Here is a 52,291-nt window from a genome sequence, read left to right as displayed (position 1 = left end):
GGCGAATCCTACAGCATCCTGAGACGCTGTCAACCCCTCCACTTCATCCCGTCATCACCCGGAGGTGAAGACCAAACAGCGAAGAGTCCGTGGACCCCTCGCCCGGCTCAGACCTAAGTGCTTGATTTTCAAGCCGCTTCAGCGTCTGCGCCGGAAGTGGGGCGCATTATAGGGGAGTTTCAGGACAGGTCAACAGGTTATTTCAAGAAACTTTCAGCAGGGACCAAAAAGGCCCACAGAAAGCGACCTGTCACTCGTGCAAGGTAAGATGCGCGCAGACGATATTTCGAGGACTGCATGACTTCCATCCTGGCTCGCTACCGACAACAGCTGAGGAACGCGCTTGGCGATTGGTTTCCCCGCACCACGCTCTTCCTTAAAGGAGAGCCACCTATTAAGGGAGATACCAAGCCAGGCAGCCACAAGAAGGCAGAGCCGGCCCAAGCCCCCAAGCGCCAGGCAGAGCCGAAGGCCGCCAGCAAAGGGGCGAAGAGGGAGCAATCGACCGTCCAGCCCACGCTGGCTGCCCCGACTGTCCCCTCCCCCACCGTCCTCTATGGTTCCGCCTTCACGGTGAAGCGCTCTCAGGAGCAGCGGATGAAGATGCGCGTCGAGCAGGCCGTTGCTCAGGGCATCATCCAGCCTCCGTCGCCGGAACAATGGAAGATGATCCTGGCGCGTGCCCCGGCAACGCGAATCTTCGCAGGTGCCGGCTCGGGCAAGACCACTACGTTGGTACTGCGGGTGGTGTTCATGCTGTGCTACCTCGAGATCCCGCGCGAGCAACTGACCGTCATCTCCTTTACCAAGGCTTCCTGCGAAGAGTTGCGCGCGCAGCTCAAACGCGTCCTGGCCTTCTGGGACGTTCCGCTGAATGAAGAGGCGGCACGCGAACTGGTGAGAACCTTTCACTCGGCCCTGGCACAACTGGCGCGCTCAGAGCTGAGGGCGACGCAGTGGTTCGAGCAGTTGTCCACCCAATCGAAAGGTGAGGATGAACCGGATAACGCCATGCTGGCTGGCGCCACGCTGAACGAAGGTCAACGGCAGCTCCTGGTGCAAGCCTACGAGAATTGCTACCGCGAGGACGCCGGTTTTCGTCGTCGGGTTCATCTGTTGCTGGATCTGGCGGCGCCCAATGAGGAAGAGCCACCTGGCGCCCCGTCCTTGCAGCCCTTCGTCCTCAATGGCGAACGCCAACCACAACCGCTGCCCGACCTCTTCTATGGTCAGGCTTCATTCGCCGAGACCCTGGGGCTGCGGGTCGGCTCCATAAAGAGCAACCAACTGGAGTGCTCCACGCGGGACCGGATCTTTCTGGAGGCCATGCAGCAGTTCTGGCGCCACTTTGGCAAGTTGCTGAAGGAGCAACGGCTGATCACCTTCAATACCGCCTTTGCCGTGCTGACGGATCGCCTGGACAAGAAACCCAGTCGCGCCCTGATTGCCCGCCTGCAGCCCTTCACCCATTTGCTGATCGACGAATTCCAGGACATCTCGCCGCAGATCGCCCTCTGGCTGCAGCAGGTACAGCGCAGGCTCGCCGAAGAGAAAGCCGCACCTTCACTGATGGCTATCGGTGACGACTGGCAGTCCATCTATGGCTGGCGGGGCAGCTCGCCGGAGTTGTTCATCCACTTCGATCGCTGGTTTCTAGGCCAGACGCCCAGCCAGACGCTGATGCTGGGGACCAACTACCGTTCTTCACCGGACATCGTGGCTGACGGTGAACGCATCCTGACCCAGGTGCGCCACAAGCAACCCAAGAAAACTCAGGCCTTCCGCGTTGCGGATGCCCAGGGACACGGGGTCAGGGTCGTACCCCAATTCGATATCGCTCGTCAGTTGGCTTCGTTGTTGGGCGAGATCGAGGCGCAAAGGACCTATGCCGCGGAACGAGAGCGGCCGGAGCGCTGCGCGGTCATGGTAATGAGTCGTCTGAACGCGCCCTTGAAAGCCATCAACGAGCAGCTGGGCCGTCAGTCCGGAGTGCGGACCTGCACCATCCACCGAGCCAAGGGCCTGCAGGCCGAGGTGGCGATCGTGCTGGACGACGGCCAGCCTCAGCAGCCCCATCCGCTGCGCAATGCCCTCTATGCGGCCAGCGGGCATTTTCAGCAGAGCTATGACGCTGCCATGGCCGACGAAGCGCTGCGCCTGAGCTATGTGGCGGTGACCCGTGGGGTCAGTCGGGTGCTGTGGTACACCCGGCAGCCACGGGGGGCAGCGGCGATATTGGCGGGCTAAGCAGGTATCGGCTCGGGTGGCGTCGTCTCGTACCCCCATCGAGCGCGGCACAAAGTGAGTGGCCATGCCCGCCATGACGACGCGCGCATCGCCACCCTCTCCTTAGCCACTCAGACTTGAAGCAATAGCCTCGCTCAATCCCTGCAGACGTCGCGATTGCATGGACTGGTCCTCGTATCGAGCATGCAGGAGCAGAAAGCGTGCCGAGGGCAAGGCCGGCAGGGCGTCTTGGTCGAGCAGACGCAGCCCCTGTCCGGCCACCGCGGAAGCATTCAGGCAAGCAATGCCGAGGCCAGCCGTCAGCGCTGCCTGCAGACCTGCCACACCAGAAGCGATATGGCTGATGACATAGGGGATGCCTGCGGCCTCCAGGCGGCTGCACGCCAACCGATGCAGGGAGCAGCCCTCCGGCAACAGAGCCAGGGGCAAGGGTCGCCCTCGCTGCAGCGGATTGCTATCCAAAGCACTCACCCAGATCAGTGGCTCCTGGTGCAGGGGTCTGATCTTCACCCTGGGTCCAGTCTTCCGCTCCGACTCAAGGCTCATAACGATGGCCAAGTCCAGCTCGCCCTGGCGATGGGCAAGCTCGAGCTCGTCGCTCCTGCCGATGCGGGTACGCAGACGCAGCCCCGGCAGTTGTTGATGCAGGCGTGCCAGCAAGCGCGCCAGATCGGCTGGGCGGAAATAGTCGGTCACGCCAAGGCAGGCTTCTCCTTCGAGAGGAATCTCGTGGAGATCGCGCCAGGCCGCATCGGCCATCGCCAATAGCGGCCTGGCATGGGCCAGCAATCGCTCTCCTGCGGCCGTCGGTTTTACTCCGCTTTTGCTGCGAATCAACAGGGTATGGCCAGCGCGCTCTTCCAGCTTGCGCAATTGCTCGCTGAGCGCTGATTGCGAGAGACAACGCAGCGGTACTGCTGCCGATAGGCTACCGGCGTCAACGGCGGTGACCAGGGTGCGAAGCTGTTCGAGATCGAAGCCGGACATGAGCAGCCATTCCAAAAACCGATGGATTCTATTCTATATTCCTGCTTTTCCGTTGCAAGGACGACCTGCACAGTGATGGCTCCAACCCAGGAGAACTGCCATGCCCCACATTACCCTTCAGCTTTCTGGCAAACGCGATGAGACCCTCGGTCAACGTGCGGTACTGCTGATCAATGACCTGATCAAAGAGTGTTTGGGAAAACGCTCCGAAGACATGGCCACTACCCTCCACTACATTCCTGAGTCGGATTGGTTTCTTGGCGGGCAGTCGTTGGCGACGCTGGGCGGTAGCGCCTTCCACCTCGACATCAGCATCACCGACGAGACGAATACCAAGGGCGAAAAGTCGCGTTTCCTTCGTGAAGTCCAGGCAGCCATGGCGACGCTCAGGCCCGACCTTCACCACCTCTGCTATGTGCATCTGATCGATGCCCGCGCCACAGCCTATGGTTTTAGCGGCCGGAGTCAGGAATGGCGACACCAGCAAGTCGGGGTCTGATTCCGCAGCTGGCTACCGCCCTTCCCCCGGGCGGCAGCCAGTCCGCCCGCTACTCGATCACGTCGAAATCCTTGATGTGCTCTTCGGACAGCTCCAGGCCCAGGCCGGGGATGTCGTCGTCCAGTTGCAGGTAGCCACCGACCGGCTGGGGTTCGCCCTTGAAGACGTAGTAGAAGAGTTCGTTGCCCACTTCCACGTCGAAGACGGGGAAGAACTCGGCCATGGGTGAGGCGGTGCTGGCCATGGTCAGGTGGTAGTTGTGCATCTGGCCGGCGTGGGGGATGACCGGGACGGACCAGGCTTCGGCCAGGGCGTTGATCTTGCGCGCGGCGGTGATGCCGCCAACGCGGTTGGTGTCGTACTGGATGACGTCCACCGCGCGGCGTTCGAGCAGGTCCTTGAAACCGTAGGAGGTGAATTCGTGCTCGCCGCCGGATATGGGCATGATGCCCATCTTCTTGAGTTCGACGTAGCCCTCGATGTCATCGGCAATGACCGGCTCTTCCAGCCAGCGCGGTTCGAATTCGGCCAGTTTGGGCAGCATGCGGCGGGCGTATTCCAGGGTCCAGCCCATGTAGCACTCCAGCATGATGTCGACGTCGGGCCCGGCCAGTTCGCGCAGGGCGCGGACCTGTTCGAGGTTGCGCCGCATGCCGGCGGGGCCGTCCTTGGGCCCGTAGCCGAATCTCATCTTGAGGGCGTCGAAGCCCTGGTTGAGATAGCCCTGGGCCTCTTCCAGGAACAGATCCAGATTGTCGTTGGCGTAGAGCTTGGAGGCGTAGCAGGGGATCTTTTCCTTGGTGCGACCACCCAGCAGCTTGAACACCGGCTTGTCTACCGCCTTGCCCATGAGGTCCCAGAGCGCCAGGTCGACGGCGGAGATGGCGGCCATGCCGATGCCCTTGCGGCCCCAGGCGTGGGTGCGGCGATACATCTTCTGCCAGAGGTATTCGTTGTCGAAGGGATCCTGGCCCATGACGATGGGGGTCAGGTACAGATCGATGATCTCCTTGGCCACTCGCGGCGCCAGGGCGCAGTTGCCCAGACCAACCAGGCCGCTGTCGGTCTCGATCTCCACCACGAGCCAGCCGTGGAAGCGGAAGGAGCCCATGGCGTCGCCGCGCTCATAGAGGATGTCGGTGGCATTGGTGCAGAAGTGCGCCTGGGGCGGGACGACCTTGCCTTTCCATTCGAAGACGCGGGTGCGGACGCTGGTAATTTTCATCGGACTTTCCTTTTTTCGAGCATGGGTCAGGCCGGCCGGCTCTACGAGCCGGTTCGGCGAATTCAGATAGCGCCTGGAGCGCCCCGGTAGCTATCAGTGGCGAGACGCGCCCAGGCGACAGGCGATCTCGAAGGCCTGACGGGTCGCGCCGACGTTGGCGCGGCCCTGGCCGGCGATGTCGAAGGCGGTGCCGTGGGCGGGCGTGGCGATGGGAATGGGCAGGCCACCCTGCACCGTCACCCCGCGGGAAAAGCCCATCAGCTTGATCGCGATCTGGCCCTGGTCGTGGTACATGGTCACCACGGCGTCGAAGGCGCGGTTATCGCCCTGGACCTTGAGAAAGATGGTGTCCGCCGGATAGGGACCGTCGGCGGCGATGCCCAGCGCCTTGGCGCGCTCCACGGCCGGGCCGATGAGGTCGAGCTCCTCGCGGCCGAAGCTGCCGTTGTCGCCATTGTGCGGATTAAGGCCGCAGACACCGATGCGCGGCCGCGCCAGGCCGCTGCGTTTGAGTTCGTTGTCGATCAGCTGGATCGCCTCGATCACCCGCTCCTCGCTGAGCAGGCCGGGGACCTCCTTGAGCGCGACATGGGAGGTCACCCGCGAGGTCCAGAGGTCGTCGAGCACGTTGAATTCGCAGAATGGCCCCTGGTAGCCCAGGTGTTCGGCGAACCAGTGCAGCTCGTCGTTATGGCCCATGCCCGCCAGGTGCAGCGAGGTCTTGTTCAGCGGACCGAAGAGGATGGCGTCGGTGTGCCCGGCCCGGGTCAGGTCGAGGGCGACGGCCAGGGTGTCCAGACTGTAGCGGCCACCAACGGCGCTGGCCTCGCTGCGGGGGAAGGCGCCCTCGGCGGCGCCGCGGTAGGGATACAGCAGGGGTATGTCGTCCTGGAAATCGAGGGCATCCAGGCTGTCGATGCGGCGATAGGGGTATTCGCAACCGGCGATGCGCATGCCGGTACGGGCCTCCTCCTCGTCGGCAATCAGCACCAGGCGGGCGCGGCTGCGCACTTCGGGATCGGCCAGCAGGCGGGCGATCAGTTCGGGACCGATGCCGGCCGGGTCGCCCAGCACCAGGGCCAGGCGGGGAAGCGGAGAATTGCTCATGCGGAAGTCCTCAGGTAGGTGTCCAGGCGGATGACGTCGGCCTCCGGGCGATACAGGCGCCGGGCGGTGTCGTGGAAAATCTGGCGCTGCGCCGTGGCAGGCAGCTCGGCCACCAGACGCTTGAAGCCACCGATGATGGTGTCGTAGCTGCCGCACAGGCGGTCGACGGGAAAGTTGCTGGCGAACATGGCCCGCTCGGCACCGAAGACGGCGATGGCCTCGCGGACGATCCATGTGTTGTCCTCGGCGCGCCACGGCTGGCCGGCGAGGCCCAGGCCGGAGATCTTCAGCGCCACGTTGGGCCATTCGGCGAGGCGGGCCAGGGCCGCGCGCCAGGCGGCCAGACCTTCGGCGCTGCGATCGGACGGCAGCCCCGTGTGGTTGAGGATCAGCTGGGTAGCCGGGAAGTCCCGCGCCAGGCGACAGGCTTCGTCGAGATTCCACCAGGGCGTCTGCAGATCGAAGTGCAGGCCATGGCGCTGCAATTCGGCATAGCCCCGGCGCCAGCTGTCGTCACTCATCAGGGTACGCTGGCTGCCGATGTCTTCGGGACGCGCCGGACCACCGGGCTTGTGTCTCACGCTGCGCACCCGTTCGAAGGCGGCCTGGGCGGCGAGCAGCTCGGCGGCGTCTTCGGCATCCAGCCAGGCCTGGGCGACCACCGCATTGGGCACGCCATGGCGGCGCGCCAGGTCGTGAATGTAGCGGGTCTCACCCAGGGGATCGCGGGGATCCCACTCGGTCTCGACATAGACGGTCTGGACCACGTCATGGCCCGCCGCGTCAGCGAAATAGTGCTCTGGCAGATAGTCGCCCCTGATGGCGCTGTAATCGCCATAGCGAAACGGGATGGTTTCCGCACCGGACAGCCAGGGGTGAAAATTGCGCCCGGGTTCCCAGAAGTGATGATGGGCATCGACGATGGGTCCGCTGTAGAGCTCAGTCATGGGCCAGCTCCTGGGTGTCCAGGGCGATCAGCAGGGTGCCGAGGATGAACAGGCCGGAGCAGAGGGCGAAGAAGCCCAGCACCGCCGGGTAGCCACCCAGGTGCTGCAGCAGCAGGCCGACCAGGATGGGCACGGCGATGCCACCCAGGCTGCCGGCCAGATTCATCACCCCACCGATCAGGCCGACCCGTGCCGGCGCGGCCAGCAGTGCCGGAAAGCTCCAGTAGAGGCTGCCCCACATGAGGAAGAAGGCGGTGAGCGACAGCAGCGCCACGGCGGCATAGGGATCGGTCAGCCGCGGCAGCAGCAGGAAGGCTGCCAGCGCCACCAGGCCGGAGCAGGACAGCAGCCCCTTGGCGGCGAGGCCACGGCGCACGCCCTTGCGCACCAGCAGGTCGCAGAGGAAGCCACCGACCAGGGAGCCGGCCGCCCCGCAGAGAAAGATGACGAAGGTGGCGGCGCCTATGCCCTTGATGTCGAAGCCACGGGCCTGGGCCAGATAGCTGGGGCCCCAGGTCAGCAGGCCGAAGAACACCATGGCCCAGCTGGCGCGACCGATGAGGATGCCGGCCAGGGAGCGGTGGGCGATACCCAGGCCCCGGGCGCCAGCCTTGGCGGCCTGGGCCATCGAGGTGGTGCGACCTTCGTTGATGCGCGCCAGCTCGGCGGCATTGACGCCGGGGTGGGCCGCCGGGTCGTCCCTCAGGTAGCGACAGGCAAGCCAGGCCATGGCCAGGGTCGCGATACCGGCGATGAAGAAGGCGGTGCGCCAGGAGCCGAAGACGGCGATCAGGTAGGCGATGAGCAGACCGCCCAGGGCGACGCCCAGCGGTCCGCCGCAATCCATCAGTACCGCGCCACGCCCACGCTCGCTGGAGGCCAGCCAGAGGGAGTTGAGCTTGCCACCCGCCGGAAACAGCGGCGCCTCGGCGGCGCCCAGGGCGACCCGGGCGAAGATCAGCGACAGTCCGCCGGTGGCGAAGGCGGCGAGGGTCTGGAAGACGCCCCAGAGGCCGGTGGACCAGCCGATGACGCGGCGCGGGCCGTAGCGGTCGATCAGCCAGCCACCGGGGATCTGCAGGAGCGCATAGGCCCAGAAGAAGCTGCTGAGGATCAGCCCCTGGATGGCTGGCGTCAGCTGGAATTCGCGGGCGATGGTGGGCATGGCGATGGACAGCGACACCCGGTCAACCAGGTTGATGACGGTCAGGCCGAAGATGATGGCGAAGATGCGCCAGCGGACGCGGGAAGCCTGCAGCGCCGTGGGCACGGCGGCATCGGCAAGGCGTGAGGAACGGGACGTCGAGAGCATGGCATGGACCCCTGGGATTCTTGTTATGGGTGTTCAGCTGCCGGCTGGCGAGATCGACTATCGGACGCAGATCGATAACCGTCTAATCAAATCTGCGCATAGGTGTATAGCCTCAGGATATAGGTCGAACGTGTCCGGTCGCGGTAGCTCTTGTGCCATGCGGCCCGGGACAAGGTGACATCGGAGACATAACCTCAGGCTATCGGTGCATGCCTTATTTTGAGTGGTCAGGCTTGCCCAGGGCTGCGCACACTCGGCCCACCCAAAACAACGACAAGAAAGAGGTAGTCCCATGCGCAGCGTCTCTCTGCTCGCCACCCTTCCCCTGTGCCTGGCCGCCGCGGTGTCTCCTGTGGCCCAAGCCGCCTGGCAGCCCGAGGGCAAGGTGGAAATCGTCGTCGCCGGCGGCCCCGGTGGCGGCACCGACCAGCTCGGTCGGCTGATTCAGTCGATCATCACCCAGCACAAGCTGCTCGACGCCAGCACCGTGGTGATGAACAAGGGCGGCGGCAATGGCGCCGAGGCCTTCCTGGAGATGAAGCTGGCCAAGGGCGAGGCGGACAAGCTGGTCATCGCCACCAACAACGTCTATCTGCTGCCACTGACCGCCAAGCTTGGCTACCAGCTCGCCGACCTCACCCCGGTGGCGGCCATCGCGGAAGACGATTTTATTCTCTGGAGCTACGCCGACGCGCCCTGGAAAGACGCCCGTGGCTACATCGAAGCCATCAAGCAGGATCCCGCCGGCAAGCGCATGGGGGGCAGCCAGTCCAAGGACGTCGACCAGACGCTGACCCTGCTGCTCAACCGCACCGAGGGCACCAAGCTCACCTATATCCCCTTCAAGAGCGGCAGCGAGGCGGCGACCCAGCTGGCTGGCAAGCACATCACCTCCAACGTCAACAATCCCAGCGAGAGCCTGAGCCAGTGGCGTGGTGGGCAGGTGGTGCCGCTCTGCGTATTCAGCCAGGCACGCATGGCCTATACCGCCAAGGTCACCGAGACCCACGCCTGGTCCGACGTGCCCACCTGCAAGGAGCAGGGCCTGGGCATCGATCAGTACCGCTTCCCGCGTACCGTGCTGCTGCCCGGCGGCGTCAGCGACGAACAGCGCGCCTTCTATGTGGAGCTTTTGCGCAAGGTCAGCCAGACACCGGAGTTCAAGGCCTACATCGAGCGTAATGCCCTGGTGCCGACCTTCCTCGAAGGCCAGGCTCTGCAGGACTACATCGCCCAGGACAGCGCCCGGGTCACCCCGGTGTTCGAGGCCGCGGGCTGGCTCAAGCGCTGATCGGCGCATCGACACAGGAGAGACGGCCATGGCCGGAGATTCCCTGATCACCACCCGCTGGGTGGAGCTGGGCCTGGCGGCCTTTACCGCCGGACTCGGTGGCATCGTGATGATTGGCAGTCTGGAACAGGGTATCGGCTGGGGCGATGCCGGCCCCGAGCCGGGCTACTTCCCCTTCTACATCGGCCTGCTGCTGAGCCTGGCCAGCCTGGCCACGGCGCTGCAGACCCTGTGGCGCTGGCAGGCGTTGCGCACCAGCTTCGTCGAGCGCGCCGCCTTCGGCCAGGTGCTGCGGGTGTTCCTGCCGATGCTGGCCTTCGTCGTCGCCCTGCCCCTGCTGGGCCTCTACCTGACGGCCTTCCTGTTCATCGCCTGGTTCATGGCGCGGGATCGCCAGCGGCAAAGGCGCTACGGCGCCTCGCAGATCCTGGCCATCGCGGGCGGCGTGAGCCTCGCCAGCTATCTGATCTTCGCCCTCTGGTTCAAGGTGCCTCTGGATGCCGGGCCCCTGGCCGACCTCGCCCGCCTGCTGAGGAGCCTGTCATGAGCGAATTCGATTCCCTGATGCACGGGATGGGCCTGATCCTGTCCTTCCATCACATCGCGCTGATGGTGATCGGCGTGCTGCTCGGCATCCTGGTCGGGGTGCTGCCCGGCCTGGGCGCGCCCAATGGCGTCGCCCTGCTGCTGCCGCTGACCTTCACCATGAGCCCGACGTCAGCCATCATCCTGCTCTCCTGCATGTACTGGGGGGCGCTGTTCGGCGGCTCCATCACCTCGATCCTGTTCAACATCCCGGGTGAACCCTCGTCGGTGGCCACCACCTTCGACGGCTATCCGCTGGCCCGCCAGGGCCGCGCGGGCGAGGCCCTGACCGCGGCCTTCACCTCGGCGCTGCTGGGCGCCCTGGTCGGGGTGCTGCTGCTGACCTTCCTCTCCAGCCGCATCGCCGCCTTCGCCATGGAATTCAGCTCGCCGGAATTCTTCGCCGTCTACCTGCTGGCCTTCTGCACCTTCATCGGCATGAGCAAGAATCCGCCGCTAAAGACGGTGGCAGCCATGATGATCGGCTTCGCCATGGCGGCAGTGGGCATGGATACGGTGTCCGGCAATCTGCGCCTGACCTTCGACCAGCCGGCGCTGCTCTCGGGCATCAGCTTCGAGGTGGCGGTGATCGGCCTGTTCGGCATCGGCGAGATCCTCTGCACCGTGGAGGAAGGCCTGGTCTTTCGTGGCGAGCAGGCACGCATCACCCTGCGCACCTTGCTCGGCACCTGGAAACAGCTGCCGCGCTACTGGCTGACCTGGCTGCGCAGCGCCCTGGTCGGCTGCTGGATGGGTGTGACGCCCGGCGGCCCTACCGCCGCCTCCTTCATGAGCTACAGCCTGGCGCGACGCTTTTCGAAGAACCGCGACGGCTTCGGCAAGGGCGAACTGGAAGGGGTGATCGCCCCGGAGACCGCGGACCACAGTGCCGGCACCAGCGCCCTGCTGCCGATGCTGACGCTGGGTATTCCCGGCTCCGCCACCGCCGCGGTGATGCTCGGCGGCCTGATGATCTGGGGCCTGCATCCGGGGCCGACCCTGTTCACCGAACAGCACGACTTCGTCTGGAGCCTGATCGCCAGCATGTACCTGGGCAACGTGGTCAGCCTGATCGTGGTGCTGGCGACGGTGCCGCTGTTCGCCGCCATCCTGCGGATCCCCTTCTGCATCATCGCGCCCATCATCTTCACCGTCTGCGTGATCGGCGCCTATTCGGTGCACAACAGCCTGTTCGACGTCTGGCTGATGCTCGGCTTCGGCATCCTTGGCTATGCCTTCAAGAAGCTCGGCTATCCCATCGCTCCGCTGGTGCTGGCGGCGGTACTGGGTGACAAGGCCGAGGACGCCTTCCGCCAGTCGATGCTGTTCTCCGATGGCCAATTGGGCATCTTCTGGTCCAACCCGCTGGTGGGCAGTCTGACCACCGCGGCGCTGCTGATGCTCTGCTGGCCTTTGCTGGCGCGGGGACTGCAGGCGCTGCGCCCGGGCCAGCCGCGGGTCAAGGTACGGCCGTCGTGAATGCTCCGGCCTGGCGCGGACGCACCTCACCGACGCCAGGCCTGGACTCATGCGTTACCCTAGCCGGCTCCCCGGTACCCAGGTCCGCCAGCATGACGCGCATTCCCGATGCCCACACCATCCACAGCCGTCTGCGCCTGCGCCAGTTGCGCCTGGTGCTGGCGCTGGCGGAATTCGGCTCGCTGCGCCGCGCCGCCGACGACATCGGCATGACCCAGCCGGCCGCCACCAAGATGCTCCATGAGATCGAGAGCCTGCTGGGCGTGGGGCTGTTCGAGCGGCTGCCGCGGGGCATGCGCGCCACGGCCTTTGGCGAGACGGTGATCTACTACGCGCGGATGGTCTTCGCCGAACTCTCTGGCATGCGCGAGGAGCTGGTCGCGCTGGAATCGGGCAATCTCGGCCGGGTCGCGGTAGGCGCCATCCCGGCGCTGGCATCGGGGCTGCTGACCCGTACCATCGCCACGCTCAAGCAGAGTCATCCGCGGCTGTCCATGTCAATCCAGGTGGATACCAGCGACGTGCTGGTCCAGGCGCTGCTACAGGACCAGCTGGACGTGGTTCTGGGGCGCATCCCCACTGGCGCCCGCGCCGAGGAACTGCTGTTCGACAGCCTCGGCGAAGAGGTGCTCTGCGTGATCGCCGGCGCCCAGAATCCCCTGGCCCAGGCCACCCACCTCACCTGGGGCGAATTGCAGGAACACACCTGGGTGCTGCAGCAGCACCCCAGCCCGATGAGGGCCATCATCAACCAGGCCTTCCACGATGCCCGCGTCGATATCCCCGGCAGCATCGTCGAGACCACCTCCATCATGACCCTGCTGGCGCTGGTGCAGCAGACCGACATGCTCGGCGTGACGCCGCTGTCGGTAGTCAACGACTACCCCGGTCGTCACCTGCTGGCGGTGCTGCCCATCGCCTTCGAGCCGCGGCTGCCGCCCTATGGATTGATCCGTCGCCGGCACCGGGTGCAGTCCTCGGCCATGCAGACCTTCATGGTGGCGGTGCGCAGCGAGCATGGGCGGCTGAAGCACGACGACGGCTCAGCCTCCAACTCAGGCTGACCTGCAACGCCCATCGATTGCCCCACTCACCCCGCTTGGGCATAGTGAACCGGCCTGCCAGACGCCGGAGTCACCTACCATGCCCGTCCTATCGCCCCTCGCCCACCCCGCTGCCTGCCGGGGTCGCCCATGACCCAGCGCACCATGCTGCTCACCGGCGCCAGTCGCGGGATCGGTCACGCCACCGTCAAACTGTTCCGCAACCTGGGCTGGCGTCTGCTCACCGTCTCCCGCCAGCCGTTCTCCGAGGAATGCGCCTGGCCGGAAGCCCGCGACGCGCACATCCAGGCCGATCTCGCCGACCTCTCCCAGATCGATCGCCTGGTCGCCACCGTCCGCGAGCGCCTGCCGAGTGGCAAGCTGCACGCGCTGGTCAACAACGCGGGGATCTCGCCCAAGGGAACCGATGGCAGTCGCCTCGGCGTGCTGGCCTCGGATGCCGAAACCTGGACCCAGGTGCTCAACGTCAACCTGGTCTCCACCGCCCTGCTGGCTCGCGCCCTGCTACCCGAGCTGGAAGCGGCGCAAGGCAGCATCGTCAACGTCACCTCCATCGCCGGCTCCCGGGTGCATCCCTTCGCCGGGGTAGCCTATGCCGCCTCCAAGGCGGGCCTGGCCGCCCTCACCCGCGAACTGGCCCATGAGTTCGGCCCCCGTGGCATCCGCGCCAACGCCATAGCACCGGGCGAGATCGCCACCTCCATCCTCTCGCCCGGTACCGACGGTCTGGTGGAAGCCGAGGTCCCGCTCAAGCGCCTGGGCACCCCCGACGAAGTGGCCGAGACCATCTATTTTCTCTGCAGCGAACGCTCCTGCTACATCAACGGCGCCGAGATCCATATCAATGGCGGTCAGCATGTCTAGGTAGCGCTGTCGCTTAGGGCAGCCCTCCTGGATTCATGGCGGGCCGCTTGAACCACCTTGCCCGCTAGCTGCAGAGGACGCCGGGCAAGACACCCGCTGTCCTTAACCCACCAATAATGTTATGTTATAACGTGTGTGAAACATCCAATCATCCTGGTCCAGGGATGCCCCGCCCTGCGACCTCCCTTAGCCGTGACGACCATGACCGCCCAAGCCAGCCTCCCCAGCAAGAAACTCCCTGTCACCGTGCTGTCCGGCTTTCTCGGCGCCGGCAAGACCACCCTGCTCAACCACATCCTCAACAACCGCGAAGGCCGGCGGGTGGCGGTCATCGTCAACGACATGTCCGAGGTCAACATCGACGCCGCCCTGGTCCGCGACGGCGGCGCCGAGCTGTCGCGCACCGAGGAGAAGCTGGTGGAGATGAGCAACGGCTGCATCTGCTGCACCCTGCGCGAAGACCTGCTGCTGGAAGTCGAATGCCTCGCCCGCGATGGCCGCTTCGATCAGCTGGTCATCGAATCTACCGGGATCTCCGAGCCGCTCCCCGTGGCCGAGACCTTCACCTTCGCCGGCGAAGACGGGCGCTGCCTCGGCGATGTCGCCCAGCTCGATACCCTGGTCACCGTGGTGGATGCCTTCAACTTCCTGCGCGACTACGCCTCCAGCGACCTCCTGGAATCCCGCGGCGAATCCCTGGGCGAGGAAGACGAACGCACCGTGGTCGACCTGCTGATTGAGCAGATCGAATTCTGCGATGTGCTGGTGGTGAACAAGCTGGACCTGGTCGAGCCGGCGGAACGTGATCGCCTGCTGGCCATCCTGCGCAGCCTCAATCCCCGCGCGCGACTGGAGCTGACGAGCTTTGGCGCCGTGCCCCTGGAGCGGGTGCTGCAGACCGGTCTGTTCGACTTCGATAAAGCTGCCCAGGCGCCGGGCTGGCTGCAGGAGCTGCGCGGCGAACACACGCCCGAGACCGAGGAATACGGCATCTCGAGCTTCGTCTACCAGGCCCGTCGCCCCTTCCATCCCGAACGCTTCTTCGCCTTGGTCAAGCAGGAATGGCCCGGCGTGATCCGTTCCAAGGGCTATTTCTGGCTGGCCAGCCATCCCGCTCATGCCGGGAGCTGGTCCCAGGCCGGCGCCGTCGCCCGCCATGGCGTGGCCGGTCGCTGGTGGGCCGCGGTACCGCCTGAGCAATGGCCAGAGGATGAAGAGACCGTCGCTTTCATCAAGGAGAAATGGCATGAAGGCGTCGGTGATGCCCGCCAGGAATTGGTACTCATCGGCATGGACATGGACGACGTTGATCTGCGCGCCCGCCTGGACGCCTGCCTGTTGACCGACGGCGAACTCGCCGCCGGCCCCGCGGCCTGGACGCACCTGCACAACCCCTTCAGCGACTGGCCCCAGGCCGCCGATCCCCACTGAATCGAGCCCTGCCCATGAATGCCATTCTGCCCGACGTCTCCCTCAGCGAGACCGCCACCCTGCCCGCCGCTCTCGACTGGGTTGGCATGCAGGGTATCGACCTGCCGATCCGCCTCGGCAAGGACGAACTCGGCCGCCTGCTGCCCGCCAGCGCCGACGTCCAGGTCGACCTGCCCACGGCCACCGCCAAGGGCATCCATATGTCCCGGCTCTATCAGCTGCTGGATCGCCTGAGCGGAGAAGCCCTCCTGACGCCCGAGCGCCTGCGTCTGCTGCTGAGCGACATCGTCGCCAGCCATCGCAGCTGAGACTCCCGCGCCGCCCGCCTGCGGCTGGACTTCGCCCTGCTGATTCGCCGTCCTGCGCTGATGACCACCGGGCTGAGCGGCTGGAAACGCTATCCCGTACGCCTGGAAGCCAGCTGGGTGGCCGGCGTCTTCCAGCTCAGCGCGCGCATCGAGATCCTCTACGCCTCCACCTGCCCCTGCTCCGCCGCCCTGTCCCGGCAACTGATCGAACGAGCCTTTCTCGCCGAACACGGGGCCGCCACGCCGCTCGATCCAGCCACCGTCGCTCACTGGCTGAGACGTCACGCCTCCCTGGCCACCCCGCATAGCCAGCGCAGCCTGGCCCGGGTACGGATCAGCCTGCCGGCAGATGCAGCCGGCTTCGGCCTGCTGCCCCTGATCGACCAGTGCGAACAGGCCCTGGGCACGCCGGTGCAGACCGCCGTCAAGCGCGCCGACGAACAGGCATTCGCCGCGCTCAATGGCAGCAACCTGATGTTCGTCGAGGACGCCGCCCGCCGCCTGCTGGTCGCCCTGCGTGACAGCCACCAGGACGTGAGCATCCAGGTGCGCCATCTGGAGAGTCTGCATCCGCACGATGCGTCCGCCTGGGCCTCCAGCTCGCCCGCTTGACCAGAGCCTCTCTGCTGCCTTCCTTTCAAGACGGCCGCTTTAGCGCTTTACTGCGAGGAAGCAGTCGCCATGGGCGACCACTCCCGCTGTTTCAACCCTGGAGCGCTTCTCGATGAAATCACGCCTTACCGCAGCAACCATGACCGTTCTCCTGAGTGTGCTCGGCACAGGCGTCGCGTTGGCCGAAAGCCCAGTGGAAAAGAGCGTCCGCCAGGACGGCCGTGACGTGAGCAAGGACGCCCGCCATGATCGCAAGGAGGTCGACAAGGGCGCGGCCCATGCCGCCGACGAAGCCGACCGCACCGATACCCATCTGGACAAGGAACGCCACCGCGAAGACAAGAAGGCGGACAAGGAATACAAGAAGACGCTGTAGCCCGCCCAGGTCGGAGCAGAGTCGAGGGACTGTCTTGTCCTCGAGCTCTGTCCCTTCCCTTGAGGCTGCGTGAGTCCCGACTACTGAAATGCAGGCAACCCTCGGTCCTGCCTACCCCACTGATGAGCCTGCCAGGCGCATCCACGCGGTTGCAGAGCCCGGCAACCGACTCGCGACCATCCAGAAATTTAGTGACTTGCATCACATTATTTTGGCAGGACGGATCTGATGGCTTAGACTGCGCGCCTTTCGAAAAAGGAGTTTCGCATGAAGCCGTCTCAGCTTTTGTTCATCACCTTCGCTGCGCTGCAACTGGCCGGTTGCGCGATCGGCCAGAAGATCGACTACCGCCAGACCGCCCCGCAACTCAGCGTCAAGGCCGACAAGCCGGTCGCCGTCGCGGTACTCGACGAGCGCCCCTATGTAGTCGCCCAGAACAAGGACGCCACCTACGTCGGCAACATCCGCGGCCTCTACTACAACCCCTGGAGCGTCCGCACCTACAGTGGCAGCCCCCTTTCCGCCGATCTGCAGGACGCCGTGCAAAAGGCCCTGGCCCGCGCCGCCATCACCGCTCTGCCCAGCCAGACCAGCGACCGTGCCCCCCAGGGCCAGAAGCTGCTGGTGCTGAAACTGCGCGAGTGGAAATCCGACGCCTACATGCGCGTCCGCTTCGACTATGACGTCATCACCCAGGTCCTCGACGATCAGGGCAAGGTTCTTGCCAGCGACGAGATCAAAGGCAGCGGCCCGACCAACAACGTCATCCTCTCTGGGACCCAGGTCCTGACCAATGCCATCGACGCACCGGCCATCGCTAGCGCCCTGGCCAAGGGCAACACGCCCTGACTGGACGCTGCACTTTGCTTTGGAAAAGGCCCGCCTCGCGCGGGCTTTTTAATGTCAACAGGTGCTGGAGCAGGATCCACAGCAGACCGTAGGGCATAGCTATCGATAATGAACGCCGAGAAGCGTGAAGTATTTCAGCTAAGCTGCAGGGATTCAGTGGCGAAGGCACGTCGGAGCAGGAAGACCGGGGTACAGGATCTCGAGCGAGATCGGTATCCACGGCCCGAGCCCTACCTGCAGCCCATCAGCCCCTGTCGGGCACATAGTTCGAAAATGACCGCCAGCTTCCGGCACTTCAGAATCGTGGAGACCCCGTGAAATACATGACGTTAGTGGGAATGACCGTAGTGCTCCTGGGCTGCAGTCATTACTCCAACAGAAGCACCCTGTGCGAGCCGAATCCCCTGGCCGGCGTCGAGTGCCAGCAGCCCAAGGCGCTGAACCAGATCATCGGTGAGGAATATCGCGAGTGGCGGAAATATCAGTGAAGACCTTGGTAGCTTCAAGGGATAGACGTAGGTCTCGGCCGTCATACCAAATCCAGAAACGTCCCTAGTTGGTAGCCCAGCGGGAAGTGAAGCGGCCGTGCCGAGCGTGATCTGGCAGCGTGCCAGCCGGACCGGAGGTTGTCGACTGCGACCTCTAACTGACTGGTGACTCCTTCCCATGGTGGTGAGTGCAACGGCCACCTTCCAATGCTTGATGAACGCCCGCACTTCTGCCGTTTCCGGTTGTCAGACGTCCTCACTTGAAGTGGACTCGTACTAGGCAATCAACATGAATGCGCCTGTGAAAGAACAGAAGGTGATCAATGCGATTGCCATAGGAACCTGCGTATCAGCAATTGTCTTGCTGTTGAGCTTCGCTGAAGCCACAATCGCAGCCAATAGCTGGGCTGCGCCGCCCGGCACCGAAACTGAAAAGGATATTTCAGTTGCGCTATCAGTTAACAAGGACAGTGACGCTCTTCGAGTCCAGGCCCCACTGCCGGATAAATAGCGTCCCGCTGAAATCTGCACTCATTCGTCCAAGGTCGTTAGCCGGCGATCAGGGCCTGCTGGCGCTCACCCTGGGCGCCATGTGTATCGGGCTGGCAACCATCTTTGTGGTGGCCATGGCGGCCTGCTGATGATCACGCACGATTGGTACCGGTAGCCTCAGCGAGCGACTGATCGGTCGTCGACGCTTTGCACGCCCTGACTCCGACCGTCCTGCCTGCTGATCTCAAAAAGGCAGCTCCCCTCGCCCCTACTCAGCTCAGCTCTCGCTCCCAGGTAGCTACACAATGGTCAGCTTCATTGGGATCGATTGCCATAGAAGGTCAGGCATCGGAGCTGTCTCGAAAGGGTTTCGGAACTCTTCCTTTTTTTTACCTATCCAGCGGGCCCTGAAATCCGACCTTGCAGACAGAAAAAAGCCCCGTAAGAACGGGGCTTCGAAGGTGGCGGAAGCGCAGAGATTCGAACTCTGGGACCCTTGCGAGTCGGCGGTTTTCAAGACCGCTGCCTTAAACCACTCGGCCACACTTCCGTAAGAGGGGCGCATAGTACCTGATGGCAACACACTGTCAAACAGTCGCAAGCGATCCTTAAGCAACATTTGCTATCTTCGGGGTCGTACGGTACATCACACCGTTAATCTAGCTTTGGAGTACACCATGAACGAGCGTCAATACGCCTATAACCCTGCCATCGCGCAACCGCGGGACGTCAGCCGTGTATTGCGCAACACCTATGCCCTGCTGGCCATGACCCTGGCCTTCAGCGGCCTGGTCGCCTTCGTCTCGCAGCAGATGCGGCTGCCCTACCCCAACATCTTCGTGGTCCTGATCGGCTTCTATGGCCTGTTTTTCCTGACCGTGAAGACCCGCGACAGCGGCTGGGGTCTGGTGAGCACCTTCGCCCTGACTGGCTTCATGGGCTACACCCTGGGCCCGATCCTGAACATGTACCTGGGCTTGCCCAACGGGGGCAGCGTGATCGCCTCCGCCGCCGGCATGACCGCCCTGGCCTTCTTCGGTCTGTCGGCCTACGCCCTGATCAGTCGCAAGGACATGAGCTTCCTCAGTGGCTTCCTAATGGCGGGCTTCTGGATCCTGCTGGGCGCCGTGGTGCTGTCCTTCTTCGTCCAGATCAGCGGTCTGCAACTGGCCATCAGTGCGGGCTTCGTACTGTTCGCCGCCGCGGCCATCCTGCTGCAGACCAGTGCCATCGTGCACGGTGGTGAAGACAACTACATCATGGCTACCATTACCCTGTACGTCTCGATCTACAATATGTTCATCAGCTTGCTGCAGATCTTCGGATTTGCCAGCAGCAACGATTGATCATCAGCGGTAGCCCGAGAGGCCCGCTTCGGCGGGCCTTTTTACATCCATGAAATTTGCCATCGTTGTCCTTTCTCCACCCCAGGCGCCCTCGGCGCGTCGAGCCCTGCGCTTCTGCGAGGCGCTGCTGGCCGGGGGTCACGAGCTGTCGCGCCTGTTTCTCTATCGCGACGGCGTCCATAACGCCTCCCATGCCCAGGTCAGCGGCCAGGACGAATCCGATCTGCCCGCGTGCTGGCGCGAGCTGATCGAACGCCACCAGATCGATGCGGTGGTCTGCATTGCCGCCGCTCTCAAGCGTGGGCTGCTGGACGAGAACGAGGCGCGTCGCTACGAACGTGAGGGCGCGGTGAACGTGCGGGCGCCCTGGCAGCTGTCCGGCCTTGGCCAACTGCATGAAGCGGTGCAGGACGCCGATCGCCTGCTCTGCTTTGGAGGCGACTAGCATGGCCAAGAGCACCCTCGTCATCTCCCGCCAGCCGGCACTGAGCGGCCCCGGTCCGCGCGAGGCCCTGGATATCGTACTGGCCGGCGGTGCCTTCGAACTGCCCCTGGCGCTGCTGTTCGCCGGTCCTGGCGTGACCCAGTTGCTGGCGACCGACAGCGCTGCCCTGGAGCAAAAGGACCTGAGTGCCAATCTCTCCGCGCTGCCGCTGTTCGGTGTCGAGTCCATCTACGCCGAAGCCACCGCCCTGCAACGCCTGGGCATCACCCCCGCGCAGTTGCCCGCCTGGGTGACGCCCCTGGAGCCCGACGCCCTGGCAGCGCTGATTCATGAATACGACCAGGTGATTTCCATTTGACTACCCTGCACCTGTTTTCCCGCTCGCCGCTGCTGGACGCCGGCGCCCTGGACGGCCTGAGCTGGGTCGGTAGCGAGGACGCCGTTCTGCTCACCGGCGCCGCGGTCGAGGCCCTACGCCCTGGCAACGTTGCAGCCGAGTGCCTGGCCCGACTTCCGGCCGAGGCAGCCCTCTATGCCCTGGCGGAGGATGTCCAGGCCCGTCGCCTGCACCCCGAACGAGCCGTGACCCTGATCGACTACCCCACTTTCGTCGACCTGAGCGTGAGCTGCGCCAAGGTCATCAGCTGGACCTGAGCATGCCTCCTCTCGACCTCGACCCCGAAGGCTATCTGCGCGACCTCTCGCAATGGAGTCCGGAAGTGGCCCAGCAACTGGCACTCAAGGAGGGCATCGAGTTGACCGAGCGCCACTGGCAGGTGCTGCAGGCGCTGCGTGACTTCTACGCCCACTTCCAGCTTTCGCCGGCCAATCGGCCGCTGATCAAGTACATTGCCCAGACGCTGGGTCCGGAACTGGGCACCAGTCTGCAGCTCAACCTGCTGTTCAAGGGCGCGCCGGCCAAGCTCGGCGCCAAACTGGCCGGCCTGCCGAAACCGGATAACTGTCTATGACCTTCACCACGCCCGAAGAACATCCCTTCGCCGTCTATGTCCGGGCCTTGGGCAAGGGCAAGCGCGGCGCCCGCAGCCTGACCGAGGCCGAGGCGGAAATGGCCATGGGCCTGATCCTCGACGACCGGGTGACCGATGCCCAGCTCGGTGCCTTTCTCATGCTGCTCAGGCACAAGGAAGAGAGTGCCGAGGAGCTGGCGGGCTTCACCCGCGCCGTCCGCGCGCGGCTGCAGCCGCCAGGCTTCACGGTCGACCTCGACTGGCCCTCCTACGCCGGCAAGAAGCGTCATCTGCCCTGGTACCTGCTGGCGGTGAAATGCCTGGCCGGTAGCGGCGTGCGGGTGGTCATGCATGGCGGCGGTACCCACACCGCGGGCCGACTCTATACCGAACAGTGCCTGGCCGACCTGGGGATGCCGACCGCCACTGACTGGCAGGACGTCGGCACCCTGCTCGATCGCGATCAGCCGGCCTTCCTGCCGCTGGCCGCCTGGATGCCGGCCCTGCAGCGGATGATCGATCTCAAGGCCGAGCTCGGCCTGCGCTCGCCGATCCATTCCCTGGTACGGCTGCTCAACCCCAGCCAGGCGCGCTGCATCCTGCAGAGCATCTTCCACCCGGGTTACCAGGAGGTGCATCGCGAGGCCAGTCGCCTGCTGGCTGACGACAGTATCGTCATCAAGGGCGAAGGGGGTGAAGTCGAGCGCAATCCCGATGTCATCGCCCATCTCTATGGCACCCGTGCTGGCGAAGCCTGGGACGAAAGCTGGCCGGCGCTGACCGAGCGCCGCCAGGTCAAGCCGGAGCGCCTCGATCCAGCGCTGCTGACCGCCACCTGGAGAGGCGAAGCGGAAGATCCCTATGGGCGCCTGGCGGTCATCGCCACCCTGGCCGTGGCCCTGCGCGCCCTGGGTCAGGATCAGGCGAGTGCCCAGAGCGAAGCCGAGCGGCGCTGGGAAGCGCGCGACCGCACGCTCTGACGTCGCCTCAGGAACCCGGAGCGGCTCCCCGTGTTCCTAACCGCAACGCAGCGGAGGATGACGATATGGGCTTGTTGGTCGATGGACAGTGGCAGGACCAGTGGTATGACAATGGCAAGGATGGCCATTTCAAACGGGAAGAAGCCCAGCGTCGCGACTGGATCGCCCGCCCCGAGCAAGCCATTCTGCAAGGCGCCGCACGCCATGCACCGGAAGCCGGTCGCTACCACCTCTATGTGTCCCTGGCCTGCCCCTGGGCGCACCGCACCCTGATCTATCGCCAGCTCAAGGGCCTCAGATATCTGATCGGCGTCTCGGTGGTCAGCTGGCTGATGCGTGAGGAAGGCTGGACCTTCGACCTGGCCAGTGGCGCCAGTGGTGACGATCTCTATCACCTCGACCGCCTCTACCAGCTCTATCAGCGCGACCAGGCCGACTACACCGGGCGGGTTACCGTCCCGGTGCTCTGGGATCGCCAGCAAGAGCGCATCGTCAGCAATGAATCCGCCGAGATCATCCGCATGTTCAATGGCGCCTTCGATGACCTGACCGGAAATCGCCTGGATCTGTACCCAGAGGCCCTGCGCGGTCGCATCGATGCCCTCAACGACCGTATCTATCCGACGGTCAACAATGGTGTCTACCGGGCCGGTTTCGCCACCACCCAGGAAGCCTACGAAGAGGCTTTCGACGAGGTCTTCGCGACCCTGGACGACCTGGAAAAGCTGCTGCAGAACCAGCGCTATCTCACCGGCGAATGGCTGACCGAAGCCGATTGGCGCCTGTTCACCACCCTGATTCGCTTCGACGCCGTCTATCACGGCCACTTCAAGTGCAACCTGCGGCGCATTCGGGATTATCCGGCGCTACAGGGATGGCTGCGAGAGTTGTATCAGTGGCCGGGGATCGCCGAGACCGTGGACTTCCAGCACATCAAGCACCACTACTACGGCAGTCATGCGCAGATCAACCCGACCGCTATCGTGCCCAAGGGGCCGGCCCTGGAGCTGGACCTTCCCCATGGCCGCGAGGCCCTGAGCAGTGCCGGCATCCAGGGCGCAGCCTGAGATCAGACCGCCGCCTGGGCGCCTTCGAACCAGGCCAGCTTCTCGCGTAGCGCGACCACCTCGCCGACGATCACCAGGGTCGGCGCGTGGACCTCGTGCTCGGCCACCAATTGCGGCAGATCCTGCAGGGTACCGGTGAACACCCGCTGATTGAGCGTGGTGCCCTGTTGCACCAGCGCAGCCGGCGTTGCCGGATCCTTGCCATGGGCAATGAGTTGCGCGCAGATGGTCGGCAGCCCCACCAGGCCCATGTAGAACACCAGGGTCTGCCCCGGCGCCACGAGATCGGTCCAGGGCAAATCGGCCGAGCCGTCCTTGAGATGGCCGGTAACGAAGCGCACCGACTGGGCATGGTCTCTGTGGGTCAGGGGAATGCCGGCATAGGCGGCACAACCACTGGCCGCGGTGATGCCCGGCACCACCTGGAAGGGAATGCCTTCGGCTGCCAGTTCTTCGATTTCTTCGCCACCGCGGCCGAAGATGAAGGGATCACCTCCCTTCAGCCGTAGCACCCGCTTGCCCTCCCGGGCCAGCTTGACCAGCAGGCGATTGAGATCGTCCTGGGGCACCGCATGCTCGGCGCGCCGCTTGCCGACATAGATGCGATCGGCATCGCGGCGGCACATGTCGAGGATGGTCGGCGCCACCAGGCGATCGTAGAGCACCACGTCAGCCTGCTGCATCAGCCGCAGGGCGCGGAAGGTCAGCAGGTCCGGATCACCGGGACCGGCGCCGACCAGATAGACTTCGCCGCGAAAGGTGGCCGTTTCGCTGCTCAGCTTGGCTTCCAGCAGTTGCTCGGCAGCCTGAGGCTGGCCGGAAAAAACCTTTTCCGCGACCTCGCCCTGGAACACCTCTTCCCAGAAGATCCGCCGCGCCTGCAGATCGGCGAAGCGGGTCTTCACCCGGGCGCGAAAGCGCTGGGCCAGTTGTGCCAGCTGGCCATAGGTCGCTGGAATCCAGCTCTCCAGCTTGGCGCGCACCAGGCGCGCCAGCACCGGAGCGTCACCGCCGCTGGAAATGGCGATCACCAGGGGCGAGCGATCGACGATGGCCGGGAAGATCACGGTGCACAGCTTGGGCGCATCCACCACGTTGACCGGCAGACCCAGGGCCTGGGCGTCGTGGGACACGGTCTCGTTGACCTCGTCATCGTCGGTGGCCGCAATCACCAGGCAATGCCCGGCGAGATGGCCAGCCGCATAGCGCTCGACCCGGCAACTGCCGCCCCGCGCCTCGACGAAGGCACGTACCTCCAGCTCGATTTCCGGCGCCACCAGGGTGATGCGTGCGCCGGCTTCGGCCAGCAGCACGCTCTTGCGCAAGGCGATATCGCCCCCGCCGATCACCAGTACCGGACGACCATCGAGCTTGTGGAAGAGCGGCAGGTAATCCATCAGCCGATGACCTCGAGGCCACCCATGTAGGGCTTGAGCACCTCGGGGACGCGGATGCTGCCGTCGGCCTGCTGATAGTTCTCCAGCACGGCGACCAGCGTACGACCCACGGCCAGGCCGGAGCCGTTGAGGGTGTGCACCAGCTCGGGCTTGCCCTCGGCGTTGCGGTAGCGGGCCTGCATGCGGCGCGCCTGGAAGTCACCGCAGTTGGAGCAGGACGAGATCTCGCGATACTTGCCCTGGCTCGGCACCCAGACTTCCAGGTCGTAGGTCTTGGTGGCGCCGAAACCCATGTCGCCGGTGCACAGCGACAGCACCCGGTAGGGCAGTTCCAGCCGTTGCAGCACGGTCTCGGCGTGGCCGGTCAGCTCTGCCAGGGCCTGGAAGGAAGTGCTCGGCTCGACGATATGGACCATCTCCACCTTGTCGAACTGGTGCTGACGGATCATGCCCCGGGTGTCGCGACCCGAGGCCCCGGCTTCGCTGCGGAAGCATGGGGTATGGGCGGTGAACTTCAGCGGCAGGCGATTGGCATCGAGGATCTGGCCGGCGACCAGATTGGTCAGGGTCACCTCGGCGGTGGGGATCAGGTAGAGATCGCTCTCGCCTTCGCGGCCGATCTTGAACAGGTCTTCCTCGAACTTGGGCAGCTGACCGGTGCCCTGCAGGGTCTCGGCCTGCACCAGGTAGGGGGTATAGGTCTCTTCGTAGCCATGCTCACCGGTGTGCAGGTTGAGCATGAACTGCGCCAGGGCACGGTGCAGACGCGCGATGGGGCCGCGCATCACGGCGAAGCGGGCGCCGGAGAACCGTGCAGCGGTCTCGAAATCCAGCCAGCCGTGGGTCTCGCCCAGGGCAACGTGGTCCTTGATCTCGAAATCGAAGTCGCGCGGTGTACCCCAGCGACGGACCTCGACATTGTCGTCTTCGTCCTTGCCGACCGGCACCGAGGCGTCGGGCAGGTTGGGCAGGCCCAGCAGCAGGGCATCCAGTTCGCCCTGGACCAGATCCAGCTCGCGCTTGGCTTCTTCCAGTTCACTGCCCATGCGATCGACCTCGGCCAGCAGCGGCGCGATGTCCTCACCACGCGCCTTGGCCTGGCCGATCCCCTTGGAGCGGGCATTGCGCTCGGCCTGCAGGGTCTCGGTGCGGGTCTGCACGGCCTTGCGACGGGCTTCCAGCGACTCCACCAGGCTGACGTCGAGAACGTAGCCACGGGTCGCCAGACGTGCGGCCACCTCCTCGGTTTGGGTGCGAACCAGTTTCGAATCAAGCATGTCCGTGTCTCTTGCTTAGGAATGGGGGCAGCCGCGCGGGCGGGGCGTCAGGAACGCGGTCGGCGCTGGCGCGGGCTGGACCGGTCGAGGTCCGCCAAGTGCTGCAGTTTATCGCGGATCTTCAGCTCCAGCCCACGGGGAACCGGCTCATAGTAGCGGCGCGGCTCGAGTTCTTTGGGAAAGTAGTCCTCACCCGCGGCATAGGCTTCCGGCTCATCGTGGGCATAGCGGTATTCGTCGCCATAGCCGAGGTTCTTCATAAGCTTGGTCGGCGCATTGCGCAGGTGCAGTGGCACCTCGCGCGAGCCGTTCTGGCGCACGTCGGCCAGGGCGGCCTTGTAGCCCATATAGACGGCGTTACTCTTGGGCGCGCAGGCCAGATAGACGATCGCCTGGGCGATGGCCAGCTCGCCTTCCGGACTGCCCAGGCGCTCCTGGACATCCCAGGCGTCTAGGCACAGGCTCAGGGCGCGCGGATCGGCGTTGCCGATGTCTTCGCTGGCCATCCGCACCACGCGCCGGGCGATGTACAGCGCATCGCAGCCGCCGTCGATCATCCGGGCGAACCAGTAGAGGGCGCCATCGGGATTGGAGCCGCGCACCGACTTGTGCAACGCGGAGATCTGGTCGTAGAAGGCTTCGCCGCCCTTGTCGAAGCGGCGGCGCTGATCGCCCAGCAGACTCTGGAACAGTTCGGCGTCCAGGACGCCACCGTCCTCGGCCAGGTCCGCGGCATTCTCCAGCAGATTGAGCAGCCGCCGGCCATCGCCGTCGGCGGCGGCCAGCAGCAGCGCCAGGGCGTCGTCCGGCAGACTCAGCCGTCGCTCACCCAGCCCCTTGGCACTGGTCAGAGCCCGGCGTGCCAGGCCGCCGAGGGCCTCGTCGTCCAGACTCTTGAGCACATAGACCCGCGCCCGCGAGAGCAGCGCGTTGTTGAGCTCGAAGGAGGGATTCTCGGTGGTCGCCCCGATGAAGATCAGGGTGCCGTCTTCGACATAGGGCAGGAAGGCATCCTGCTGCGACTTGTTGAAGCGATGCACCTCGTCGACGAAGAGGATGGTGCGGCGGCGATACTGGGCGGCCTGCTGCTTGGCCACCTCCACCGCATGGCGGATCTCCTTGACCCCGGAAAGCACCGCCGAGAGCGTTTCGAAATGGGCATCGGAAACCTGGGCCAGCAGCCGCGCCAGGGTGGTCTTGCCCACCCCTGGCGGCCCCCAGAAGATCATCGAATGCAGCGCGCCCTGCTCCAGCGCCTCGCGCAGAGGTTTGCCCCGCGCCAGCAGGTGTTGCTGACCCGCGTATTCATCGAGGCTCGCGGGACGCATGCGGGCAGCCAGGGGCTGCCCGACGGGTGCGCTGCTGAAGAGATCCATGGGGTGCGATCACTCCTGGATGACGTCGGCTCCCTTGGGCACCTGGAAGGTGAACTGGGACGCGGCCACCGGCTCGTTGAGCTTGACGTTGAAGAAAAGGATGTTGGTTCTCTGACCGGCACCGTCGATCAACTGCATGTCGTTGATCACGCCGTTGCGGAACGACAGCCGCAGGCTGTCGAACAGGGTGTCCTTGGTCTTGGGCTTGAGCACGAAGTCGACGACGTTGCCGGCATCCTTGCTGGTGACGTCGAAGCTGCTTTCGATCTTGGAAATGTCACCCGACAAGAGCAACGCCGGCGTCTGGGTCAGGCGCAGGTCCAGCTTGCGGATGGTGACCTGTTCCAGGTCCGGATCGTACAGCCAGACCTGCTTGCCGTCGGACACCAGCAGCTGCTCCTGGGGCGGATCGGAATGCCAGCGGAACAACCCGGGACGCTTGAGGCTCATGTTGCCGGCGGTTTCCTGCAGGCGAGTACCCGAACCATCCAGGGTCAGCTGCGAAAAGCGCGCGGTCAGGGTCTGGGCCTTGTCCAGCAGTTGCGACAGGCGACCCACCGACGCCTGGTCGGCATGGGCGGAAAAGCTTACGGCGGCCAGGGCGGCCAGGGCGAAGCAACGCAGCTTGTGCATCGAGGTCCTCATGGATGTCAGTCTCTCACCGGGGCAGGCGCTGTGACCTCGCGCGAGCCGTTGGTGTTCATGGGCGATACGACACCGGCCATTTCCATGGTTTCGATCATCCGTGCCGCCCGGTTGTAACCGATCTTGAGCTTGCGCTGGACCGCGGAGATCGAGGCCCGACGACTCTCGGTGACGAAGCGCACGGCCTCGTCATAGAGCGGATCGTCCTCGTCGCTGTCGCCACCCTCGCCGCTGCCGCCGTCGAAGCCCGCACCACCGCCCTCGTCCGGACCGCTGAGGATGTCTTCGATATAGTCGGGGGCGCCGCGCTCCTTCCAGGCCTCGACGACGCGATGGACCTCGTCGTCGGACACGAAGGCGCCATGGACGCGGATCGGCAGGCCGGTGCCGGGCGGCAGATAGAGCATGTCACCGTGCCCGAGCAGCTGTTCGGCGCCGCCCTGGTCGAGAATGGTCCGGGAGTCGATCTTGCTCGACACCTGGAAGGCCATCCGCGTCGGGATGTTGGCCTTGATCAGACCGGTGATGACGTCCACCGAGGGCCGCTGGGTAGCCAGGATAAGATGGATGCCGGCCGCCCGCGCCTTCTGCGCGATCCGCGCGATCAGCTCTTCGACCTTCTTGCCGACGATCATCATCATGTCGGCGAATTCGTCCACCACCACCACGATGGTCGGCAGCGTCTTCAGCAGTGGTGCCTCGTCGTCCATGCTCTCGCGACGATAGAGCGGATCGGTCAGCGGCGTACCCGCCTCCTCCGCGTCCTTCACCTTGCGGTTGAAGCCGGCCAGGTTACGCACGCCCATGGCCGCCATCAGCTTGTAGCGCCGCTCCATCTCCGCCACGCTCCAGCGCAGGGCGTTGGCGGCCTCCTTCATGTCGGTCACCACCGGACACAGCAGGTGCGGAATGCCCTCGTAGATCGAGAGTTCCAGCATCTTGGGATCGATCATGATCAGGCGAGCGTCTTCCGGGCTCGACTTGAACAGGATCGACAGGAGCATGGCGTTCACGCCCACCGACTTACCGGAACCCGTGGTACCGGCCACCAGCAGGTGCGGCATCTTCGCCAGGTCGGTGATGACCGGCTTGCCACCGATGTCATGACCCAGGGCCAGGGTGACGGGCGACTTGGCCGCTGCGTACTCAGCCGATTCGAGGACCTCGGAGAAGCGCACCATCTGGCGATCCTCGTTGGGAATCTCAATACCCACGGTGGTCTTGCCGGGAATGACTTCCACCACTCGTACGCTGAACACGGCGAGCGAACGCGCCAGGTCCTTGGCCAGGTTGGAAATGCGGCTGACCTTGACGCCCGCCGCCGGCTGAATCTCGAAGCGGGTGATCACCGGACCGGGATGCACGCTCTCCACGATGACCTCGACACCAAACTCCTTGAGCTTGACCTCGAGCAGGCGCGACATGTTCTCGAGGAATTCCGGCGAATAGCTCTGCTGTTTCTTCTCCGCGCGATCCAGGATCGACAGCGGCGGCAGAGTACCTTCCAGATCCGCATCGACCCGGACCACGGCAGCCGCGGGCGAATAGGACGCCGCAGCCGGTACAGGCGCCGCCTTGCGCGGCGGCGGCGTGGGCATGGCGACACTGGCCGGCGCTGGGACAGGCGCGGCAGCCACAGGCGCGGACTCGGGTGCTTCGGCGACAAAGCGACTGGGCGCGGGCATCTCGATGCGCGGCGCAGCACGCTCCACCCGTGGCGGCGGCGCGACGTCGAGCAGATCGTCGAGGTCTTCATCGGCGACGGGAATCGGTACCTCGCGGGCCTTGCTCTTGCGCGCAACCGGCGGCGACACCGGCTCGTCGAAGACGTCCAGTTCCGGAGCCTGACGGCGACCGCCGGCCAGGCGGCTGAAGCCACCCTGCACCAGGTCCAGCAAGTCGAGTACGACCTTGCCGGTGAAATCCATCACCTTGAACCAGGACAGATCGGTGAAGACCGTCAATCCCAGTAGGAAGAGCGCGAGGAACAGCAGCGTGCTGCCCTGGACATTGAGGGCGGCGACCGACAGCTGCCCCAGGCTCTCGCCCAGCGCGCCGCCAGCGGACGCCGGCAGCGCCGAGACCGCATGGAAATGGATATAGGCCAGTACCGAACCCGAGATCACCAGCAGGACGAGACCGGTCAGCCGCCAGGAAAACAGCCAGCCGCTCCACTCCCAGGGCAGGTGCCGTTTGCGGAAGATCTGCCAGGTCTTGACGGCGAGCAGGACGGGGAACACGAAGGCGAAATAGCCGAGCGCCATGAACAGCACGTCGGCCAGCCAGGCACCGGCGCGGCCCGCGGTGTTATGGACCTGATCGATGCGGCTGGTGTGGGTCCAGCCCGGATCGGAGGGGTCGTAGCTCAGCAGAGCCATGAGCAGATACAGGCACAAGGCGGCCAGTGCGATGAGCACCACCTCCTTGAGACGATAATGCAGATGCTCACGCCATTGGTTGACGTGGCTGACAGAACTGGATTGCTTCAAGCGCGCTTTTCCCGCACACGGAACGTGTGACCGTGAATCAAAAACAGTGCGCCATTCTAGATCGCCCGGGCCCTGCTTCTACAGTCCCGCGGCGAAACATGGCACGATAGCGGACGGCCGTACCGGAACCGCCTTCAGGCACAACATTGGAGCATTCTTTCGTTGTCCTGACAAAGAGTTATGACGATTTCTTGAGCTTGTTACGCACAAGCCGCACCCCTTCGGCTCTACCCATCAGAAGGCGCCCTCCCCTACCATGGTGAAATGGCTGACCCGCGAAAGCCCTGACTTCCCGCCCCTGCAGCAGGCGCTGCGCGAACCCAACGGCCTCCTGGCCATCGGCGGCGACCTGAGCGCGGCACGCCTGATCGGCGCCTATCGTCACGGCTGTTTTCCCTGGTACCAGGCCGGCCAGCCCTTGCTCTGGTGGTCGCCGGATCCTCGCACGGTGCTGTTCCCGCCGGACCTGCACGTCTCCCGCAGCCTGGCGAAGACGCTGCGCAAGACGCCGCTGCGCGTCACCTATGATCACGCCTTCGCCAGAGTGATCCAGGCCTGCGCCGGTCCGCGACGCGATGCCGACGGCACCTGGATCACCGTGGACATGCGCCAGGCCTACCAGGAACTGCACGCCCAGGGCTGGGCTCATTCCGTGGAAGTCTGGGACGGCGACCAGCTTGTCGGCGGTCTCTACGGCATCGCCATGGGCAAGCTGTTCTTTGGCGAGTCCATGTTCAGCCACGCTGACAACGCTTCCAAGATCGGCTTCGTGACCCTGGTACGGGACCTGGCCGCCTGGGGCTTCGTGATGATCGACTGCCAGATGCAAACCGCGCACCTGGAGAGTCTCGGCGCGAGCAGCCTCTCCCGGGAACGCTTTGCCGAATACCTGGCCAAATACCTGGATCAGGCCAGCATGGCCGCCTGGCCTACCTTCCACGGGTGACTTACACTCAAGCCAGGCTTATGTAGAGATTCGACATGACCGAGCTGGCGAGACTCAAGTTTTACGCAACCCAGCCTCACGCTTGCAGTTACCTGTCCAACGAGCAGGCGACCACGCTGTTTCTCGACCCCTCGCAGCCCATGAACGGTCAGATCTACGCCGAATTGTCCGAACTGGGCTTCCGCCGCAGCGGCGATCACCTCTACCGCCCCCACTGCCAACTGTGCAAAGCCTGCGTTCCCGCCCGCATCCCCGTCGCTCGCTTTCGCCCCAGCCGCAAGCAGACGCGCGTACTCAAGCGCAATCTCGACATCAGGGTCACGCGCTGCGACCCGGGTTTCACCGAAGAGCGCTATCAGCTCTACGCCCGCTATATCAGCGAACGCCACGCCGACGGCGACATGTTCCCGCCGAGCCGCGGCCAGTTCTCCACCTTCCTGGTCAGCCACCTGCCCTACGCCTTCTTCTACGAGATGCGGGTGGAAGACCGCCTGATCGGCATCGCGGTGACCGATGTGCTGCCCAACGGCATGTCGGCGGTCTACACCTTCTACGACCCTAGCGAAGAGAAGCGCAGCCTGGGTGTATTCGGCATCCTCTGGCAGGTCGCCGAAACCCGCCGCCTCGGTCTCGATGCGGTTTATCTCGGCTACTGGATCAAAGGGTGTCGCAAGATGTCCTATAAGACCGAGTATCGCCCCATTGAGCTCTTCGTCAATCAGCGCTGGGTTGCCCTGGCCTGACGAAATAGCGCTTTTTCTGAATTTCTGTCAGAATATGGGCCTTTTTCGCCCGGACTGCTCTGGGCCTATCTTGTCACCGAGGGCTTTTCTATATATGTCGAAAGAAGACAGCTTCGAAATGGAAGGTACTGTCGTCGACACCCTTCCCAACACCATGTTTCGCGTGGAGTTGGAAAATGGGCACGTCGTCACCGCGCACATCTCCGGAAAGATGCGTAAGAACTACATCCGCATCCTGACCGGCGACAAGGTTCGCGTGGAGCTGACGCCTTACGATCTGAGCAAGGGCCGGATCACTTACCGCGCGCGTTAAGCGAATCCTTTCATGAAAAAGCCCGGCTATGCCGGGCTTTTTCATGAGCGATGGTAAATCGCGACCTGCCCTCAGGCAGGTTCGGCGGTGGTCTCGAACTCGAATTCCAGCTCGTCGTTCACCGCGTCGATGTGGACAATACCGCCGTGGTCGGCCAGGTCCCCGAACAGGATCTGCTCGGCCAGCGGCCGCTTGATCTTGTCCTGGATGAGGCGCGCCATGGGACGAGCACCCATCTGCACATCGTAGCCACGCTCCGCCAGCCAGCTGCGGGCGGCATCTGTGACTTCGAGCTGGACACGCTTGTCCTCGAGCTGCGCCTGGAGTTCGGTGAGGAACTTGTCGACGATGCTCTTGATGACTTCCGTGCTCAGGCGGCCGAACTGGATGATGGTATCCAGACGGTTGCGGAACTCGGGCGTGAAGCTCTTCTTGATGACTTCCATGGCATCCGTGGTGTGATCCTGCAGCGTGAAGCCGATGGAGGCACGGGATGCGGTCTCGGCACCGGCGTTGGTGGTCAGGATCAGGATCACGTTGCGGAAGTCGGCCTTGCGCCCGTTGTTGTCCGTCAGGGTGCCGTGGTCCATGACCTGCAGCAGCAGGTTGAAGACCTCGGGGTGGGCCTTCTCGATCTCATCAAGCAGCAGCACGCAGTGCGGCGTCTTGGTGATGGCTTCGGTCAGCAGACCACCCTGGTCGAAACCGACATAGCCGGGAGGCGCACCGATCAGGCGCGACACGGTATGCCGCTCCATGTACTCGGACATGTCGAAGCGCACCAGTTCGACACCCATGGCCTTGGCCAGCTGCCGGGCAACCTCGGTCTTGCCCACGCCGGTAGGGCCGGCGAAGAGGAAGGAACCAACCGGCTTGTCCGGTGATTTCAGGCCCGCACGGGACAGCTTGATGGCGGTGGACAGGGATTCGATGGCCAGGTCCTGACCAAAGACGGTCAGCTTGAGGTCGCGCTCCAGGTTGCGCAGCAGCTCCTTGTCGGAACTGTTGACGGTCTTCGGGGGGATCCGCGCGATCTTGGCGACGATGTCTTCGACCTGCTGCACGTCGATACGCTCGGCACGACGGTCTTCGGGCTGCAGGCGCTGGTAGGCACCGGCTTCGTCGATGACATCGATCGCCTTGTCGGGCATGTGCCGGTCGTTGATGTAGCGCGCAGCCAGCTCGGCTGCGGCACGCAGCGCCTCGTCGGTGTACTCGATGTGGTGATGCTGCTCGAAGCGCCCCTTGAGGCCGCGCAGGATGCCGTAGGTATCATCCACCGAAGGCTCGACGACATCGACCTTCTGGAAGCGCCGAGCCAGTGCCCGGTCCTTTTCGAAGATGCCGCGGAATTCCTGGAAGGTGGTGGAGCCGATGCAGCGAATCTCACCGGAGGACAGCAGCGGCTTGAGCAGGTTGGAGGCGTCCATCACCCCGCCTGAGGCCGCGCCGGCACCGATAATGGTATGGATCTCGTCGATGAAGAGCACGGCATGGGGCCGCTTCTTCAGCTCCGCCAGTAGGGCCTTGAATCTCTTCTCGAAATCGCCGCGATATTTGGTCCCGGCCAGTAGCGCGCCGAGATCGAGGGAATAGACCACGCTGTCGGCCAGCAGGTCGGGGACCTGACCGTCAACGATACGCTTGGCCAGGCCTTCGGCGATGGCGGTCTTGCCGACGCCAGCCTCGCCCACCAGCAGCGGGTTGTTCTTGCGGCGCCGGGCAAGGATCTGGGCTACGCGCTCGACTTCCGACTCACGCCCCACCAGCGGATCGATACGGCCCTGGCGAGCCTGCTCGTTGAGGTTGCTGGCATAGGCTTCCAGCGGATTGTTGGAGGAGCTGGGTTCGGCACCCTCCTCCTCGGCGGCGTCCTGATCCTGCTCGGCTTCGGGTGCTGCCCCTGGCACCTTGGAGATGCCATGCGCGATGAAATTGACCACGTCGATCCGCGCCACGCTCTGCTGCTTAAGCAGGAACACCGCCTGGCTTTCCTGTTCGCTGAAGATGGCGACCAGGACGTTGGCCCCGGTCACTTCGCGCTTGCCCGAGCTCTGCACGTGGAAGACCGCACGCTGGAGAACACGCTGAAAACCCAGCGTCGGCTGGGTTTCGCGCTCGTCGTCCTGCTGTGGGATCAGGGGTGTGGTGGAATCTATGAATTCCAACAGATCGCGTCGCAGACGATCGATGTTGGCGCCGCAGGCTCTCAACACGGTGGCCGCCGCTTCATTGTCCAGCAGCGCCAGCAGGAGGTGCTCAACGGTCATGAATTCATGACGCTTCGTCCTCGCCTCCTTGAAGGCGAGATTCAGGGTGACTTCGAGCTCACGATTCAACATAGCTTCACCTCATAGCCCAAGCAGCACAGTAGCCCAAGCAGCACAGATCTAACTTTCGATTTCGATTTCACACAGCAGCGGGTGGTTGCACTCCCTGGCATATTGATTGACTTGCATGGCCTTGGTTTCAGCGACATCGCGAGTAAATGTTCCGCAGACTGCCTTTCCCTGAGTATGCACAGTAAGCATCACCTGGGTAGCCGCTTCGCGGTTCATGCTGAAGTAGCGCTCCAGCACCTCGACGACGAACTCCATCGGGGTGTAGTCATCGTTATACATCAGAACTCGATATCTGGCTGGCCGTTTTAGTGCAGGTTTTGCCTCCTGCACCGCCAGGCCGCCGTTGTCGCCGTCCTGATGTTCGTTGTCGTCCGCCGCCAGTCGGATGGGGTCGATTACACGCATTCTGATCGATTCCGAATTACGGGATGAATAGCAGGAAAAAAAGAGCTTGATCCACGTCTCAGCCGCCTAGTGCCTTGCCTTGACTAAGGCTGAAAGGGTGTTACAAACATCCTGTACCGACGAGGTACCAATGGTTCCGTTGTAGTGGCGTCTGTGTGGATTCACTGGAACTGTAGTCGAATGATACTCCAGGCTTGGAGTCCTTTGCAGAGGGAGCCGGTATGCTCAGTGGCAAGGTCAAATGGTTCAATAACGCCAAAGGATATGGCTTCATCGTTGCAGATAACAGTGATGAAGACCTATTCGCTCATTACTCGGCCATCCAGATGGACGGTTACCGCACGCTGAAGGCGGGCCAGGCGGTCAACTTCAATATCGTGCAGGGCCCCAAGGGCCTGCACGCGGTCGAGATTCGCGCGGCCGAAGTGAGCGCACCCGCCGCTGCGCCGGCCACCAATACCCTCGATGTGCGGGATACGGTCAGTACGGAAGCCTGATCTCACGCCCCTTCGGGGGCGCCATCTCCCCCTTCGCGCCGCTGACCTTCGCTGTGCCCCAGGTCGCGCTCCGGAAACAGCAGGTTCCTGACCCGATTCTTCAGCGCTCTGGCATCGGGAAAGCCACCATCCCTCTTCCGCTCCCAGAGCACCTCTCCGCCACAGGCGACCTCGAACACGCCACCGGTTCCCGGTAGCAACGTCACTCCACCCAGATCGGTACCGAAGGTGCTGAGCAGCTCCTGGGCCAACCAGCCCGAACGCAGCAGCCATTGGCACTGGGTGCAGTAGTGGATGGTGATGATAGGTCTGGCGTCTGCCACGGTACACCTCGCAAGGCCTGGGCTCCCTATAATACGCAGCCCCCGATTCCATCCGCCACGTGGTCCGTCCTATGCGCCTGTTGCTGCTGGTAGCCTGCCTTCTCCTGTCCGCCCTGGCCTGGAGTGCTCCGCCGCCGAAGGTCGGCCTGGTGCTGTCTGGCGGTGCCGCCCGGGGACTGGCGCATATCGGCGTGCTGAAGTCCCTGGAGGAACAGGGCATTCAGGTCGACGCCATTGCCGGCACCAGCATGGGTGCGGTAATCGGCGGCCTCTATGCCGCCGGCTACAGCGCCGAGGAACTGGAACGCATCGCGCTTGACATGGACTGGGGCCAGGTACTGTCCGACCAGCCGCCACGCAAGGACGTGCCCTTCCGGCGCAAGCAGGATGACCGGGACTTCCTGGTCAAGCAGAAGCTCAGCTTTCGGGATGACGGCACCCTGGGCCTGCCCATCGGGGTGATCCAGGGCCAGAACCTGGGGATGATGCTGGAAAAGCTGTTCGTGCATACCAGCGATACCCGGGACTTCAACAAATTGGCCATCCCCTTCCGCGCCGTGGCCACGGACATCACCACCGGCGAGAAGGTGGTCTTCGATCATGGTCATCTGCCCCGAGCGATCCGCGCCAGCATGTCGATTCCGGCGGTATTCGCGCCGGTGGAAATCGACGGTCGGCTGCTGGTGGATGGCGGCATGGTCGACAACATCCCCATCGACGTGGCGCGGGACATGGGCGCGCAGCGGGTAGTGGTGGTCGACATCGGCACTCCCCTGCTCAAGCGCCGGGACCTGACCACGGTGCTGGACGTGCTCAATCAGTCCACCACCCTGATGACGCGCAACAATTCCCAGGCGCAGCTGGCGACTCTGGGCAAGCAGGACCTGCTGATCCAGCCGCCATTGGCCAGCTACACCAGCGCCGACTTCAGCGAGGTCAGGGCGCTGATCGATGCCGGCTATCGGGCGACCATGGCCATGGCGAGCGAACTGGCGGTGTTGCGCAAGGACGCGAAAAGCGAGCGCTCCACGGCAGTGGCAGCGGCTCGCGCGCCCAGCAGCCGCACTCCGGTCATCGACGCCATCCGCATCGAGAACGACTCCAAGGTCGAAGACGAGGTCATTCGTCACTACATCCGCCAGCGCCTGGGCGAACCCCTCAATGTCGAGCGGCTGCAGGACGACATGAGCACCCTCTACGGGCTGGATTATTTCGACCAGGTGGAATACCGCATCCGCCGGGACGGCCCTGGCGACAACGTGCTGGTGATCTATGCCCGCGGCAAGCGCAGCGGTACGGACTTCCTGCGGCTGGGCCTGAATCTGTCTGACGACCTGCGGGGCGACAGCGCTTTCAACTTCGGCGCCAGCTATCGCATCAACGGGCTCAACCGCCTGGGCGGCGAATGGCTGACCCGGATGCAGATCGGTGATCACCAGGAGCTCTACAGCGAGTTCTACCAACCCCTGGATGTGGGCTCACGCTACTTCATCGCACCCTACGTCGGCGGCGAGGCCCGCAACATCGAGCAACTGGAGCGGAACGACCCCATCGCCGAATACCGCCGCGAGCGCTATGGCTTCGGCCTCAACGTGGGTCGGCAGATCGGCAACAAGGCCGAGGTGCGCCTGGGTATCGGCCATGACTGGGGCAGTACCAAGGTGCATGTCGGACCGCGCGACACGCCGGAGGAATCCTTTACCGAAGGCTTCTACGAGTTGCGCTATTCATTGGACGACCTGGACGACGTGAACTTCCCGCGGGAGGGCCAGGACCTGGCATTGACGCTCAAGCAGTTCGACCCGAGCCTGGGCTCGGATTCGCGCTACCGGCAGCTGGACCTGCACCTGAACAAGGCGCTCAGCTATGGCTACAACACCTTCGTGCTGGGAGGCGGCCTGGGGCGCACCCTGTCGACGGACAGCGACACCAACGTGGTAACCAGCAGCTTCCTGCTGGGAGGTGCCTGGCAGCTCTCGGGCTATCGGCAGGATGCCCTGTCCGGCCAGAACTACGGCCTGGCGCGGCTGATCTACTACCACCAGCTCACGCAGCGCTCGCTGTTCCCGCTGGACACCCCGGTCTATCTGGGCGGCAGCCTGGAACAGGGACGCATCTGGAATAGGGATGACGACTACGACAGCGGCAACATCAGCGCGGCCAGCCTGTTCCTCGGGCTGGATACGCCACTGGGACCGCTCAGGTTCACCTATGGCCTGAGCGACCAGGGCGAACACGCCTTCTACATCAACCTGGGCAACAGCTTCTGATCAGGCGATGCGCGAGAGCAGGATCTCGGCCCGCTCGCGCTGACTGTCGCTACCTTCGCTGACGATTTCCTGCAGCAGCGAGGTGGCGTGCTGGACGTCGCCCTGATCGAGACAGGCCTCGGCCTCGGCAAACCGCCGGGCAATGGCATCGGCCATGAAGTGCTCGTCGAGACTCAGGTCCAGCTCCATGACCGCCGGCAACTCGCCCAGGCCTTCAGGGAAGTCGTCTTCCAGGGAGACTTCCAGGGCATCGACCTGCTTCCACCCGGAATCGGCGTCCAGCTCTTCGGTTAGGGCGATGGCTTCATCGAGACTCAGATCCGCCAGATCCAGATCGTAGTGCTCTTCGGTCACCGGCGCAGGTACCGCCGGCTCGGCAAACTGCAATTCCGCCGACCATTCACTGGCCGGCGCATCGAAGGCCGGCAGGTCGAGGTCCAGATCGTCCTCCAGCAGGGGCTCCACCGGATCGGCGGACATCCCGGGAAACTGGGCATGCAGCACCGCCAGACTCGCCGCTACGCCTCCCAGCGCCAGAAAACGCTGTTCGTGCTCTCTGAATGCCGGAGCCTCGCCCAGGGTGGCCAGCACCCGGAGCAGCAGCAGCCGCAGATCCTGGCGCCGATCATCTTCGGCCAGGCCGCTTTCCAGCACTTCCCGCGCCTGGCCGTAGCGGCCATAGGCGATGTAGATCTCCGCACGACCGGCATGATCGTCGACCGGCGCCGGGCTGGCGGCGACGGCTGCGGGCTTGGCCCTGGACTTGGCAACCACCGGCTGGGTAGCGGCCAGCACAGGCTCGGGCAAGGGCTCGACCATTTCGACACTTTCGACGTCATCCGCGTCGTCGAAGACGACGTCTTCCGCCTTCCGCCGGCGCCACCAGAGCACACCGGCCAGGGCCAGCAGGGCCGCGCCACCCGCCAACAACAGCGAGCGCAGTGACAACAGACCTTCGTCGGTACTGCCCGCGGCAGGACTGGAGGCGACGGGCGCCGCCTGAGCGGCAGGGCTTTCCGGTGCCGGCGGCGCGGGGGCGGGCGTCGGCGTGGACAGGGCCACCGAACGCGCCTGCTTCAATTGCTGCTGCAGACCTTCACGGTCCTGCTGGAGCTGCTCGATCATCACCTCTTTCTGGGCCAGCAGTGCGTCGTAACGCTCCTGCAGCTGAGTCAGCTGACCTTCCAGATCGCCGACCTGACGCCCGAGATCCTGCGTCACCAGCAGGGGCTTGGTGTCTTCCGCAGAGCTTCCGGCCGGCTGCGGCGCCGCTACTGGCGGCGCCACTGATTCCGGTGCCGGTGCCGGCGCAGCGACAGGTGCTGCGGCAGGCGCTGGCGCAGCAGGTGCCGGTGCCGGTGCCAGGGCGGGTGCCGTGGTGACCGGTGCGGCGGGTACCGGGCTGGGCGCGGGCGGCGTGGTCCTGGCCGCTACCGGCTGTCGCGGCGCAGGTTCGCTGACACCCACGGGCAGGCGCAGGCGCTGGCCAGCCTTGAGCCGTCCGGGATCATTGTTGGCGAAGGACGCCGGATTAAGAGCGAACAGATCGGCCATGAGCTGCTCGGCCGATCGATTGGCCATTGGCCCCAGGCGCTTGGCGATGCTCCAGAGGGTGTCCCTGGAACGCGTCTGGTAGAAGCCCTCCCCGGCGGCCAGGTCTGGCGAAGGCGCCAGCCGCTGGCGCGGTGCAGATACAGTTTGGCGGACCACCGGATCGGCGGCCGGGGCGGCGGCGCGAGCGGGCGCCGCCGGGATGCGCGCCGGGGCGGTACTGGCAACGCTGGTGGGCGCGCCACCACTGCGCGGCGGATCCACCAGCAGGGTGAACTCGCGCAGCTGCTTGCCGCCCGGCTGTTCCAGCTGAACGATGAAGCCCAGATAGGGCTCGACCAGTGAGCGGCGCGAGGTCACCTCGACATAGCTGCCCGCCGCCGTGCGCAGGTGTGGGGTGAACTTCAGATCGTCGAGGAACTGGGTGCGATCCACGCCGGCCTGGGCGAAGGCCTCGTTCGCCGCCAGATGGATGCGGAAGTCCTCGGCACCGGCATCGCCAATGTTGACCAGCTCGATCCGCGCACGCAGAGGTTCGTTGAGCGAAGACTGCAGGGTGATGCCCCCCAGGCCGAGCGCGAACGCCGCTTGAGGAAGAGGGGTCAGCGCGGCGGCCGACAGAAGAACAAAGGCAAGGGGACGGCGTTTCGCGACCATGGATACCGCTGCGTCAGGTATTCGAGGAAACCGGTGTTTTAGCGCGGTGGCTCACAAAAATCGCCTCCGCTACGCTGGAACGTAGCATCGATACCGACAGACGGCAAACCGATGGCCCCGCACGCATTAAAGCGGCCGGGGGGTGGCGTCTGGCGCCAGCAGCGATGCCAGACGCTCCGGCCAGATCCGACCCCGGGGCTGGGCGGAGGCATCCGGGCGACGCTAGCCGCCAGACGGCGGTCAGCCGCGCTCGAGATTGGCCAGGACGCGCTGATGCACCTGCTGGCAGATGGCGATCTCTTCATCATCGAGGCCGCTGAGCAGTTCCTTGCGCAGGGCTTCGGCGATGGTCTCGATCTTCTCGATCAGCGGACCGGCTTCCTGGGTCAGCATGATGCGCTTGGCGCGACGGTCCTCGGTGACCGCCAGACGCTTGACCAGACCCTGCTTTTCCAGGCCGTCCAGCAGCCGTGCCAGGGTCGGCCCCTCGATGCTGATGCTCTGGGCAAGCTCACGCTGGGTAGGCTGGACACCCTTCATCCGGGCCAGGTTCAGCAACACCTGCCAGCGCGCCTGAGACAGCCCCAGGTGGCTCAGGCGCCGGTCTAGCTCGGCGCGCCAGGCACGGGAGACGTGGAAGATCTGGCGGCCAAACAGGTGTGGATCGGTAGGGGTCATTCAGGCTAAACCTTGTACTTGGATTTTCTCATTATTCTGGTTACAGGCAGGGCGGGGCAACCGCCGCGCCTCGCTAGTCCGCCAATTCCGCCTGCAAGGCTGCCCGCACACAGTACAGCGCGCCACTCGCCACCCGCCCCTCGAAGCGCGCGGCGACATGGGCGACCGGCGGCAACTCGCCCTCGTCTTCGAGGAAGGCATCCTGGATTTCCGCCAGCAGATCCTCTGGCAGGTCGAGGGCCTGTTCCAGGGCGATCTGCTGCCCGGCGATGGCTTCGGCCAATAGTGCATAGACATTCTTTTCCGAGCAATTGAGCTGCCGCGCAGCCTGCTCGGGCGTCATGCCGGCGCGTACCAGCGTCAGCACCTCGTGGCGCACGTCAGCGACCGGAGGCGGCGCGGCGTCGCCGTCATTGAGGACGTCGAGGAAAGCCTGGCCATAACGCTCCAGCTTGCGCGCGCCCACGCCGCTGACGCGGCTCATCTCGTCCAGCGAGCGCGGCTGGCTGCGCAGCATCTCCAGCAGGGTGGCGTCGGGGAAGATCACATAGGGCGGCACCGAATGCTCTTCGGCCAGCTTGCGTCTCAGGGTGCGCAGGACCTCCCAGAGTTCGCGCTCGTCGGCGCGCACCAGCTGGCTGGCGGCACTGGCCGAGCCGCTGCCACTGCTGCTCCGGCCACGCTGGGGCTTGGGGTCACGGCGCAATTCGATGCGCACCTCGCCGCGCAGCAGCGGCCGGCAACTCTCGGTCAGGCGCAGGCCGCCATAGCCGTCGACATCCACCTCGGCCAGGCCGCGGGCCACCAGCTGGCGGAACAGGGTGCGCCAGTCGTCTTCGCCACGGGCCTTGCCCAGGCCGAACACGGCCAGCCGCTGGTGGCCGAGGCTGGTGATCTTTTCGGTCTCGCGACCGAGCAGGATGTCGACCAGGTGCCCTACCCCATAGCGCTGACCGCTGCGGTAGATGGCCGACAGCGCCTGGCGCGCCGGCTCGGTGGCATCCCAGGTCTCGACGGTGTCGATGCAGTTGTCGCAATGGCCACAGGGCTGGGGCAGGTGCTCGTCGAAATAGGCCAGCAGCACCTGGCGCCGGCAACGGGTTTCCTCGCACAGCGCCAGCATGGCTTCGAGCTTGTGCCGCTCGATGCGCTTGTGGCGCTCGTCGCCCTCGGAGTTCTGCATCATCTGCCGCAGCAGCAGCACGTCCTGCAGGCCGTAGGACATCCAGGCGTCAGCGGGCAGGCCATCGCGACCGGCCCGGCCGGTTTCCTGGTAGTAGGCTTCCAGACTCTTGGGCAGATCAAGGTGGGCGACGAAGCGCACGTTGGGCTTGTCGATGCCCATGCCGAAGGCGATGGTAGCGACCATGATCAGCCCTTCCTCGTTGAGGAACCGCTTCTGGTTGGCGGCGCGCACGTCGTTGGGCAGGCCGGCGTGATAGGGCAAGGCGGGGAAGCCCTGGTTGCTGAGCTGCTCGGCCACCTCCTCGACCTTCTTGCGCGACATGCAGTAGACGATGCCGGCATCGCCGCGACGCTCGGCGAGAAAGGCCAGCAGCTGCTTGCGCGGCGCTTCCTTGGGCACGATGCGGTAGAAGATGTTGGGGCGATCGAAGCTGGAGAGAAAACGCTCGGCCTCTTCCAGATGCAGGCGGCTGGCCATCTCTTCGCGGGTGCGGGAATCCGCGGTGGCGGTGAGCGCCAGGCGCGGCACGCCGGGGAAGTGTTCGGCCAGTTGTCCGAGCTGCATGTATTCCGGACGGAAGTCATGCCCCCACTGGGACACGCAGTGGGCTTCGTCGATGGCGAACAGGGCGATCGGCAGGCGCTTGAGGAAGTCCAGCATGCGCGGCTGGACCAGGCGCTCGGGCGCGAGATAGAGCAGCTTGATCTCGCCGCGCTCCAGCTGCGCGGCGACGGCTCGCTGCTGTTCGCCGGTCATGGTGGAGTTGAGCGCGGTCGCCGACACACCCAGTTCCAGCAGGGTGGCGACCTGGTCGTCCATCAGCGCGATAAGCGGCGAGACCACCACGGCCACGCCGGGCCGCAGGAGTGCCGGCACCTGGTAGCACAGGGACTTGCCGCCGCCCGTGGGCATCAGCACCAGCGCATCGCCACCGCTGGCCACGCGCTCGATGATCCGGGCCTGGTTGCCACGGAACGCGTCGTAGCCAAAGACGTCTTTAAGGATGCGCAGCGCGGGTTCTGACATGAAGCCTCCTCGAATGGAAAGGCCATTATACGGATGCCGGGGTCACTGCGGCGGTGCTTTTCCGTCGGCCGGCCCCAGGCCGTCGAGTTCGACGTGACCCGGGCGCTCGTCTACAATTCCGGCCGTTCTGCCCTTTCGAATCCTTTCCGAGGTAAGTAGCCGATGTCCTTCGCCGAACAATTGACCCGTCTGCGCGATTTTCTCGATGCAGACGATCTGCACGAAGAAGCGCTCGACTACGTAGCCGCCCATGGCTACCTGACCGCCCTGTCCATCTGCCCGGAAGAGGTTCCCGAACGCGAGTGGATCGATGCGCTCTTCGCCGAGCCACCGCAGTATCGCGATGCCGCCCAGCAGGAAGAGATCGAGCGCTCCCTGGTGCAGCTCAAGGCGCATATCCTGCGCGTGCTGGGCAGCGACGAAGAGCTGGACCTGCCGTGCGACCTGGAGCTCGGTCCGGAGCCGGACGATTCCGAGTTGCGCGGCTGGTGCATCGGTTTCATGGAAGGGGTGTTCCTGCGCGAAGCCGTATGGTTCGAGGACGCCGAAGACGAAGTCAGCGAGCTGCTGCTGCCGATCATGGTCGGTTCGGGCCTGTTCGATGAGCAGCCGGAATTCGCCGAGATCGCCCAGGACCGCCGCCTGGTTGCCGACATGATGGTGCAGATTCCGGAATTGCTGACCCAGCTGTTCCTGCTTTGCCATTCCCCCGATGAAAAACCGGCGCTGCTGAAGCCGCGTCACTGAGCGATGGATGAGGCCACTCCGAGACCCCGCCAGCGCAAGGGCTGGGTCCGCTACCTGCTGCTGGGCATCGGCTGGTTGAGCGTGGCCCTGGGCATCATCGGCGCCTTTCTGCCGCTGCTGCCCACCACGCCCTTCCTGCTGCTGGCCGCAGCCTGCTTCATGCGCAGTTCGGAGCGGTTCTACCTGTGGCTGATCAACCACAGGTGGCTGGGGCCCTGGGTCAAACCCTATCTGGAAGGCGACGGCATTCCGCTCAAGGGCAAGGTCTACGCCATCGTCGCCATGTGGATCAGCGTCGGGTTTTCCTGCTGGCTGGTGCCCTATGTCTGGGCCCGGGTGGCGGCTTTCACCAGTTGCGCGGCGGTGACGGTCTACCTGCTCAGGCAGAAGACCCGGCGCTAGCCACCGTCAGGCATGAAAAAGGGCGATCAGCGATGATCGCCCTTTTTTGTGGGTGACGCTGGCGGCGTCAGGCGGCCCTGGCCATGGGGGTCGGGGGAGCCTGATCGGGGACGGTGGGCTCGCCCGGTTCGCTGGGCTGGATGGGAGCCGGATCAGGCTGATCGGGTTCACCGCCCGCGCGGGGCTGGACCAGGGCGGTAAAGCTGGCAAATTCGCTGTGCTGGCGGATCGGGAAGCGGGACATGGGGTGACTCCTCTGCTGACTCCCTAGGTAGAGTCTTCCGGCCACGGGGTAATTCCCTCAATCGCCTGGCGCTGCCCTGCCATGATTGCGAGCAAAGGTTTCCGGCCCCATGGCGGCGATCTGGCCGTCGATCAGCGCCTCGAAAGGTGCCAGCAAGGCGTCGAAGCGGCGCGGAGCCTCCAGTGCATTCAACGCCGCGACCACGGCCTCCACGGTCGACAACGCAGCCGCCGCCGGCGCCTTGCGTACCCGGTAGCGCGACGGCGCCCCGGGTGGCAGGGTGAGCCTGGGCAAGGCCGCCAACAACGGATTGGCATGCAGCAGCAGGCGTGCCTTGCGCCAGGTACCGTCGGGAATCACCAGCAGCCGTCGCGACTCGGTCGCGGCGGCGGGAGGCAGCAGATCCACCCGCATCGCCTCGGGCCCGGGGAACAGCAGCCAGGCGTCATGGCCGGCGAGCCAGTGCGGCAGGTCCGCAAAGCTCTCGCCGATCTCCAGTTGCGCATTGCTGAGCCCGAGGGCGGCCAGGCGGGCTGTATTGAGGGGATGGCGCCGCTCACTGGGATGCTGCAGCAACAGCACCCGCGTGCGACTGGCCAGCGAGGGGATCAGCGCGCACAGGCACAACGGCAGGGGCCGCTGACAGCGCGCGCAGGCGGGACGGGACATCGGGACTTCCGGAGCGAATCGGGGCGGCGATCATACCGGATCACCGCCGCCCTCCCCGACTCAGCGATTGAAGCGGGCGGTGAGGTCGTGCAGGTAGTCGGCCATGCCCTCCAGTTCACGACTGAGCTCCGAGCCGCGACGGGCCTGGGCCGAGCTGTGATCGGAAAGATCGGCGATGCGGCTGATCTGCCGGTTGATGTCTTCGGAGACGTGGCTCTGCTCTTCCACCGCGGTGGCCATCTGCTGGCTCATGGCGGTGATGAGGCTGACCGATTCGCTGATGCCTTCCAAAGACTCGCGTACCGCCGCCGAATGGCGTTCGCTCTGGCGCGAGGTCTCTTCGCCGCGACTGGCGGTGGCCACGGCGCGGTCGGCATTGGCCTGCAGGTTGGCGATGATCTGGTGGATCTGCTCGGTGGATTCACGGGTACGCGAGGCCAGTGAGCGGACCTCGTCGGCCACCACGGCGAAGCCGCGGCCGGCCTCACCGGCACGGGCGGCCTCGATGGCGGCGTTGAGCGCCAGCAGGTTGGTCTGTTCGGCGATGGCGGTGATGACATCGGCGACGCTGCCGATGCTCTGGGTCGAACTGGCCAGCTCGCCTACGGCCTGGCCGATGTCGCTGACCGCCGCGCCGAGTTCGCGCATGGACGTCAGGCTCTCTTCGGCCTTGTCACGCCCGGAGTGCACCAGGCTCTCGGCGTTGGCCGCCGCCTGAGCGGTCTCCTGGACGTTCTGCGAGACCTCGTGGATGGTGGAGGTCATCTGGGTGATGGCGGCGGCGGACTGATCGGTCTCGTGGCGCTGCTGATCCAGCAGTTCGGCCTCGGACTGGGCCAGCTGGGAGGATTCGCGCGCCTTGACGCGCACGCTGTCGCCCACGTCGGCCAGCCGGGTCAGGGCCGTCTGCAGGCGCGCGGCTTCGCTGTGCAGCGCCAGATCCAGGCGTGCCGGGGCACCACACTGGTCGCTGTAGGTCGGGGCCACGACGGCACTGGAAAACATCTTCGGATGATCGGCGAGGATGCGCTCGATGCTGGCGCGCTGACGATAGAGCTGATGACCGCTGATACCCAGCAGCGCCGCGACGATGAGCACCGCCTGAGTCGTGTCGTCGAGCAGGAAGTGGCCGCTCAGGATCACCCCGGTGGCCGCCACCGTCGACCAGCAGGCGGCGATGGCGCTGCCCAGGCGGCGCGTCATGGGCACAGGGGCCTTGCCGGCATTGATGCGGGCATAGAGCTCGCCGGCGCGACGGACTTCGCGGGTGCTGGGCAGCGAACGCACGGATTCGTAACCGATCACCCGGCCCTGTTCGAGGATCGGGGTGACATAGGCGCTCACCCAGTAGAAATCGCCGTTCTTGCAGCGATTCTTGACGATGCCCATCCACGGCTTGCCCTCCTTGAGGGTCGCCCACATGTGGCCGAACACCGGTGGCGGCATGTCGGGATGACGCACCAGATTGTGCGGACTGCCGATCAGCTCCTCCCTTGTATAGCCACTGATGGCGATGAAGGCCTCGTTGCAGTAGGTGATGTTCCCCTGCAGATCAGTGGTGGAGATGAGTCGTTCCTCTTGCTTGAAGGTACGGCCTTGCTGGGTGACCGGCAAATTCGTGCGCATGCGGGTGCCTTATCTAGCGGGTTATCTACTCCGTGCGACATCAACCAGTTCAATGGTGGCCAACTGCCGGCACAGGCGCCAACGGTAACCATTTGGTTATCGTCATACTAACTATCGGCATGTTGCATCTGGGCTTTAAGGATGCGCTGAAATGTTTTGATAAGCGGTTCGCTCAGGCCCCTGGACGACCCGCGGCCAGGCGAGGCACGCGGCTTTTCACGAGGGGGTCCAGGGCCTGACCGGATAGCGCAGCTGGCCGAGCGCCTAGGTAGCCCTGGACTGCGTGTCGACCTTCCTGAGCGCCCTGGCTGTCCCGATCGCCACGCGACCCGCCAGGGCGATAAATGGCCTAGCCGGTGATCACGGGCTCCAGGGCCTCCAGCCAACAGACCACCGCTACGGCGCCGCCATCGGGAATGCCGCGGACGCGTTCGCCCAGGTAGCTGGCGCGGCCCTGGGCCGGCAGCATCTCCGCGGTGGCCTCGGCGCCCTGGCGGGCGGCGGCGAGCGCCGCGGCAAAGGCCTGTGCCGGGCTGGCGCCCGCCTGGGCAGCGGCCAGCAGGGCATCCGCTGCCGGGCGCAAGGCATCGAGCATGGTGCGCTGGCCCGGCTGGGCGCCACCCAGTTCGGCCAGGGCCTGGACGCCACCATCCAGGGCCTGGGCCCATTGCGCCAGCGTGGGTCGTTCCACCCTGTCCAGCAGTTGAGCGGCGCGGATCAGGGCGCAGGCGTAGAAGGGTCCGGAGCTGCCACCGATGGCCCGGCGCAGTGCCTGACCCGTGGCTGCCAGGGCGCTGGCCGGGGTGTACCAGACGCTGGCGGGCAAGGCGCGCATGGCTTCAGCGCCACGGGCCAGGCTGGTGCCCAGGTCGCCGTCCCCGGCGCGGCTGTCCAGTTCGGTGAGGCGGGCTTCGTTGGCCAGCAGGCTGGCGACGACGGCATCTGCCGTCGCCTGCAGCCGCTCTGCCAGGGGACCTGGGGTGCGAGGGGTCGTTTCGGCTGCTGCCGCGGGTGCGGGCAACAGGGTGGGCGCCGCCGGGACCCGGCCGTCACCCGGCCAGGCTCGCGCCCGGGTCGGCGCATCGAGCAGCGCCAGGCGCGCCTCGTCTACCGGCAGCAGCGACAGCGAACAGCCGGGCATGTCCAGGGCGCTGAGGAAGGTACCGGTCCAGGCGCGTTCCACCACCAGGCCCCGCTGGCGCAACTGGCTCAGCGCCGCCCGTGCCACCAGGGCGAGTTCCAGCGGCGGCGTCGCGCCCAGGCCATTGACCAGCAGCGCCAGGCGCGTGCCAGCGGGATAGCCGCCGTCTTCAATGAGGGTGTCCAGCAGCCGCGCCACGGTGCCGTCGGCGCCCAATCGGGGACCGCGCTCGACGCCCTGCTCGCCGTGGATGCCGAGGCCCCATTCCACCTCGTCGGCCGCCAATTGGAAACCCGGATGCCCCACCGCCGGCACCGTGCAGGCACCCAGGGCGACACCCATGCTGCGCAATTCGGCACTCGCGGCGCGGGCCAGCGCAGCTACCTCGGCCAGGGGGCGCCCGGCGGCGGCCGCTGCGCCCGCGAGCTTGTGGATCAGCACGGTGCCCGCGATGCCCCGGCGCCTTTCCGGGGCCACGGTATGGCGCAAGGCGGCGTCGTCCGCCACCAGCACCGTCTCGACCGGAATGCCTTCGCTGCGCGCCAGTTCGGCGGCCAGGCCGAAGTTGAGACGGTCGCCGGTGTAGTTCTTGACCACCAGCAGGGCGCCCGCGGGACCGGCCGTTGCCCGGATCGCGGCCAGTACGGCATCGACGCTGGGCGAGGTGAAGACGTCTCCCGCCACCGCGGCGGTCAGCATGCCCTCGCCGACATAGCCGGCATGGGCCGGTTCGTGGCCGCTGCCGCCGCCGGAAATCACCGCCACCGGGCGATCTCCCGTAGCGGCCAGGGGCTGGCGCAGGATGACCTGCTCCTCGGCCAGCAGGGCCAGGCCGGGATCCAGGCTGACGAGACCTTCGAGCAGTTCGCGAACCACCGCGGTGGGGCTATTGATCAGCTTCTTCATCGGGGACTCCTGAGGGCGAGAGGTCGCCGCAGTATGGCACGGGGTCCCGGGCCTGCCTGGCAGCGACCTGAACGGCCGGCTGACAGGCGCGCAACGGCCTTCCGCCGGACCGGGACGGCAGGCTATCGTTGGCGTCGGAAGCTTTTCACGACCGGGATGTCTCACGCTGTTAGCCAGCCGCTCTCCTGCGAGCGCACCCCACCGAGGTCCGTCATGCCGATCAAGATCGTTCCGCGCTCTGCCTGCCTGGGGTCGGAGATCACCCCCGAAGCCGTCTACCTGTCCCGGCGCCAGCTGCTCGGTGCCAGCGGCGCCCTGCTCGCCGGCGCCGCCCTGCCCGGCTGGGCGCTGGCGGCCGCTTCCAGCTATGGCGACGTCGAAGCCGCCAAGGGCCCGGACTGGTTCGAACGCAAGCTGCCCGGTACCCGCTGGCAGGCGGCCACGGTCAAGGGCGAGGACATCACGCCCTTCAAGGACGCTACCCACTACAACAACTTCTATGAATTCGGGCCGGACAAGAGCGATCCAGCCGCCCATGCTGCGCAGTTGCCCACCCAACCCTGGAGTGTCGTAGTCGATGGCGAGGTGGGCAAGCCCGGCACCTACGGGCTGGAAGACCTCTTCGGCCCCGACACCCTGGAAGAGCGCATCTACCGCATGAGGTGCGTCGAGGCCTGGTCCATGGTCATCCCCTGGCTTGGCTTTCCGCTGGCCAGCCTGCTCAAGCGCGTCGAACCCACCGGCAAGGCGCGCTACGTGAAGTTCGAGACGCTCAAGGACCCGCAGCACATGCCCGGGATGAATTCCAGCTTCGCCCTGCTGGATTGGCCCTATGTGGAAGGCCTGCGCCTGGATGAGGCCATGCATCCGCTGACGCTGATGACGGTGGGCATGTACGGCCGCGTGCTGCCCAACCAGAACGGCGCGCCGCTGCGGCTGATCGTGCCCTGGAAGTACGGCTTCAAGGGCATCAAGTCCATCGTCCGCATCAGCCTGGTGGCCGAGCAGCCACGCACCACCTGGCAGGGCATGGCGCCCAACGAGTACGGCTTCTATGCCAACGTCAATCCGGAAGTGGACCACCCGCGCTGGAGTCAGGCCCGCGAACGGCGCCTGCCCAGTGGCCTGTTCAGCCCCAACGTGCGGCCGACGCTGATGTTCAACGGCTATGGCGAGGAAGTGGCTTCGCTCTACAGCGGCATGGATCTGCGGAGAAACTACTGATGGGATTGCTGCTCTGGCGGGTCGCGGTGTTTGTCGCCGCACTCTGCCCGCCGCTGTGGTGGCTGTACCAGGCCTGGATCTTCGCCCTTGGCCCGGACCCGGGCAAGGCGCTGGCGGACAAGCTGGGGACCGGCGCCCTGGTGCTGCTGCTGCTGACGCTGAGCCTGACCCCGCTGTCGCGCCTCACCCGCTGGAAGCTCTGGCCGGTGATCCGCCGTCAGCTCGGCCTCTGGACCTTCACCTATGCCCTGCTGCACTTCCTCGGCTACCTGGCCTTCGTGCTGGGCTTCGACCTGTCGCAACTGGGCGTGGAGTTGCAGCGCCGCCCCTACATCATCGTCGGTGCCGCGGCCCTGCTGATCCTGTTGACCCTGGCCGTCACTTCCAACCGTCCCGCCATGCGCCGCCTGGGCAAGCGCTGGAAGGAGCTGCATCGACTGGCCTACCTGGTGCTGGGCCTGGGGCTGCTGCACTACCTCTGGATCGTGCGCTCGGACCTGGAAGAGTGGGCGCTCTACGCCGCCATCGGCGCCGCGCTGCTGGCCTTCCGGCTGGTGGATGGCTGGCGCCGTAAGAGACGCAGTCGGGCAACGACCGTATCTGCTCATTGATTGCCACCGCCAAGGTAGAGGGGTTCGCCCTTCATGCCTCGACACCATAGGGGTGGTATTAAGGACGTCTGCCCAGGAATGCGGGCGGACCGCCACTGCTTGGCACAGGGGTGGTGATAAACAGGCCTGGCGTCAGTGGGCCAGGCCGTTGCCCTGGAAACGGTCGATCAGCGCTGCGCGGCCTGGCGCAGGCCCTTCAGGGTGTTGAGCGGGGCATCCACCACGAAGCTGTTGGCCAGCCAGGACGGCACGCTGCCACCCGGCTCGCTCTGGGCCTCGTAGGTCACTTCCGCGCCGCCGTTCTTCGGCACCACGCGCCACTGGCCCTGGAAGCTTGCGACCCGTACGTAACCGTCGGCAGCGGGACGATAGTCCGGCTGGCCTTCGAGGGTGCGGGTGAAGCCGCCATCGGGAGTCTTCTGCTCGGTGATGTGCAGCACCACGTCACGGGCGGTCACCGGCCACGGCATGTCGATGCGCATGTAGGTCCAGGCCTGGTTGTCCTGACGCTTGAGCACCTGCAGCGACTGGCAGCGGAAGATCCATTTGCAGGAACCCAGCGGATCATCCTGCAACTTGGCGATGGTGGCCGGATCGGCCTTGATCTGGACCACGCCGCGGTAGGCCTTGTACTTGGACCCGGCGACGGCGCGGGTATAGACCTGGATGCCATCTTCCTGCTTGGCGAGTTGCCAGTCCTCGGCCTGGGCCAGGCCGGTGGCTGCGAGCAGGGTCAGGGCGAGGATGGAGCGAAGCGGCTTGTGCATGGGACGTCCCTTGTTGTTGTGGTTGTCGGAGAGCGCAATTCAAAACCGGATCAGGCGGCGGTTTCACCTTCGAGGCGCAGCAGGATGGCCATGGCCTCGGCACTGCTGGTGCCGCAGAACGCCAGCTCGGCCTGGAAGCCGCCGCACACCGCAGGGCGCAGCGGCGAGCCGAACAGGTCGCAGCGGTTGGTGCTGTCCAGATGGGCGCAGCGCACCCCGGAGGGCTTGCCCTGGGGCATGCGTGGCAGCGGTGAGGAGATCGAGGGCGCGATGCAACAGGCGCCACAACCCGGACGGCACTCCATGGGTGAAACTCGCAGATAAAGAGGCTTCAAGCTTAAGAGCAAGGCCGGGGCCTCACAAGCGCATCGTGACCAGATGCTGCCATCGAGTCATGAATGTAACATTCATTCGCACCTCGCCACGCAACCCCGCGGCCTTTCCACCGTCTTATCTGCGATGAGCGAGGCGGCTGGCCCGAGGGCGTGACGATGAAACATTGGCTGGTGCTGGACCTGGAAGCGACCACCGACGAAGGCGGCTGGCCACTGGAGTTGATGGAGATCATCGAGATCGGCGCGGTGATGGTGGATGCGGCAGGCCAGGAGCTCGATCGCTATCAGAGTTTCGTCCAGCCCCGGCGGCTGCCGCTGCTGACGCCCTTCTGCCGCAACCTCACCCATATCAGCCAGGCCGATGTCGATGGCGCAGAGCTTCTGGAAAGCACCTGGCCGACGTTCGAGGCCTGGCTGGGCGCCTATGAGACGACCCTCGCCGGCTGGTGCAGCTGGGGCGATTTCGACCGCCGTCTGCTGGAGCGGGCCTGGCGCGAATACGATCTGCACACCCACCTCGCCCGGG

51 protein-coding genes, 1 tRNA gene and 1 pseudogene (1 of these 53 running past the window's edge) are annotated in these 52,291 nt (G+C 65.1%); 30 read left to right on the top strand and 23 right to left on the bottom strand.

Annotation, left to right across the window (positions count from 1 at the left end; translation table 11 throughout):
• Positions 1-297: 297 nt before the first annotated feature.
• Positions 298-2,247 (top strand): UvrD-helicase domain-containing protein, encoded by a 1,950-nt coding sequence (locus AABM56_RS10210; protein ID WP_347884065.1) that lies wholly within the window; start codon positions 298-300, stop codon positions 2,245-2,247.
• Positions 2,248-2,349: 102 nt separating this feature from the next.
• On the opposite strand, the gene AABM56_RS10205 is transcribed toward AABM56_RS10210, so the two are convergent.
• The gene (locus AABM56_RS10205) at positions 2,350-3,234 is read right to left on the bottom strand and encodes a LysR family transcriptional regulator (RefSeq protein ID WP_133859198.1); all 885 of its coding nucleotides are present in this window, start codon (positions 3,232-3,234) and stop codon (positions 2,350-2,352) included.
• A gap of 100 nt (positions 3,235-3,334) precedes the next feature.
• Here AABM56_RS10205 and AABM56_RS10200 point away from each other — a divergent pair, with 100 nt between their 5' ends.
• Positions 3,335-3,733, top strand: coding sequence for a 4-oxalocrotonate tautomerase (locus tag AABM56_RS10200; RefSeq protein ID WP_133859199.1), 399 nt, complete (start codon positions 3,335-3,337; stop codon positions 3,731-3,733).
• A 49-nt stretch (positions 3,734-3,782) separates the two neighbouring features.
• Here the strand turns inward: AABM56_RS10200 and AABM56_RS10195 are convergent, their stop codons facing one another.
• The 4 genes from AABM56_RS10195 to AABM56_RS10180 form a co-directional block, all read right to left on the bottom strand.
• Positions 3,783-4,958 carry an L-rhamnonate dehydratase gene (locus AABM56_RS10195; RefSeq protein ID WP_133859200.1) on the bottom strand — a complete coding sequence of 392 codons (1,176 nt, stop codon included), beginning with the start codon at positions 4,956-4,958 and terminating at the stop codon, positions 3,783-3,785.
• Positions 4,959-5,051: 93 nt separating this feature from the next.
• Complete coding sequence (locus AABM56_RS10190) at positions 5,052-6,065, bottom strand: 4-hydroxythreonine-4-phosphate dehydrogenase PdxA (RefSeq protein WP_133859201.1); 1,014 nt, start codon at positions 6,063-6,065, stop codon at positions 5,052-5,054.
• Positions 6,062-7,012 carry an amidohydrolase gene (locus AABM56_RS10185; RefSeq protein WP_133859202.1) on the bottom strand — a complete coding sequence of 317 codons (951 nt, stop codon included), beginning with the start codon at positions 7,010-7,012 and terminating at the stop codon, positions 6,062-6,064. Before AABM56_RS10185 ends, AABM56_RS10190 begins: the two co-directional genes overlap by 4 nt.
• On the bottom strand, positions 7,005-8,324 hold the full coding sequence (locus AABM56_RS10180) for an MFS transporter (protein WP_347884064.1): 1,320 nt from the start codon (positions 8,322-8,324) through the stop codon (positions 7,005-7,007). The genes AABM56_RS10185 and AABM56_RS10180 overlap by 8 nt, the downstream gene beginning before the upstream one ends.
• A 292-nt stretch (positions 8,325-8,616) precedes the next feature.
• On the opposite strand from AABM56_RS10180, the gene AABM56_RS10175 reads away from it, so the two are divergent.
• The 11 genes and pseudogenes from AABM56_RS10175 (at position 8,617) to AABM56_RS10125 (ending at position 18,182) form a co-directional block, all read left to right on the top strand.
• Positions 8,617-9,615, top strand: a complete 999-nt coding sequence (locus AABM56_RS10175) for a tripartite tricarboxylate transporter substrate binding protein (RefSeq protein WP_133859204.1) — start codon at positions 8,617-8,619, stop codon at positions 9,613-9,615.
• Positions 9,616-9,643: 28 nt separating this feature from the next.
• Positions 9,644-10,162, top strand: coding sequence for a tripartite tricarboxylate transporter TctB family protein (locus tag AABM56_RS10170; RefSeq protein ID WP_133859205.1), 519 nt, complete (start codon positions 9,644-9,646; stop codon positions 10,160-10,162).
• Entirely contained in the window at positions 10,159-11,679 is a 1,521-nt protein-coding gene (locus tag AABM56_RS10165; RefSeq protein ID WP_347884063.1) for a tripartite tricarboxylate transporter permease, read from the top strand. Before AABM56_RS10170 ends, AABM56_RS10165 begins: the two co-directional genes overlap by 4 nt.
• A 92-nt stretch (positions 11,680-11,771) precedes the next feature.
• Positions 11,772-12,743, top strand: a complete 972-nt coding sequence (locus tag AABM56_RS10160) for a LysR family transcriptional regulator (protein WP_133859207.1) — start codon at positions 11,772-11,774, stop codon at positions 12,741-12,743.
• Between the two features lie 129 nt (positions 12,744-12,872).
• Positions 12,873-13,607 carry an SDR family NAD(P)-dependent oxidoreductase gene (locus tag AABM56_RS10155; RefSeq protein WP_133859208.1) on the top strand — a complete coding sequence of 245 codons (735 nt, stop codon included), beginning with the start codon at positions 12,873-12,875 and terminating at the stop codon, positions 13,605-13,607.
• A gap of 201 nt (positions 13,608-13,808) precedes the next feature.
• Positions 13,809-15,038 (top strand): zinc metallochaperone GTPase ZigA, encoded by a 1,230-nt coding sequence (gene zigA / locus AABM56_RS10150; RefSeq protein WP_166655851.1) that lies wholly within the window; start codon positions 13,809-13,811, stop codon positions 15,036-15,038.
• Positions 15,039-15,052: 14 nt separating this feature from the next.
• Positions 15,053-15,958, top strand: a pseudogene (gene folE2 / locus AABM56_RS10145) (GTP cyclohydrolase FolE2).
• Between the two features lie 139 nt (positions 15,959-16,097).
• Positions 16,098-16,334, top strand: a complete 237-nt coding sequence (locus AABM56_RS10140) for a hypothetical protein (RefSeq protein WP_263258662.1) — start codon at positions 16,098-16,100, stop codon at positions 16,332-16,334.
• Positions 16,335-16,601: 267 nt separating this feature from the next.
• Entirely contained in the window at positions 16,602-17,183 is a 582-nt protein-coding gene (locus tag AABM56_RS10135) for a hypothetical protein (RefSeq protein WP_263258663.1), read from the top strand.
• 338 nt (positions 17,184-17,521) lie between these two features.
• Complete coding sequence (locus AABM56_RS10130; protein WP_166655852.1) at positions 17,522-17,671, top strand: hypothetical protein; 150 nt, start codon at positions 17,522-17,524, stop codon at positions 17,669-17,671.
• Positions 17,672-17,960: 289 nt separating this feature from the next.
• Positions 17,961-18,182 (top strand): hypothetical protein, encoded by a 222-nt coding sequence (locus tag AABM56_RS10125; RefSeq protein WP_133859211.1) that lies wholly within the window; start codon positions 17,961-17,963, stop codon positions 18,180-18,182.
• A 443-nt stretch (positions 18,183-18,625) separates the two neighbouring features.
• On the opposite strand, the gene AABM56_RS10120 is transcribed toward AABM56_RS10125, so the two are convergent.
• Positions 18,626-18,713, bottom strand: a tRNA-Ser gene (locus AABM56_RS10120).
• Between the two features lie 127 nt (positions 18,714-18,840).
• On the opposite strand from AABM56_RS10120, the gene AABM56_RS10115 reads away from it, so the two are divergent.
• From AABM56_RS10115 to AABM56_RS10085, 7 genes are all read left to right on the top strand, one after another.
• A complete protein-coding gene (locus AABM56_RS10115; RefSeq protein WP_133859212.1) occupies positions 18,841-19,509 on the top strand; it encodes a Bax inhibitor-1/YccA family protein in 669 nt (222 codons plus the stop codon).
• A 49-nt stretch (positions 19,510-19,558) separates the two neighbouring features.
• Complete coding sequence (gene tusD, locus AABM56_RS10110) at positions 19,559-19,954, top strand: sulfurtransferase complex subunit TusD (protein WP_133859213.1); 396 nt, start codon at positions 19,559-19,561, stop codon at positions 19,952-19,954.
• Position 19,955: 1 nt separating this feature from the next.
• Complete coding sequence (gene tusC, locus AABM56_RS10105; RefSeq protein WP_133859214.1) at positions 19,956-20,312, top strand: sulfurtransferase complex subunit TusC; 357 nt, start codon at positions 19,956-19,958, stop codon at positions 20,310-20,312.
• Positions 20,309-20,608, top strand: a complete 300-nt coding sequence (gene tusB, locus AABM56_RS10100; protein ID WP_133859215.1) for a sulfurtransferase complex subunit TusB — start codon at positions 20,309-20,311, stop codon at positions 20,606-20,608. The genes tusC and tusB overlap by 4 nt, the downstream gene beginning before the upstream one ends.
• A 2-nt stretch (positions 20,609-20,610) precedes the next feature.
• Entirely contained in the window at positions 20,611-20,925 is a 315-nt protein-coding gene (locus AABM56_RS10095) for a TusE/DsrC/DsvC family sulfur relay protein (protein ID WP_133859216.1), read from the top strand.
• Positions 20,922-21,905: a glycosyl transferase family protein gene (locus AABM56_RS10090; protein WP_133859217.1), complete on the top strand. Its 984-nt coding sequence runs from the start codon at positions 20,922-20,924 to the stop codon at positions 21,903-21,905. Before AABM56_RS10095 ends, AABM56_RS10090 begins: the two co-directional genes overlap by 4 nt.
• Before the next feature lie 65 nt (positions 21,906-21,970).
• Complete coding sequence (locus tag AABM56_RS10085; protein WP_133859218.1) at positions 21,971-22,972, top strand: glutathione S-transferase family protein; 1,002 nt, start codon at positions 21,971-21,973, stop codon at positions 22,970-22,972.
• 2 nt (positions 22,973-22,974) lie between these two features.
• Here AABM56_RS10085 and cysG read toward each other — a convergent pair whose 3' ends face one another.
• Genes cysG through AABM56_RS10060 form a run of 5 tightly spaced genes read right to left on the bottom strand, consistent with a single transcriptional unit; the run spans position 22,975 to position 30,156 of the window.
• Entirely contained in the window at positions 22,975-24,369 is a 1,395-nt protein-coding gene (gene cysG / locus AABM56_RS10080) for a siroheme synthase CysG (RefSeq protein ID WP_133859219.1), read from the bottom strand.
• The gene (gene serS / locus AABM56_RS10075; RefSeq protein ID WP_347884062.1) at positions 24,369-25,646 is read right to left on the bottom strand and encodes a serine--tRNA ligase; all 1,278 of its coding nucleotides are present in this window, start codon (positions 25,644-25,646) and stop codon (positions 24,369-24,371) included. Before serS ends, cysG begins: the two co-directional genes overlap by 1 nt.
• Positions 25,647-25,693: 47 nt before the next feature.
• Positions 25,694-27,022: a replication-associated recombination protein A gene (locus tag AABM56_RS10070; RefSeq protein WP_133859221.1), complete on the bottom strand. Its 1,329-nt coding sequence runs from the start codon at positions 27,020-27,022 to the stop codon at positions 25,694-25,696.
• A 9-nt stretch (positions 27,023-27,031) separates the two neighbouring features.
• A complete protein-coding gene (lolA, locus tag AABM56_RS10065; RefSeq protein ID WP_133859222.1) occupies positions 27,032-27,655 on the bottom strand; it encodes an outer membrane lipoprotein chaperone LolA in 624 nt (207 codons plus the stop codon).
• A gap of 17 nt (positions 27,656-27,672) precedes the next feature.
• Positions 27,673-30,156, bottom strand: a complete 2,484-nt coding sequence (locus AABM56_RS10060; RefSeq protein ID WP_347884061.1) for a DNA translocase FtsK 4TM domain-containing protein — start codon at positions 30,154-30,156, stop codon at positions 27,673-27,675.
• 256 nt (positions 30,157-30,412) lie between these two features.
• Between AABM56_RS10060 and aat the strand changes: the two genes are divergently transcribed.
• The 3 genes from aat (at position 30,413) to infA (ending at position 32,158) form a co-directional block, all read left to right on the top strand.
• Positions 30,413-31,102, top strand: coding sequence for a leucyl/phenylalanyl-tRNA--protein transferase (aat, locus tag AABM56_RS10055; RefSeq protein WP_263258677.1), 690 nt, complete (start codon positions 30,413-30,415; stop codon positions 31,100-31,102).
• A gap of 35 nt (positions 31,103-31,137) precedes the next feature.
• Positions 31,138-31,845 carry an arginyltransferase gene (locus AABM56_RS10050; RefSeq protein ID WP_133859225.1) on the top strand — a complete coding sequence of 236 codons (708 nt, stop codon included), beginning with the start codon at positions 31,138-31,140 and terminating at the stop codon, positions 31,843-31,845.
• A gap of 94 nt (positions 31,846-31,939) precedes the next feature.
• Positions 31,940-32,158, top strand: coding sequence for a translation initiation factor IF-1 (gene infA / locus AABM56_RS10045; protein WP_002553999.1), 219 nt, complete (start codon positions 31,940-31,942; stop codon positions 32,156-32,158).
• A gap of 71 nt (positions 32,159-32,229) precedes the next feature.
• Here the strand turns inward: infA and clpA are convergent, their stop codons facing one another.
• Both clpA and clpS read right to left on the bottom strand, forming a co-directional pair.
• Positions 32,230-34,500: an ATP-dependent Clp protease ATP-binding subunit ClpA gene (clpA, locus tag AABM56_RS10040; protein ID WP_133859226.1), complete on the bottom strand. Its 2,271-nt coding sequence runs from the start codon at positions 34,498-34,500 to the stop codon at positions 32,230-32,232.
• A 48-nt stretch (positions 34,501-34,548) separates the two neighbouring features.
• Entirely contained in the window at positions 34,549-34,905 is a 357-nt protein-coding gene (clpS, locus tag AABM56_RS10035; RefSeq protein WP_007162298.1) for an ATP-dependent Clp protease adapter ClpS, read from the bottom strand.
• A gap of 221 nt (positions 34,906-35,126) precedes the next feature.
• Between clpS and cspD the strand changes: the two genes are divergently transcribed.
• Positions 35,127-35,402 (top strand): cold shock domain-containing protein CspD, encoded by a 276-nt coding sequence (gene cspD, locus AABM56_RS10030; RefSeq protein ID WP_133859227.1) that lies wholly within the window; start codon positions 35,127-35,129, stop codon positions 35,400-35,402.
• A gap of 2 nt (positions 35,403-35,404) precedes the next feature.
• Here cspD and AABM56_RS10025 read toward each other — a convergent pair whose 3' ends face one another.
• Positions 35,405-35,725, bottom strand: a complete 321-nt coding sequence (locus tag AABM56_RS10025; RefSeq protein ID WP_133859228.1) for a SelT/SelW/SelH family protein — start codon at positions 35,723-35,725, stop codon at positions 35,405-35,407.
• A 71-nt stretch (positions 35,726-35,796) separates the two neighbouring features.
• Here AABM56_RS10025 and AABM56_RS10020 point away from each other — a divergent pair, with 71 nt between their 5' ends.
• Positions 35,797-37,995, top strand: a complete 2,199-nt coding sequence (locus AABM56_RS10020) for a patatin-like phospholipase family protein (RefSeq protein ID WP_347884060.1) — start codon at positions 35,797-35,799, stop codon at positions 37,993-37,995.
• Here AABM56_RS10020 and AABM56_RS10015 read toward each other — a convergent pair whose 3' ends face one another.
• The 3 genes from AABM56_RS10015 to recQ form a co-directional block, all read right to left on the bottom strand.
• Positions 37,996-40,203, bottom strand: coding sequence for a FimV/HubP family polar landmark protein (locus tag AABM56_RS10015; protein WP_133859230.1), 2,208 nt, complete (start codon positions 40,201-40,203; stop codon positions 37,996-37,998). It abuts the gene before it with no gap.
• A 240-nt stretch (positions 40,204-40,443) separates the two neighbouring features.
• Positions 40,444-40,881 (bottom strand): MarR family transcriptional regulator, encoded by a 438-nt coding sequence (locus AABM56_RS10010; protein WP_007162293.1) that lies wholly within the window; start codon positions 40,879-40,881, stop codon positions 40,444-40,446.
• 73 nt (positions 40,882-40,954) lie between these two features.
• On the bottom strand, positions 40,955-43,093 hold the full coding sequence (recQ, locus tag AABM56_RS10005) for a DNA helicase RecQ (protein WP_133859231.1): 2,139 nt from the start codon (positions 43,091-43,093) through the stop codon (positions 40,955-40,957).
• Positions 43,094-43,255: 162 nt separating this feature from the next.
• Between recQ and AABM56_RS10000 the strand changes: the two genes are divergently transcribed.
• A complete protein-coding gene (locus AABM56_RS10000) occupies positions 43,256-43,840 on the top strand; it encodes a YecA family protein (protein WP_133859232.1) in 585 nt (194 codons plus the stop codon).
• Positions 43,841-43,843: 3 nt separating this feature from the next.
• A complete protein-coding gene (locus AABM56_RS09995; protein WP_133859233.1) occupies positions 43,844-44,242 on the top strand; it encodes a YbaN family protein in 399 nt (132 codons plus the stop codon).
• A 67-nt stretch (positions 44,243-44,309) separates the two neighbouring features.
• Here the strand turns inward: AABM56_RS09995 and AABM56_RS09990 are convergent, their stop codons facing one another.
• From AABM56_RS09990 to AABM56_RS09975, 4 genes are all read right to left on the bottom strand, one after another.
• Positions 44,310-44,486 carry a hypothetical protein gene (locus tag AABM56_RS09990; RefSeq protein WP_166655853.1) on the bottom strand — a complete coding sequence of 59 codons (177 nt, stop codon included), beginning with the start codon at positions 44,484-44,486 and terminating at the stop codon, positions 44,310-44,312.
• A 57-nt stretch (positions 44,487-44,543) separates the two neighbouring features.
• Positions 44,544-45,155 carry a tRNA-uridine aminocarboxypropyltransferase gene (locus AABM56_RS09985; RefSeq protein ID WP_133859234.1) on the bottom strand — a complete coding sequence of 204 codons (612 nt, stop codon included), beginning with the start codon at positions 45,153-45,155 and terminating at the stop codon, positions 44,544-44,546.
• 60 nt (positions 45,156-45,215) lie between these two features.
• Positions 45,216-46,781, bottom strand: coding sequence for a PAS domain-containing methyl-accepting chemotaxis protein (locus AABM56_RS09980; RefSeq protein WP_133859235.1), 1,566 nt, complete (start codon positions 46,779-46,781; stop codon positions 45,216-45,218).
• 349 nt (positions 46,782-47,130) lie between these two features.
• On the bottom strand, positions 47,131-48,828 hold the full coding sequence (locus tag AABM56_RS09975) for a dihydroxyacetone kinase family protein (RefSeq protein ID WP_133859236.1): 1,698 nt from the start codon (positions 48,826-48,828) through the stop codon (positions 47,131-47,133).
• Positions 48,829-49,041: 213 nt separating this feature from the next.
• On the opposite strand from AABM56_RS09975, the gene msrP reads away from it, so the two are divergent.
• Together msrP and msrQ are read left to right on the top strand one after the other, a co-directional pair.
• Positions 49,042-50,052 (top strand): protein-methionine-sulfoxide reductase catalytic subunit MsrP, encoded by a 1,011-nt coding sequence (gene msrP, locus AABM56_RS09970; RefSeq protein ID WP_133859237.1) that lies wholly within the window; start codon positions 49,042-49,044, stop codon positions 50,050-50,052.
• Entirely contained in the window at positions 50,052-50,663 is a 612-nt protein-coding gene (msrQ, locus tag AABM56_RS09965; RefSeq protein ID WP_133859238.1) for a protein-methionine-sulfoxide reductase heme-binding subunit MsrQ, read from the top strand. The genes msrP and msrQ overlap by 1 nt, the downstream gene beginning before the upstream one ends.
• Positions 50,664-50,830: 167 nt before the next feature.
• On the opposite strand, the gene AABM56_RS09960 is transcribed toward msrQ, so the two are convergent.
• Positions 50,831-51,430 carry an START domain-containing protein gene (locus AABM56_RS09960; protein WP_133859239.1) on the bottom strand — a complete coding sequence of 200 codons (600 nt, stop codon included), beginning with the start codon at positions 51,428-51,430 and terminating at the stop codon, positions 50,831-50,833.
• A gap of 50 nt (positions 51,431-51,480) precedes the next feature.
• A complete protein-coding gene (locus tag AABM56_RS09955) occupies positions 51,481-51,735 on the bottom strand; it encodes a YkgJ family cysteine cluster protein (RefSeq protein ID WP_027597778.1) in 255 nt (84 codons plus the stop codon).
• 186 nt (positions 51,736-51,921) lie between these two features.
• Here AABM56_RS09955 and AABM56_RS09950 point away from each other — a divergent pair, with 186 nt between their 5' ends.
• Positions 51,922-52,291, top strand: the 5' portion of a protein-coding gene (locus AABM56_RS09950) for an exonuclease domain-containing protein (RefSeq protein WP_133859240.1). 182 nt of this gene lie beyond the right edge of the window; only the first 370 of its 552 coding nucleotides appear in the window; the start codon lies at positions 51,922-51,924; its stop codon lies off the right edge, out of view.

It is taken from the genome of Pseudomonas aestiva (assembly GCF_039908605.1).
Lineage (GTDB): Bacteria > Pseudomonadota > Gammaproteobacteria > Pseudomonadales > Pseudomonadaceae > Chryseomonas > Chryseomonas aestiva.
The sequence above is the reverse complement of the archived record's forward strand: the minus strand, read 5'-3'. Positions and strand labels throughout refer to the sequence as shown.

Excerpts from the sequence above, each read along its gene's own strand:
- AABM56_RS10210 (WP_347884065.1), top strand. The coding sequence starts at position 298 with ATGACTTCCATCCTGGCTCGCTACCGACAACAGCTGAGGAACGCGCTT.
- AABM56_RS10205 (WP_133859198.1), bottom strand. The coding sequence starts at position 3,234 with ATGTCCGGCTTCGATCTCGAACAGCTTCGCACCCTGGTCACCGCCGTT.
- AABM56_RS10200 (WP_133859199.1), top strand. The coding sequence starts at position 3,335 with ATGCCCCACATTACCCTTCAGCTTTCTGGCAAACGCGATGAGACCCTC.
- AABM56_RS10195 (WP_133859200.1), bottom strand. The coding sequence starts at position 4,958 with ATGAAAATTACCAGCGTCCGCACCCGCGTCTTCGAATGGAAAGGCAAG.
- AABM56_RS10190 (WP_133859201.1), bottom strand. The coding sequence starts at position 6,065 with ATGAGCAATTCTCCGCTTCCCCGCCTGGCCCTGGTGCTGGGCGACCCG.
- AABM56_RS10185 (WP_133859202.1), bottom strand. The coding sequence starts at position 7,012 with ATGACTGAGCTCTACAGCGGACCCATCGTCGATGCCCATCATCACTTC.
- AABM56_RS10180 (WP_347884064.1), bottom strand. The coding sequence starts at position 8,324 with ATGCTCTCGACGTCCCGTTCCTCACGCCTTGCCGATGCCGCCGTGCCC.
- AABM56_RS10175 (WP_133859204.1), top strand. The coding sequence starts at position 8,617 with ATGCGCAGCGTCTCTCTGCTCGCCACCCTTCCCCTGTGCCTGGCCGCC.
- AABM56_RS10170 (WP_133859205.1), top strand. The coding sequence starts at position 9,644 with ATGGCCGGAGATTCCCTGATCACCACCCGCTGGGTGGAGCTGGGCCTG.
- AABM56_RS10165 (WP_347884063.1), top strand. The coding sequence starts at position 10,159 with ATGAGCGAATTCGATTCCCTGATGCACGGGATGGGCCTGATCCTGTCC.
- AABM56_RS10160 (WP_133859207.1), top strand. The coding sequence starts at position 11,772 with ATGACGCGCATTCCCGATGCCCACACCATCCACAGCCGTCTGCGCCTG.
- AABM56_RS10155 (WP_133859208.1), top strand. The coding sequence starts at position 12,873 with ATGACCCAGCGCACCATGCTGCTCACCGGCGCCAGTCGCGGGATCGGT.
- zigA (WP_166655851.1), top strand. The coding sequence starts at position 13,809 with ATGACCGCCCAAGCCAGCCTCCCCAGCAAGAAACTCCCTGTCACCGTG.
- AABM56_RS10140 (WP_263258662.1), top strand. The coding sequence starts at position 16,098 with ATGACCGTTCTCCTGAGTGTGCTCGGCACAGGCGTCGCGTTGGCCGAA.
- AABM56_RS10135 (WP_263258663.1), top strand. The coding sequence starts at position 16,602 with ATGAAGCCGTCTCAGCTTTTGTTCATCACCTTCGCTGCGCTGCAACTG.
- AABM56_RS10130 (WP_166655852.1), top strand. The coding sequence starts at position 17,522 with ATGACCGTAGTGCTCCTGGGCTGCAGTCATTACTCCAACAGAAGCACC.
- AABM56_RS10125 (WP_133859211.1), top strand. The coding sequence starts at position 17,961 with ATGAATGCGCCTGTGAAAGAACAGAAGGTGATCAATGCGATTGCCATA.
- AABM56_RS10115 (WP_133859212.1), top strand. The coding sequence starts at position 18,841 with ATGAACGAGCGTCAATACGCCTATAACCCTGCCATCGCGCAACCGCGG.
- tusD (WP_133859213.1), top strand. The coding sequence starts at position 19,559 with ATGAAATTTGCCATCGTTGTCCTTTCTCCACCCCAGGCGCCCTCGGCG.
- tusC (WP_133859214.1), top strand. The coding sequence starts at position 19,956 with ATGGCCAAGAGCACCCTCGTCATCTCCCGCCAGCCGGCACTGAGCGGC.
- AABM56_RS10095 (WP_133859216.1), top strand. The coding sequence starts at position 20,611 with ATGCCTCCTCTCGACCTCGACCCCGAAGGCTATCTGCGCGACCTCTCG.
- AABM56_RS10090 (WP_133859217.1), top strand. The coding sequence starts at position 20,922 with ATGACCTTCACCACGCCCGAAGAACATCCCTTCGCCGTCTATGTCCGG.
- AABM56_RS10085 (WP_133859218.1), top strand. The coding sequence starts at position 21,971 with ATGGGCTTGTTGGTCGATGGACAGTGGCAGGACCAGTGGTATGACAAT.
- cysG (WP_133859219.1), bottom strand. The coding sequence starts at position 24,369 with ATGGATTACCTGCCGCTCTTCCACAAGCTCGATGGTCGTCCGGTACTG.
- serS (WP_347884062.1), bottom strand. The coding sequence starts at position 25,646 with ATGCTTGATTCGAAACTGGTTCGCACCCAAACCGAGGAGGTGGCCGCA.
- AABM56_RS10070 (WP_133859221.1), bottom strand. The coding sequence starts at position 27,022 with ATGGATCTCTTCAGCAGCGCACCCGTCGGGCAGCCCCTGGCTGCCCGC.
- lolA (WP_133859222.1), bottom strand. The coding sequence starts at position 27,655 with ATGCACAAGCTGCGTTGCTTCGCCCTGGCCGCCCTGGCCGCCGTAAGC.
- aat (WP_263258677.1), top strand. The coding sequence starts at position 30,413 with ATGGTGAAATGGCTGACCCGCGAAAGCCCTGACTTCCCGCCCCTGCAG.
- AABM56_RS10050 (WP_133859225.1), top strand. The coding sequence starts at position 31,138 with ATGACCGAGCTGGCGAGACTCAAGTTTTACGCAACCCAGCCTCACGCT.
- infA (WP_002553999.1), top strand. The coding sequence starts at position 31,940 with ATGTCGAAAGAAGACAGCTTCGAAATGGAAGGTACTGTCGTCGACACC.
- clpA (WP_133859226.1), bottom strand. The coding sequence starts at position 34,500 with ATGTTGAATCGTGAGCTCGAAGTCACCCTGAATCTCGCCTTCAAGGAG.
- clpS (WP_007162298.1), bottom strand. The coding sequence starts at position 34,905 with ATGCGTGTAATCGACCCCATCCGACTGGCGGCGGACGACAACGAACAT.
- cspD (WP_133859227.1), top strand. The coding sequence starts at position 35,127 with ATGCTCAGTGGCAAGGTCAAATGGTTCAATAACGCCAAAGGATATGGC.
- AABM56_RS10020 (WP_347884060.1), top strand. The coding sequence starts at position 35,797 with ATGCGCCTGTTGCTGCTGGTAGCCTGCCTTCTCCTGTCCGCCCTGGCC.
- AABM56_RS10015 (WP_133859230.1), bottom strand. The coding sequence starts at position 40,203 with ATGGTCGCGAAACGCCGTCCCCTTGCCTTTGTTCTTCTGTCGGCCGCC.
- AABM56_RS10010 (WP_007162293.1), bottom strand. The coding sequence starts at position 40,881 with ATGACCCCTACCGATCCACACCTGTTTGGCCGCCAGATCTTCCACGTC.
- recQ (WP_133859231.1), bottom strand. The coding sequence starts at position 43,093 with ATGTCAGAACCCGCGCTGCGCATCCTTAAAGACGTCTTTGGCTACGAC.
- AABM56_RS10000 (WP_133859232.1), top strand. The coding sequence starts at position 43,256 with ATGTCCTTCGCCGAACAATTGACCCGTCTGCGCGATTTTCTCGATGCA.
- AABM56_RS09995 (WP_133859233.1), top strand. The coding sequence starts at position 43,844 with ATGGATGAGGCCACTCCGAGACCCCGCCAGCGCAAGGGCTGGGTCCGC.
- AABM56_RS09990 (WP_166655853.1), bottom strand. The coding sequence starts at position 44,486 with ATGTCCCGCTTCCCGATCCGCCAGCACAGCGAATTTGCCAGCTTTACC.
- AABM56_RS09985 (WP_133859234.1), bottom strand. The coding sequence starts at position 45,155 with ATGTCCCGTCCCGCCTGCGCGCGCTGTCAGCGGCCCCTGCCGTTGTGC.
- AABM56_RS09980 (WP_133859235.1), bottom strand. The coding sequence starts at position 46,781 with ATGCGCACGAATTTGCCGGTCACCCAGCAAGGCCGTACCTTCAAGCAA.
- AABM56_RS09975 (WP_133859236.1), bottom strand. The coding sequence starts at position 48,828 with ATGAAGAAGCTGATCAATAGCCCCACCGCGGTGGTTCGCGAACTGCTC.
- msrP (WP_133859237.1), top strand. The coding sequence starts at position 49,042 with ATGCCGATCAAGATCGTTCCGCGCTCTGCCTGCCTGGGGTCGGAGATC.
- msrQ (WP_133859238.1), top strand. The coding sequence starts at position 50,052 with ATGGGATTGCTGCTCTGGCGGGTCGCGGTGTTTGTCGCCGCACTCTGC.
- AABM56_RS09960 (WP_133859239.1), bottom strand. The coding sequence starts at position 51,430 with ATGCACAAGCCGCTTCGCTCCATCCTCGCCCTGACCCTGCTCGCAGCC.
- AABM56_RS09955 (WP_027597778.1), bottom strand. The coding sequence starts at position 51,735 with ATGGAGTGCCGTCCGGGTTGTGGCGCCTGTTGCATCGCGCCCTCGATC.